The following is a 57,671-nucleotide window of genomic DNA, read 5'->3' on the forward strand; positions in this document are numbered from 1 at the left end:
GTCCGATTTGACGTAGAGCCACAAATTTCTGATCCAATTGAACCACCTGCACCTGTGACAAGAATTGTTTTATGTGTTAATTCCTTAGAAATCATAGCCATATCAAGTTCAACTGGTTCACGCCCAAGTAAGTCTTCGACTTCTACGCGCTTAAGTTGGTTTACTTCCAATTCACCTGATAGTACTTGTTCTATACTAGGCATTTTAAATAACTCTATCCCTGTACTATTACAAATATCATTAATTTCTTTTAGTCTCGTAGGACTTAAAGTTGGAATTGCAATGATAATCCTTTTAATTCTAAACTTATTAACTAAGTTAGGAATATCATCAACTTTACCTTGCACTTTAACGCCTTCAGCAATCGTCAATTTACGCTTTTGTGGGTCATCATCTACTGCCAATACTGGTTCAAGTCCCATTTCCGGGCTTCTTAACATTTGTCTTATTAGCAATGAACCTCCTCGGCCTGCCCCTACGATAAGTGTTGGTTTTTTCTTTTTTTGTTTACCTACTACAAAACTTCGTCCAATTCGCCATGATATTCGTGAGCCACCAATTAAAATTAAATGCATCATCCATGTAATTAGATATAATCTGAAGAACGGAGGATGTCCTGTGAAAATTGGTATTAAAACTATAGTCGCTAATATTGAACATGTCACAGCTTCAACTATTAGTAGCAATTCATTAACACTGGCATACTCCCAAGCACGATGGTACAAATTAAATATATATGCAAATACATGATGAGAAACCAATAAAATTAATGATGTTAAAATCAAAATTTTATGTGAATACCCTTCAAAATAAGGTTGTAAAATGGTATAGCAGATAAAAACTGAAAAAGCTACAATTAATGAATCGATTATAATTAATATTAGAAGACGTCCTCTTGCACTTAATTTATCCACGTCTCTCCTCCTAACTTACTCTCCTTGTGTTAAAACAGGCCAAACAGTTTCTTTTGCTTATAATCTTGGGTTGGTTGTTTTTTTCTTATTTCTTTATTTTCAATAACTTGTTGAGCGTTATTGATTAATTGCTTAATTTGCTCTTGATACTTGTTCAGCTTTTTATCATTAAATAAGCTCTCCAATATGAAGGGTCTATTGGTATCGTGATGTGCATCTGAAGCTATAAAATGAACTAGGTTGTTTTCAATCATTTGAATTGAAACCTTTTGTAATTTCTTACCATGTTTACCTATTAAGGAAGCAGAAGTAAGTTGACTTAGCGCTCCACCGTTAACTAAATCAAATAAAACGTCCAAGTTTTGACTAATCTCTTTATTACGTTCAGGATGAGCAATAATTGGTACATAGCCTTTTGATTGTAATTCAAAGAAAAGACGATTCGTATAGTGTGGAACCCCTCCAGAAGGAAACTCGATTAACAAGTACTTCGAATGGTTCAACCCAATAGCCTCGCCTTTTTCTAGTTGCAGAATGATCTGATCACTTATTCTAATTTCTTGCCCTGGATAAATCTTAATCCCTAATTCTTTAACTTCTTTTAAATCCAATAATTCATGTAGTTTACTTTCTACTATTTGATACTCATTATTAAACGTAGGGCTTAAATGATGAGGGGTTGCAATAATTTTAGTAACCCCTTCACCTTTTGCCTGTTTAAGTAATTTAAGCATTTCCTCTTTATTTTTCGGACCGTCATCAACATCTATTAATATATGATTATGAATGTCTATCATTTTAATCTTCATCTCCATAGTAGTTATAATAGTTAGATGTTTTGTCCGTTGCTGTTTTATTCAAAACGGCACCAATAATGTGTCCATCAGCTTGCTCTATCAATTGTTTTGCTTTTTTGATTTCATTTTTATTATTTTTTTCAGTATCAATAATCATTACGCAATCTTTAACGATTTGTAAAAATACTTGAGCATCTGTCACAGAAGTAACTGGTGGTGTATCAATTAAAATGAAATCATACATATCCATTAACTGATTATAAATATCCTTAAATCTATTCGATGCAATTAACTCAGATGGATTAGGTGGTACTGGACCAGATGTCAATAAATCCAAATTCTCTACTCTTGTACTACGAATTGCTTTATCAAAATCACTTTTGCCAATGATTAAATTGGAAAGACCATCATAGTTTGCTGTTTCGAAATTATATTGTTGTGTAGGCTTACGCATATCACCGTCTATAATCAAAGTTTTATATCCAGCTTGAGCATATGTTACTGCAATGTTAGCTGAAACAATACTTTTACCTGCAGCAGGTTTCTCTGAAGTTACAATAATACTTTTAATCTCGTTATTAGCACTAGAGAACATAATATTTGAACGAATACCTCTAAATTTTTCACTAGTTATAGATTTGGGTTTATCATGTGCGTAAAGAGGCGTTTCTAATTTTTTTCTAACTTCTTTTTTTGCCATAATTACTAATCTCCTTAATTACTTAATCATAGGAATAGATCCTAGTACTGGTATTTCAAGTTCTTTTTCAACGTCTTCTTCAGTTCTAATTCTCTTATCAAATATTTCCTTAAGTGCAATGATAATAGCCGCTACAATTAACCCTAACAATAAGCTTCCAACAATATTAACCAATGTTTTAGGAGATACTTTTGAAGCAGTTCCATCTGCACTAGATAAAACCGTCACGTTATCAACGTTCATAATGTCTGGAATTTGCTTTTTAAATACTTTGGCTACATCATTTGTAATTTTTTCTGATTTTTCTTCACTATTCGCTCTCACGCTTAAATTTAATATCTGAGATTCAGCTTCAGTATTAACTGACACCATTTTATTTAATTGAGATGTTGAATATTCTTTATGGTCCTTTGCTACTTCATCTAAGATTCTAGGACTTTTTAAAATTTCTGAGTATGTATTAACTAATTGAATGTTACTTTGTACTTGTTGCGCCATCATATCTTTATCTTTTTCTTTCTCATTAACAAGTACTTGTGTAGAAGCCTCATACTTAGGGCTAGCAATAAAAAATGTGTAAACTAAACTAATAAGTAAGAAAACAATTGGTAATAATACTAATAATTTCCAATTTTTCTTAATGATTTCCCATATTTTTGTAAAATCCAATGTATTTTCCATGGTAACCTCCAATAACTGATTTCGTTATTAATTTTATATTTTTAATATGATTTTTACAACAAAATATTAAAATATAATCAATAGAATTTTTTATAATTATAAAAAATTTTGATAGTCATTTCATTTAATGGTTAATCACATTTTAAAATAAAACCAATTCATTTTATCATATAATATTTATTCAAATATAACTTTAATCTAGTGTAAATATCATGTAAATACGCAACAAATGAACTACATCAATAAGAACAGTGTAGTTTTTCAAATAACTAAGTTTATTTCTCAACAATTCCGATTGCATCATTCAGGTTTCTTTATCCGTACATTATACAATTTTGAACGGTCAATATATGTCTGCATGAAATAAATTCATTAATTTTTGAAAAAACTCTATTTTACATTCATCTTTGCATTAATCGAAAATTATCTCAGAGATACAATTATTATGTATATTACATATAAATATATAAAAACCAAGATACTTCTACACTGAAATATCTTGGCCTAAAAAATTAATATTCAATATTTGGCATTTCGTTTACTTTGTTTTGGTATTTTTTGAAACCAACATATGCAGCTACGCCTAAAACTACTGTAATTAATAATCCCTTCATGTCTATCACTCCTTTAAGGTTCTACATTTATTAGATTTCTTAAATATTTAAATCTAAATTTACCTATATTATACACTTAAAATTGTTCATTTTTAAAGTCACGTTTCACTATCTTATACACCATTGGTCTGATTTTTTATGAAAAGTATTGTATTATTTTAAAAATCGAGTATATTAATTATATCGATTTCGAAATAAATATATTTGAGGTGCACGACTGTGGCAAAATTATTATACATTACAGCTCACCCATTAAATGAATTAGCTTCTAATTCTATGGCTGCTGGTAAAGCATTTATTGAATCATACAAAGAAAATCACGCTAGTGATGAAGTGAAACATATTGATTTATTCAAAGAAGATATCCCTGTTATTGATAAAGATGTATTAACTGGTTGGGGTAAATTAAGAAATGGCGATGAACTTAATCAAGATGAACAACAAAAAGTAGATCGTTTCAGTGAAATTTTAGAAGAATTCCTTTCAGCTGATAAATATGTGTTTGTTTCACCAATGTGGAACTTATCATTCCCACCTGTATTGAAAGCGTACATTGACGCAATTTCAATTGCAGGTAAAACATTCAAATACACTGCTGAAGGTCCTCAAGGTCTTTTAACAGATAAAAAAGTATTACACATTCAATCACGTGGTGGGTTCTACTCAGAAGGTCCAGCTGCAGATGTTGAAAGTGGCGACCGTTACTTAAGAACAATCATGACATTCTTAGGTGTACCTTCATACGAAAATGTAATTATTGAAGGTCATAATGCGGAACCAGAGAGAACAGAAGAAATTAAAGCCGCTTCAATTGCTGAAGCACAAGAAATGGGTAAAAATTTCTAATAACCATACTAAAAGGCGTTGCGTAGTCATTTACGCAATGCCTTTTTTCCCATTCAGTCCTATTTACTTCTCATCTTTCAAATGCTGAATATCTTGAAATCCTTCTCTGTAATTCGATAGTTCTTCCATGATGTCATACCAATCATGTCCTACCTTCTGAAAGGTACTCTGCATTAATTCATTTTGTGCTTTATTTAATTTATCAACTAACTTACTGCCTTTAGGCGTTGGAAATAATTGTTTCACACGTCGATCTTCTTCAGATGTTTGTTCAACAATTAACCCTTCTTCCTTCAATTTACGCAACGTCGCATGTGATCCTTGCTTCGAGATTTCTAATGTCTTTAATAATTGCTTAATGGTAATACCAGGCAATTTATTAATAAAGAATAAAAAGCGATGGTGCTGACGACTCATGTCGTATTTTTCAATAATTTCATCTGCCGTTTTTATAAATGTCTTATATGCGAAGTAAAATAACATATGTTCATAATCATTTTTATTACTATCCATAGACTTCTTTCCTTTTCCATTTATGAATGATTATACATATTATAATCAATTTTCAAAAAACAGTCGAAAAAAGGTCAACAAAATTGACTTTATTAGTCAATATAATTATATTGTAAGTGTATTCTAATTTATAAATAAAGGTGGAATGAATATGAAACAACGTGTAGGACAATACTTAATGGATGCAGTACATCGTGCAGGCGTCGACAAAATCTTTGGCGTGCCAGGAGACTTCAACCTAGCATTTCTAGATGACATCGTACGTCATGACGGTGTGGAATGGGTTGGCACAACCAATGAACTTAATGGTAGTTATGCTGCAGATGGCTATGCACGTATCAATGGACTAGGCGTGCTCGTTACGACATTTGGTGTTGGTGAATTAAGTGCTGTTAACGGTATCGCAGGTTCGTATGCTGAACGTGTCCCAGTGATTGCAATTACAGGCGCGCCAACGCAAGCAGTAGAACAAGCCGGTAAATATGTGCACCATTCATTGGGTGAAGGTCGTTTCGATAGCTATCAAAAGATGTTCGAACACATTACGACAGCGCAAGCATACATTACTGCTGAGAATGCAACAACTGAAATTCCTAGAGTCATTAATGCTGCTATTCATGAACGCCGCCCAGTGCACATTCATCTTCCTATTGATGTTGCAATGACTGAAATCGAGGTAGATTCAAAGTATGATGTCGCACCAGCTCCAGACGTAAATGTTAATCGATATATTGATATGGTCGCTGACAAACTACGCACTGCGTCACAACCAGTCATTATCACAGGTCATGAAATCAACAGTTTCCACTTACACAAAGCACTCGAGCAATTTGTTAATCAAACACACATTCCAGTCGCTCAATTATCATTAGGTAAAGGGGCGTTTAACGAAGAGAATCCATATTATATTGGCATTTATGATGGCAAAATTGCAGAAGACCAAATTAAAGATTATGTCGATAACAGTGATGCCATTTTAAATATTGGTGCTAAATTAACTGACTCAGCTACAGCCGGTTTCTCTTATGAATTTGATATTGATGATGTGGTTATGCTTAATCATCATAACTTTAAATTGAATGAAACGGTTGCTGAAGATGTGACGCTACCTAGCTTAATTGATGGACTTAATACCATTGATTATCGATATGAGGGCTCGTTCCCTACTTTTGAAAAAGGGGCATCAAAAGAAGTCGTATTATCAGATGATATTTTAACGCAATCAACTTACTTTGACATGATGCAACACTTTATTAAAGATGATGATGTCTTATTAGCCGAACAAGGTACATCATTCTTCGGTGCGTATGATTTAGCTTTACCGAAAGACATGACGTTTATAGGACAACCATTATGGGGTTCTATCGGTTATACACTGCCAGCTACTCTAGGTACGCAAATGGCTGATCCAAATCGCCGTAACATCTTATTAATCGGGGATGGCTCATTACAACTTACAGTTCAAGAGTTATCTACGATGATTCGCCAAGATATCAAACCGATTATCTTCGTGATTAATAACGATGGTTATACAGTAGAACGTTTAATCCATGGTATGGAAGAAACGTACAATGATATCCGTATGTGGGATTATAAAGCTCTACCGAAAGTGTTCGGTGGCGATAACGTCGTTGTGCATGACGTGAAGACATCGAATGACTTACAGAATGTCTTTGACGCCATTAACGCTGCTCCAGAGCAATTACACTTCACTGAAGTCACAATGAAATGGGATGACGCACCAGCTAAACTCCGCGACATTTCAAAAGCCTTTGCAGCACAAAATAAATAAAGATTTATTCATGAGTATGACACTAAACTTTTAACACTAGTTTAGTGTCTTTTTATTGAACAATAAACATTATTTATAAGTATGTTTAATTAAATATACACTTTACATATTGATGATTAATAAAAAGTTATTTATATTTAAAGTGGAGGGGAATGTTAATGTCTTTAATGAATAAATCAGTATTTTTAATGACTAGACTATATAATAAAAATATCCCAGTCATACCTAGAGCTATGCAACAAATGAATCGTTTAATTTTTGCAACAGACATCCCAAGAAGTGTGAAAATTGGTGAGGGCACACGCTTTGCTCATAGTGGATTGGGATGCGTTATACATGAAAGAACGATTATTGGAAAAAATTGTAAGATTCTTCAAAATGTTACCATGGGTGGACGCGGAAAGCATGGAACACCTGTTATAGGGGATAATGTACTAATTGGAGCAGGTGCCACTATTTTAGGAGGAGTTAAAATTGGAGACAATGCTAAAATAGGTGCTCAAGCTTTAGTAATGGAAGACGTCGGATAAAACCAAACTATCGTTGCTAATAAAGGAACCATTTTGAATAATTAAACTGCATGAATCAAGGCTAATGTAACGTCATATTGACGGTAACATTAGCCTTGTTCGTTATATACTCTTTTCATCCAAGTATTCAGAATCAATAACATCTTTCGTGATATCTTGTAGATGTTTTATATCCCATTGACTTTTCTTATCGTTTCTTAATCCATGTTGTTGAGCTAAATTCTGATTATAATCATCTAAATTGTACACTTCAAAATCATGTCTCGTGTCTTTGTTGGTAGGATCCCACTGTTGGTAATGATTGACCATACTCGTCCACTTCACATTTTCAATATGTGCACCTTTAGGCACTTTAACAATATCAAAATTCAATCTTCCTAATAATTGATTATGTTCATTTCCAGTATCTTGTCCATTTAGAAAGTTACCTAATGAATATGCGACCAATGTTTGATGGTTATCATTTTGACTCTTCACCCATTCAACAGGTTGGATAACATGGGGATGGGTGCCTATAACGACATCTACGCCCTCATCCGCAAATAATTGTGCATACTTCTTTTGCGTATGATTCGGTTGGTGGTGATTTTCCAATCCCCAATGGACAGACACCATCACGACATCACTCTGCTTTTTTGCTTGTCTTACATCTCGTTGAATCGTCTTTTCATTAAACTTTTTAATCGTGTAAGGATATTGTGATGTCATTTCGTTTGTACCATATGTATAACTTAGTAAACTCACCTTGATTCCATTCACAGTCATAACTGGTATCGTTTGAGAATCCTTTTCCGAATTAAAAATACCTGTAAATAAAACTTGTTTATCAAACTTATTCCATGTCTTGAGATGGTTTAAGACACCTTCATCACCTTGATCCAAAGAATGATTATTGGCACCATTGACCATATCAAAGCCGGTTTCGACAACATCTTGAGCAATCTGACTCGGAGTATTGAAGTTCTTAAATCCTGAAAATGGGCGATCATCCCCACCTAATGGAGATTCTTGATTAATAAATGCAAGGTCAGGTGATTGTATGTCGTTCTTAATATGTGAATACATAGGCTTAAAATTGAATGACCCATCTTGTTGCAGTGCATCATTATAAACAACGGGGTGTATTAAATTATCTCCTACTGCAACCACTGATGCTTCATCAGTAACATCTTCGGCCAGTGCCATGCCACAGAGAATTGCAAAAGTGAAAAATAGTACTAAACAACTAACATAATACTTAACCACTATGTACGCCTTCTTTCAATGAAGAATATTAGCGCCTTTTATATTCAGAACATAATTTTGTTGAGTTGCATAACATTTATTAACGAACTCTTTAATTTTTATTTTAGACAATTACTAATTTTAATGCAATTTGAATAAGAAAAAATTTTAATATATCATTTAGTTGTATAGTCGATAAATTATTAAGGGAGTTAAAACATGATATTATTACCACTAAGTGTCATTATGGGGTGTTTAGGATATATTTTTAAAAATAATCCACCTACCGAGCGCAATGGTTGGTATGGGTATCGAACAAAGAAATCCATGGCCAATGATCGCAATTGGATTAAAGCACAAAAACAATTTGGTACCTATTCTCTAAAATACATATGGGTGTTATTATTGTTTGGAATTATCGGAGTAGTGATTGAAATTGTAGGTATGATGAGAAGTACTGACGCTATCATTATGACCGGTTTAGGCATAGAGTTGGTAGTAATGGTATGGTATTTATTTATTATCTATTGGAAAGTCGAGAGAGAACTGTGATGATAGATTAATGACATAGTAACATTAGCGAAATCCATTTATTTTTTGGAAATCAAAAAGACTGCTGGTTTGTACTGAACCCCAAAAGTTGGACTGAAAAATCTAACTTTATGGGGTGCACATCATTTGAGCAGTCTTTTGTGTTAATTATCTTCACCTGAATCATCTATTTATTTAAATACTTTATCAAGTGCATTTGAGAATTTGTACATCACTGGTAACCAGTTAATCTTATCAGACCGTGATTTTGGTGACATATATTCCACTAGTCAATATAATAAGTATTATGTTGTTTTAGATCATTAATTAGCCTTATTATCGCAAAGAATCCATGTTAAATTTGTAGTTTATTAAGATACTATTAATCATCACATAATTCCAATCATTTGTCCTAGATTTCATTACAGTTAATTCATAACAAAAATTTTAATAGTAAGATATATATTTGTTTGAATTTAAAGTAAACTAATTAGCATAACTTTTATATTTTTATACAAAGTTCAATATCATAAGAATAATTAATAGTATAAAATTCGTTACACCTATAACAGTATTAATAATTATACCTTTTTTTGATTTCTCTTCATTTTGATTAGCTTTGTTTAATAGTTCTTCTTTTATTTGATTCAATTTATTTTCATAAGTTTCTTCTGATTTCTTTAATTTTAGCTCTATGTCATTTTTATCATTTTTATTTTCTTTTTTGATATCATTTAATTCATTATTAAAAAGAGATGTTATGTTATCATTTTTTTGAGAAATATCATTTAATAAATTTTGATTAAGATTTTCATAAGCAGTTTTACTGTTCTCACTCTGTAATATTAACTCTTCATTTGATTTTAAAAATTCCTTTAAAATTTCATCCAACCTTTTATCTATTATTTCTTGAGTATTAGAATTATCTTTTGATATTTCTTGCATCGAACTTTTTAAATTATTTTGAATAATTGAATTTTGCAGTTCTATTTTTTCAATTATATCTAAATTATTTTTCTTACTACTTTCATATACTTTATTAATTTCTTCCTCAAAATTTCGTTTGATTGTTTCTAAATTTTCATTAATTGCTCGAATAGATTTCGAGTTTTTTGTTAAAGTAAAATCTATATTTTTTATTTTAGATGTATCATTAGATAAATTTTCTACTTCCAATGTTTGTAGTTTCATTGCTTCTAAAAATGAAGAATTATCTATTATTTCATTAAAAATCTCATTATTAGCTTGCTTAAGTTCATTATACACTTGTAATTTTTTTAAATTTTCTTGCGGTGTTTCTTTATTATCCATTTATATTTAATACCCTCTCAGTTTGATTAGTTATAATATTCATTTCTATGATAATGTATGGCTTATTATTTTTATTTTCATTTTTATCATAAAGTCTTTGCTTCAAGATGCTCATTTGATTTATATATTCTTCAATAAATATGTTTTCTAATAAATCGACTTTTTCCACTTCTTTATCCCATTCGATTTGAGCTAATTCAATATCTTTATTTAATGCTGCTAATATTGATGATTCTTTACTTAAAATTTCTTTCTCATAAGATGAACTAAAAGCTTTCAATTTATTCTCATATTTTTCAATAAATTTTTTATATGCTAATGATATATAACTTTCCAATTCTTCTTTTATTTTAGTAATGCGATCATATATATCATTTACAGCATAGTAATATTCATAGGTATGTACTTTACGTAAAAGTGTAAAATCAACTGATAAGGGTCCACTATTAATAATAACATCTATTTTGTTAATTATACCTTGATAGAAGTTGTTATTTAAATTTAGAGAAAATTTAAGTGTACGTTTTAAATTCTCTAAATAAGGTATTATTTCAAACATCATCATTTGATAAGGACCATTGATATCTTCATATTTCATTTTATATTTATCAAATTTATAATCTTCATACTTATTTTCAATTATTTTTAACGCATTTTCTAAAAAGAGGTTGTTTTTTAGTTCTTTCCATTTTTCTTTTTCGTTTGTAATAGTTTGAGTATGACTATCAAACAATTTATCTAATTCTTTCACCCTATTATTTATATCAACTATTTTTCTTTCTGTGGTTAATTTCTTATTATTTAGTTCTTCTAAGTTTTTTCTTTTTAATTTCTCAATATCTGAAGAAATACTCTTTAATCCTTTAATCTTAAACTCAGGCAAGTTGTTTTTATGTAATTGCTCAATTAATTCAGTAAAATTTTTTTATTGAAATTTCTTAGTTTATCATACATATCTTTATTAGTATTTTTAATTACCTCTAAACTTCCACCCAATTCAAAAAAGAAAAAAGGTATATTAAATTCTTCAACGCCTTGATTTTCTATTGCTGCCCTTTCTAAATCATTAAAGTAATAATTTTTCATTTGTTCTAAACTTTCTAATTTACCACTTAATAATTTTTCTTGTACGTCCCTATTAGAAGCTGCTCTAGTTAAAACAATCATAAATCTTGAAGAATCTTTAACCCATCCTTTCATAGAATCTAATGGTAATTGATATAAATTATTTATTTTTGTACCTATTTCCATAATTACAATAGTTTTACATAAAACTAAATATTTATTCAAAATATTTTCAACATGCTTTTCTTCGCTTTCATCCTTAGTGTCATCACCTGGCAAGTCTACAATTATTAAATTATCCTCATGATTTTTACTGTAAAAATAACTTTTAGGTATCCTAATTATCATTTCATCCATAGCTTCATAATTTTGAGTTGTCACTTTAGTTCTAAATTTTTTTAATATAACTGAAAGCTCTTCACATGTTTCACATGTTTGTTTTTCTTTTGTCGGAAATATTATTTCAAAATTGTCATTAGGATTTTTTTCATATAATGTTGCTGTTACAGTAGAAGACTTACCTTTGGATTGTTTACCTCTTAATGCTTGCGATAATTCGTTCAATTTATTTTCATTAATGCCAATTAAATTTAAAATAAAAGTTGTTTTTCCTACTTGTGTTGGACCGTAAACACCTACATATACCTGTCCTTTAAAATTTGCCTGTGTGGCATCAAATTTAGTGAAATTTTCTAAATATCTCTCAACAATCGGTTCGGTCCATTCCCAGCTAGCGTAATAATTAGAATAATAGTTCTTCATACTGACTCTTTTCAATAGATGCTTCTGTTATTTTTGTTACATTATTTAATAAATATTGGCATTTTTCTACATTACTGTGCTGTTCATCTTCACCTTTAAGGACCGAGTGTTTATAAATAATCTTTTGTTCCATTACTTCAAATACATTTCTTAAACTATTAATATATCCATTTACTTGTGATTGTGCTAATGCATCAATAAAAAATGAAGCATTAGCATAGGCTTCAAACTGTCTTTTATTCATATCTTGAATATTTTTTGTTACTGCATAACTCGCTATTACTGCTGCTCCTGAAATCCCAGCTAATGCAATTATTGCTCTACTCGAAATAGGTATGTTAATTTCCTTCAAACTATCAGAAATACTTTGAGCACCACTTACCCCTTGTTCAATAATATTTGCTTCACCATCAGATGCAATATCTATACCTAAAATTACAGGAATAGTAGCTGCTAATTTTTTCCCTGTTTCAATTCCATCTTGAGATTCATCTTCATTAAAAACTTGAATATTAATTTCATTATTTTTATTATTACTTAAGCTTCCTTTATCATAGTTATTAACTGTGTCTAATAATTTACTAGCTTCATTAGGTTTTTCCATTTCTTTGAAAGTACTAGTTAAAAAATTAGCTCCCATATAAACTAGACCTCTTATATCACTTTTATCTAATGCTTCAATTTCCTCGCTACCACCAAAATAATTTTTTAATTTTTGTATTCTATTATCTTGTTTAATTAATGCATTTTTATAAACATCATTGTCTGAATTAGATTCAGGAAGTGTGAATATATCATTATATTTTGATAATTGTTTATGTGCTACTTCATTCATATTTGAAAGCGTAGATAAGTTATCATATTTACCATCCCATATAGATATTATTTCATTTTTAAATGTCATTTCATCTTTTAAATTTCTACCAAATATTTTTGATTTAATATTTTTTAAAAAAGAGTTATTGTTTTCAATAAAATCTATAATTGCTTCTGTTTTATTATTTTTCACTATTTCCATTTTATTTAATAATTCTTTTTCTAACTCTTTAAGATACTGTTCATATTCATTTTTAAAAATGTTACCACTATTTGATAATTCATGAGTATAGTCTTTAATATCAAGAATTCTTGCTTCGTCTTCCAATAAATAATTGATAGCTTCTAAACTTGAATATATTTCTATTAATAGATCTTGCATAGAAGATTGTCTTTTCTCATTTTCATTTTCTTGAGCACCAGAATATTCAGTTAAAAGGCTTGTTAAATCTTTTTGCCACTCATCACTAAACATACCTTTAGGTCCTGTAACTATTACTCTTTTATCATCTGTAACATTTAATCTTTTAATTATATCCTTTCTAATTTCTTCATTCTCTTCTGGATTTTCGTCACCATGAGTTAAAGTAATGATAGGTTTTAAATTAGAAAATTTATTCTCTATTCTTTTTAAATTTAGAGTTGAACTTTTACGAGCTGTTTCATTTTTATCGATTACTACTATTGATGATTTCGATATATTAATTATAAATTCTAAAAGTTTTTGAGAAAAATCATTATTTTCTCTTTCAAATCCTGGCAATAACACAATGTAAGTATTTGGATCATTAAACTTATTTTCTTCAATGGGCAACACTAATTGAAGCCATAAATCTTTATTTTCATCCGGATTCATTGACATTTCTTTTAAATTTTCAGAATCAATTTTTTCTTGTCTAATACTCACTTTGTCATTTTCAATTACTTTAATATATTTAAAAGCTTCGATTTCTTTAACATCAGAAACGGTGATAAAGACGGGCAATTTTTCTCCTCGTGAGTTATTTTCTGGAAGAATATCTTTAGGTATATCAAAGTAATCTCTTGTTAAACTAGTTTTTCCTGCACCTTGAAGACCAGTAATTGCAATCAAATTTTTATCTTTGTAAAGCTGATATAGAAACATTTTATTATAAGACTCTTTAAGAATTTTAATATGCTTTTCTTTTTCTTCTCTGCTACTTTTTTCGACTTTTAGCATATCAAATTTAATAATAAATTCTTTTAAGTTATCTAAATATCTTGTGTAATCCACTGAAATTTCAATGTTTTCCATAGTTAAACTCCCTTATCATTTTCTAATAATAAAATCATATTACCTCATTAATTGCTTCAATTTATCCCATCTTGGGTCTTGTTTAGTATGTTTGTGATCATGGTTTTGTTTTTTCATTTTTAGTTGTTTGGTATCAACTTGTTTTTGAATTTCAAGTTTCTCTTTGAAGTTGGTGCTGTAATTATCTAAGATGTCTATCCAATTGACGAAGGTAAATGTTTCATCTAATGTGTCTTCAACTTCTTCTTTGAACTTTCGATCGTTTGTTTTAAATCGATGTATGTCTTTATGTAAGGCGTATAGTAAACTTGTAAATTCACCTTTGTTTTTTTCTAAAATATCTACGGTTTTTAATCCGTATTCACTAAGTGTGTGATTGATGCTTGCTTGTGACAATGCATCAAAATCGTCAAAATGTATAACTCTGACATCATGCTGGTCTTTTAAATTTTTAAATACACGCGCTACATTTGAAAATTCTTGCGTATTACTTTGCCATTTTAGTATTTCTTTTTCTACAACATCGGAAAATTGCAAATAACCGTAATATGCAATAATACGTTCATAATAGCCTGATAATATAAGATATACCCATATATCTGTATCAACAATTGGCGGCGTCATACCCTTATTAGTCATGATTGAGGACCTCTATTTTGTCGATAATTTCATTGATCTTTGCTCCAGAAACGAGCCCTTCATTATAGTTATGTTCTAGCACCGTCATAATATTAGGCGAGATTTGAATATCATTTGTCGGTTCTAAGATATCTGTTGGTAAATCATTATCTGTGTAAATTGCATACAATTGAGCCTTGTGATCTATTCGAGAGAGTGCACTCAATTGTTGATACGTATCACGTGGAATAGGATTCAGCTGCATTGCTCTTATCATAGCTGCACCAAAACTAATCTGATAATGTACACTCATGCGCGCAATCACATCGGGGCACATAATATCATCATATGCTGCCATCCATTTTTGAATTTCTGCATTTGGTAATAACACAATACCTGCAAATATTTCCGCTTCTCTTTCTTCCAATGACTTATGATTAAAATCACTAATTCCATTCTGATGATTCATGTAATGGTGGTATACTTCATGCCACATCGAAAATTGTTGACGTCCTTTACTATGATTTGTATTCACAAAGATGAACGGAAATCGATCCTTCTTCATATAAAAACCGGATAAATTATTAGGTGCTTGTGCTTTTACAATGTAGTAGCCCATTTCAGATAACACTTGTGTTGAATTCGTTATCGGATATTGGAGTTTGTGATCTGAAATGAATTGTTCAGCTACTGGAATAATACGTTCTATTGTTTCACGGTATGATTCAGTCACGCGACTCACTTCCAATCTTTAATTGATATGTCAGCAATTGGAAGATGTCATCGAGTTGTTTGACTCTGTGGTTAATTTCTTCTGTATTCTCCAATGCACGAAATGAAATGCTATCTAAGTCTTCTTGAGGTAAATGTTCTAGAAGTATTTCAGGTGTTGTCTTTAATATTGTAGCTGCGAGTTGATAATCTTGCGCTAGCCATATTAAAGATGGATTTAAAAGCTTAAGTAGCTGCTTAGTGTCATAGTCATGGTGTTCAGCATACATAACTGGTTCTAAACCACTGAGTTCTATTTCTTTTTGTATGCGCTTACTTATTTCGACTTGCGTGTATTTGGGTATCATATGTATTCCTACCTTTTGTATTTGAATGATACATTTTTATTATAATTATTAAATTAATATTTTGCTATACTTTTTATATTTAAAATAAGGTATCTATACAATTTACTAAAAAATAACAATTAGAAATATTTGTTTTTGTTGACTTTACTACATAATTCTCTTTTATACATTGTTACGATAACTTGTTCTACTTGTGTTCTTAGAAATTTAGGTTTTAGCAGTGCTTTTTTAGCTAACTTCTTCGCTTCGTTATCTAGTTTAATCATTATTACAACACCTCTATGACTAATTTGATAACATTTTACCGCATAGCATAGACAAAAATTGTCTACCTATAGTTCCCAAGTATCTTTTCAATTTCAGCTATATGTTTCTCTTTCAAACTATTTGGCGATAGCACTTTGATACGTGAACCTTGAGATAGTAGCCACATTAAAATACCATCGCCGATGACTTCAATTTCTACTACAAATCGGTTATTGGTGTAATCTTTTTTCAATAATTGAGCAGTTGGGAACCGATCAAGAACGGATTCTATAATCCCACCATTAAATTCAAAGCTCACTTTCTTCCAATGACCGCCATACATGAAATAGATACGTTGTTTCAATGCACCTTCTCTAATATAAGGTGAATTCGGAACGTTAAATTTAGTGTTCAATACTTTATATTCTTGAATTCGATCTATCCTAAAAATGAGTACCTGCTCTTTATCATTAACACCTACTAAATAAAAGTACAGTTCAGAAAATGTAATATACATCGGTTTGATGACATGTGTACGCCCTTTGTTCATTGCATTAAAATAGTTAAATTCAATCACGCGATTTTGTTGAATAATATGATTTAAATCCCAAACTTTATTTAATAATGGCTCTCCATGATTCATGGGCTCATAATGAACTAATTCAGATTGAATGGCCTTTTCAATTACACGTTGGTTCTCATCAGACATATGTTTCGTAAGGTTATTCACAATCATTTGTAATTCATCTTCAGATAGTCCTCTTGTTGAAATAAGAATTTTTAATATCGCTAGCACCTGTGTTTTATCAAAAGTTTCACTACTATTGTGGACCATTTCATATTTACGGTCTGTCGTATTCATCGTTATCTTCAAATGCGCCATATCCGTTCTGTTAGCAAAGAAGTCATTTAAATGTGCGATATAACGCTGCACGGTTCTGTCAGATTTTTTACCTATGATGTCGCCTATTTGTGCCTTAGATAAGCGTTCGCCAGACATAAACTTTAAATACAGCTCTAGCGTGTCAGTTGTTTTAGTCATAGTTACCTCCCATTTTTGGAAAATGAATGATTCTACTTTATTAAACAACAATAAAATAAAAAATGTAAGATACATCTTTTTACTACGACAAAAATTGACGTACCTTGTAGGTATACTAAGCTCAAGCAGTTCAAAACACTTAGAAAGTTGGGAATAAAGAATGAATTTGCAAAACCAATCCAAACATCCGCAAATGTTTAACCATGTTTCAAAAGAAGATAAAACACTGGCAATGATTATGTGGGTCTTAACCTTTTTCACAAGTTTTGTAGCACCTTTAGTGATTTGGTTAGTCAAAAAAGACGAATCTGAATACATTGATAAGCAAGGGAAAAATTGCCTGAATTTCGCTATTAGTTACGGTATCTACGGTATTGTTAGTTTCTTATTGACTTTCATTTTAATTGGTTATTTCGCTCTAATGGCTTTAATCATTGCCAACATCACTTATACGATATTAGCAATTGTTTCATGCAATAAAGGTGAGGATTACGTCGTTCCATTCACAATTGAAATAATTAAATAAATCAAAACAAGCCTTCCACTTCGTTTAAAATTCGAAATGGAAGGCTCTATTTATGTGCTTTGTCGTTCTACGATATTTAATTTTAATACATCATCTTTGATTTCAAATTCTGTCTCTTCAAGTAATGCCAATAAATAGTTAATCAATTGCTTACCAATGTCATTGACTGGTTGATTGACTGTCGATAATGGAATCTTCAAAAAACTAGAAATGGGTTGGTTATCATATCCCATAATGGCGATTTGGTTAGGAATATCTATTTGATGGGCAGTCATAAAGTGCATTAACCCTAATGCCACTTCATCGCTACCTGTAAATATAGCATCTGGTAACTGTTCTTGCCGCAACAATATTTTCCCTATCTGCTCACCATCTTCAATTGTATGAACATTATTAAAAATCCATTCATTTCTAATATCTAGACCATTATCTTTCATCGCTACTCTAAATCCGACATTTCTAGGTTTATTGAAGCAATGATCATAGTAATTATTGTCCGTGCAATAAGCTATGTTTCGATATCCTTTATTAATTAAGTATTGAATGGCATCATACGTCGTTTGACGTTGGTTGGTATGTATAATCTTTACTTTATCAGACTGCATTGATTGATCTGCCGATAAAATAATAGGTCCATATTTCGTATACGTCTCTAAAACCTCTATGTCATTTTCAAGTGCGCCCATAATCACACCAGCAATGTGTCTTTGCTTAAACATATTTAATAATCTTAATTCCTCTTCTTTATCATTATATGTTTGCATAATTAACGTATGGTATGGTGTGCCTTTAATTTCTTTATCAATTGCATCAATCAAATACGCGAAATATGGATTCGTAATTCTAGGTACAATGATACCAATCGTATAAGACTTGTTAGAACGCAATTGCATAGCGACTGAATTAGGCACATAATCAAGTTCATCCATCGCTTGTTGGATTTTAATTTTCTTGTCCTCAGAAATATAAGGATGATGATTTAAATATCTTGAAACCGTCGATATAGATAACCCTGCTCTCTGAGCTACATCTTTAATTGTTGCCATAGTACCACCTTTGATGAAAACGTTTTCATTATCAATGATAGGTTGTTCCCTAATTTTTGTCAATCACTCAAGTTAGATATTCAGCATTTTAAAAATTATTCAAAGCACGGGAGTGGGACAGAAATAATATTTTCTCAAAATTTATTTCGTTGTAACCCCAACTTGCTTAGCTTGTAGAATTTCTTAATAAAATTCTTGTTGTTGGGGCCCCGAACCCCAACTTGCTTTGCTTGTAGAATTTCTTTAAGAAATTCTCTTTGTTGGGGCCCGCCTACCCCGGCAAGGATGACTAGGTTTGAAAAAAGCTTGATTCAAGCGCATTTTCAAATCAGTCAGCTACTGACAAAATGATAAAGTAGGCTGAGACATTTTATTTTGTCCCAGCCTCGTGCTATTATTCATCATTTTGATTCCAAATTCATTTTCATTACTATTCTTCTACTAACCATTCAATTGTGCGTTTGATGGCCTTATCCCAGAATGCATAATCATGTTCTCCAGGACCTTCTTCATATTGATAGTCAATTCCTTTATCATCCAAGTATGTCATAAATTGTTGATTATCTTCATATAAGAAATCTTCTGTACCACATTGAATCAACAACTTAGGTATAGTCAATCTTTTTTCGACCGCTTCATCAACTAAATGATATGTATCGAGTTCAGTACCTTTGATAGTTGTATCTTCCCCTGTAATTGCTTTTGGTACGAAATCAGGATAATCAAGTTCCATTAACCCTTGCGCTTGAAAGACAGCAGACAATGGCGATGCTTTAGAGAAGAGTCTTCCTTGTGTTAATGCAAATTTCATCGTGCCATAACCACCCATTGAATGACCTGCAATAAAATTATCTTCACGTTTTGGTGATAATGGAAGTAGCTTATGAGCGTAGTGATACACTTCCAATATATGGTCATAATAACTATGACCGTACGTCATATTTGCATAACCACTATGATCTGCATTCGGCATTATGATAGCTAATTGATGTTCATCTGCATATCGCTCAACACTGGTAAAGCGTGTATACGACGTTGCATCACTTGATAATCCATGCAATAGCATAAGTGATTTATAAGATTTAGGTGATTGTGTTTCGTCGAAGAAACTAGCGTCTTCTGGAATAATTGCTACAAATGATTGTTGCATACCTAAAGATGGTGATAAGTAATTGATTGTCATGAGTGCCATGTTGATTGTCGCCCCTTCTAATAATAAATGATTATATCTATTTTACACTTTTTCTGAAAAAGGTGTTACCCAAGCATGCAAAAAGACGTTAGTGATGTCACCAACGTCTTAAGTAGCAATTATTGTGTTTATATCGGTTTGGTAGTTTAATATAAACGCTTTTTGTATATAAAGGGGGCTTTGTGTCTTATTTATTACTTTATAACCATCCAGTTTTTGCCATTTTTTATTAATTTTTTCTCTTCTTTTAATTCATGTACAATATGGCCAGTTGTTTCACGTGAAATACCTGCTAAATCACTCAGTAATTGAATGGTCATGATATGTTTAATTTCGTAGAATTCATCATGATCGTATCCTATTGCATGGCATAAATAATATAATACTTTCTCAATGCGCTCTCTCGCCAACTTTGTGGTTAATGCCATATTGTATTCCATTAGTAGTTCAAGTTCGTTATTTAACTTTTCGAACAGTGTAACAAATATGTCGTCATGATTTTTACATAGATATTCCAACATATCTTTAGGTATGCCTATTACATTACATGGTGTTATAGCTGTGCACATCTCGTTTAATTCAATTTTTCGAAAGAGATGATTTAACGGAAATAATAGCTGCTCTTTATTCAGTTTACGATAAGCGTCCCCATCTTCATTAATTGTTTCACGCAAAACAATACCGTCTAGTAACAAATACACATAGGTGGGCTGATCAGATGAATAATATATGATTTGTCCTTTATTGTAACGTCGCACGAAACATTCACTCTTGAAAGCTTGAATGACACCTGTTGGAATATTTAAGTAAGACGCTAATTGTTTGAGTCCTTCACTTAAATCATTATCTCTGTTGTTGATATATGTCTTTCCGGCCATTGAGATACACTCCTAAATCTTTTAAAACTTTTTATTAGAATACTGAAACGCTTCCCATCGCTAAGCGAATGATACCTATTATTGCAAGTATGATAATGACTGCAAACAAGATATAGTCACCTTTCGTTAATGGTTTATGGTTATTATGTTGTACGAAACGATAAACAAATAGACCAGGGATGTAGAGCAACATGGTTAATAACAAGTAATCTATACCTGCAGCGTATACAAGCCATATCGCATAGATTGATGCAATAATACCGATTGCCCATTGTTTCACTGTAGCGTGTCCTTTATGCTCTATTGTGTATTTTAATTGATAAAAGGCACTAAACATATACGGAATTAAAATCGCGCTTGATGCAAGTGAAAACGCAAATTGATATGCACTATCTGTAAATAACATGCTAATTAAGAATATTTGTACTAGAATGTTTGTAATTAATAATGCATTGATAGGTGCTTTATTTTTATTTTCTTTAGCAAACCATTTCGGGAACAAGCCATCTTTAGCCACTATAAATGGTAGCTCACCAGCTAGTAATGTCCAACCAAGCCATGCACCTAAAACAGAAATAATTAAACCAATATTAACGAGTACTGAACCCCAATGACCAACGATGTGTTCTAACACTTGTGCCATTGATGGACTTGCAAGATCAGCAATTTGGTTTTGTTGAATAACGCCTTGTGCCAATACGGTCATTAAGAAGTAAATAACAAGTACTGAAACAAGTCCAATTACTGTAGCTGTACCTACGTCTTTTTTCGATTTAGCACGACCTGAGAATACCACTGCACCTTCAATACCAGTGAACACCCATACGGTTACAAGCATTGTACTCTTAACTTGAGACATTGTATCGCCCCAACTAAATATACCTGTACCACCGCTTGTCATTCCGTAGAATCCTGCTTTAAATGTATCGAAATTAAATACTACAATCATACAAATGATGACTAAGAATATAGGGATTAACTTTGCAACAGTTACAATACTATTGATAAATGCTGCGGTTTCAACACCTCTAAGTATTAAGAAGTGCACACCCCATAATAAGAAGGAAGCGACGATAATACTTGGTAGCGTATTACCACCTTTGAAGATTGGGAAGAAGTTACCTACTGCTGACATCAATAATGTTGCATAGGCTACGTTACCTAGAAACGCAGCAAACCAGTAGCCCCAAGCACTTGAGAAACCAATAAAATCGCCAAATCCAGCTTGTGCATAACTGTAAATTCCACCTTCTAAGTCTGGTCTTACATTAGTGAGATTTTGGAAGACAAATGCGAGTGAAATCATTCCAATTGCGGTGATAATCCATCCAATCATAATTGCTAAACCACCGGCTTGACCACCCATATCAGAAATGATGTTGAACGCACCGCCACCAATCATAGAACCAATGACTAAACCAATAAGTGACGTTTTACCAAGTTTGTTTGTGTCTGATTCATTCATAATTCATTTCCCCTTCTAAGGAGGATTACTTTTAAATTAAGGGCTTGAAGCATCATTATTCAATTATCTGGTAACCCTGCTTCAAACCCTTCTCCTTGTGTTATATTTCTACATCACTTTCCCTGCGATGTATTTTTCAAAAAAGTCCTTACGTTTGCTCGAAATACTTTAAATATCTTCTCTAAATAATGGTTGGCTCATACATCTTGGGCCCCCACGTCCACGAACAAGTTCACTACCAGTAATTTCAAGCACTTTAATGCCTTTATCACGAAGTAATTGGTTTGATACGTAGTTTCGGTCATAAGTAACGACCACACCTGGGCGTATACATAGCGTGTTTGAACCGTCATTCCATTGTTCACGTGCGCCGTCTATCACGTCACCATTACCAGTTGGGATAAACTCGATTTTTTCAACGCCAAGTACGTCTGCTAGCGTTTCACGTAGTTTATTAGAATGTGTAATTTTGATATCATCTTTTGCTTCATCGTATTCAATCGTAAATAAATTCATGTTATTTTCTTCTTTGAAAATAGCTGAATGTACTGTGAATTTATCGTAGTCAATCATTGTGAATACTGTATCTAAATGCATGAACGTACGACTATTTGGAATTTCAATCGCAATTACTTTTTTGAATGTCGTAGATTCATCTTTAAATATATTACGTGCTAAGCGTTCAATTGCTTGTGCTGATGTACGTTCAGAAATACCAATGGCTAAAGCTTCTTTAGATAGAATTAATTCATCTCCACCTTCGATATTAAATGGTGAGTTTCGGTCTAACCATACTGGCACATCTGCATCTTTAAATCTTGGATGATATTTTAAAATGTATGTCATAAATAGTGATTCTCTGCGACGTGCTCTCCAATACATTCTGTTAATTGTCATACCTCTACCTACTGATGCTTGAGGGTCACGTGTAAAGTAAAGGTTAGGCATTGGGTCTAAATAGAATGGATATCTATCATCCATATATTCAACGAGATGTGTTGTTTTAAGTTCAATTTCTTCTTTTCTTACACCAGCCATAATTTTGTCGATTAATTCTTGATCTGATAACTTCGCAAAAAACGTTTTAATTTCAGCTTCATGTCCTAATACTGTTTTTTGAGATTCTGCAAGAATATCGTCAATGAACTGTTCTCGCACATCTTTATCTGCAATTGCTTCAGCTGCTAGTTTTTCTAAATAAACAACTTCCACACCTTCATCACGAAGTGTTTGTGCAAATTTGTCGTGCTCTTCTTGCGCCACTTTTAAATAAGGAATATCATCGAATAGCAAGCCACTTAAGTGATCTGGTACTAAATTTTCTAATTCTTTACCAGGTCGTTTGAGTAATACTGTTTTTAATCTACCGATTTCACTGTTTACTTGAATAGGTCCTTGTGTCATATTCATTTCCTCCTTTATTTATCTACAATTAGAGTATAAAGCGCTTTCAAAAATGTTTATGTGATTGTTTTCACAATATGAATGTGTGCTAGTTCATGCTTTCTGGTTATTCAATGCATATTTGTGATTGAATATACAAAATCATTAAGTATTTGGTGCTTTTTATGTATATTCCATTTATTTTCGCATGATAATATTTTTAAGAAAAGTTTTTTATGCATTATTCTGTATTTATAAACACCCGTGATTTGTATCTACATTTATATAACTACTTAGGTTATGAACATTATAATTTAGGTGCGTTACACTCTATTATAGATAATATAAAAAAGTAAATCTACATTATATTTTATACATTAATTTGAATATTTATGATTAAATAATTTATAATGCACATATTTAGCCATTTCTTCAGAATTAGTTAGTACCATCAATGTGTCATTGCCACCTACTGTCCCTAATATTTCATTAATATTCATTCGATCAATAAAATAATTAATGCATTGCGCAAATCCTGGAGATGTTTTGATAAGTATGTAGCTATCTTTTATTATGATACTTTTAATTTCACTGTCGTAATAATGTAGCAGTTTCGTTTTAGCATCCATTTGTTGCGTATTATCTAACTTTTTATAATAGGATTGATTACTTACAGCTGGAACTTTAAAAATCTTTAATTCTTTCAAATCTCTTGAAATCGTAGTTACGCTATAGCGTACCCCGAAATGCGTATCGATGTAATCTGCAATCTCTTCCTTTTTGTTAAATCGGTTATTCTTAACTACCGTTGCGATGAGATCTAGACGTTTATTCTTTTTCATATTATAAACTCCCTCTATCCCTATACAGCCTACTGCTATATTTATGTTTTACTTTTAACGTATCATTTTTTTGTCTTTCTTTGTGTGGGGTATTTCATAAAATCTGTTATAAATTTAATTATTTACATAAAAACACCCCAAAAGTAAGATTTATTATCCAACTTTTGAGGTGTCTTTCAAGTTATGCTATTTTGTTTCTTTCATAGCTTGTTTTACAGTGCTATAGCCCATTACCACGCGATCAACTTTACCGTTATCTACATCAAACCATACCGTCATTCCTTTTGAATTTGGTTGGTAGAAATAGATGCCTGTTGTATTATGCTTATGGTTATTTACCTTTTGTAAATCTTTTCCGTAAGTTTTATTTAATTGATCCAATGTCATTTTACCCGTTACGTTTAAATCAAGTAATGATGCTGTTTTACCATCTTTCGAAACGTTTCTAAAATATTGATCATATTTTTTCACATTTTTAGATGATGTTGTTGCTTTCAATTTAATACCATTGAATGTGACATTTTCAGCTTTTACCGCATTTTTAAAATGTTTATCTAATACAAAAGATACGTCTTGACCTGCATATCCTTTATAATTGTAATATGCAGATGTCGCGTTCGCTTTAGAATGAGTTGTGTTTGTCGTAGCTTTAGATTCAGCATGTGCAATAGATGTTTCCGTTAATGCACTCGTAACACCTACACCAAATAATGTGCTTAGTGCTAATGTCGTTGTGACTAATGTTTTTGTAGTTTTTCTCAAATTAGAAGCCTTCTTTCTTTATAACTAAACATATCATACGCTATTCATGACTGTTATACAATTTTGTTTAACTAATTAGAAGTGTTTGATATTTGATGTAATGTTGTTTATAATTACACAAAATTAAATTTCACAAATCGTTAAATAATGTTTTTATATAAATTATGTTATACTAAATATAGGAGTAACATCCCCATTAACTCCTTCACAAAAAGTTATATTATGTAATGACTATAGCCATAAGTTTACTTCCCCTTTGTTAAACTTATGGCTCTTTTATATAGTCTTTTTTACTTTTCCAAAATAAATATAAAATTAATTTATATTGTAGAAAACCACTTCCAAAATACGAACATATGTTCTATAATGAATTTGAGGTGGTTAACATGATTCCAAATCCTAATGCGCCAGATGAGTATAAATATGAAACAGATTATCGTAAAATACCAAGACAATATCTAGACGCTAACATTCCTCAAGGACGTGGCATGGTGAAGTGGGCTCCGTTTATTATATGTACTAATCTCATAAAAAATCTAATTTAATAGGGTTCAAACATAATTTATATATGTATTATGTTTGAACCCTATATCTATTTATTTTTTACTAATATCATTTAAAATGTCTCGCAATTCTTCAATTTCTTTGTTATTTAATTCTTCATTTTTCGCAAAATTAAGCACTAAACTTTTCATATCCCCTCCATACAATTTATTAAGAAAGGTTTTAGCAGTTTTCATTTTAATATCATCTTCTTTAATAATTGATGAGTAAAAATAAATATTATTATATTTATATCGTTTTATAATCTCTTTTTTATATAGTCTTGTAATTAATGTTCTAATCGTCTTATCGCTAACTTCTTTATTTTTTTGAATCTCAACTACAATTTCATTAGCTGATACTGATTTTTTATTCCATATTATATTCATAACATCCCATTCAGCCATAGATATTTCAACTTGCTTATTGGCCATTTAAAACACCCATTTCTTTTAATATTTTTTCATTTATGAATTTAGCATTTTCACCAGAGGCTTTTTCATCTGATAAATGTGTAGAAAAATAATACTTATCATGATTTGTAATTACGTAACCTACAAACCACCCATTATTATATTTCCCGTTTACTATACCTGTACCTGTTTTCCCATACAATTCATAATTTTCATTTTTTCTAATCAATAACGAAGAAGATAATTGTTTCTTTTCATTTTTACTAAAATGGTTATTTTGTTCCATCATATTTTTTAAAACTATTACTTGTTCAAGATTAGATATTTTCAAACTATCTTCCAACCAATAGGCTTTATAACTTCCCAAATTTTTATTACCATAATTTAATTGCTTGAGTTGATCAGAAGTATAGTTCTTTGATAATTGATTACTAATACGTTCGAAGTACCAATTAACTGAGTTTTGTATTGCCGTATTTAAATCTTGATCCTTATTCCAAGAATCGAAAGGATAATGATTATGATTCCATGACATACGTGAATTTTTATCACTTATAATATGACGGTCAAGTCCAAACAGTGCTAAATAAATTTTGTAAGTTGAATCAGGAGAATATCTTTTTCTACTTTCTTTTTCATTATAAATATAGTATTTGTCTTTCTTCATGCTGTACATAACGAAAGATCCACTATTTGAACCAAAATTTTTACTTTCATCTAAAATTTGGTAATCGCTTTGTAAGGGCTTTTTATAATTATAATCAGTTAAGGATTGCCCCATTAAAAACTGGCTTTGAATTATCATGATAAAAAAAGTAAAAATACAAATAAAAATTAGAATTAATTTTGACTGCTTCTTCAGATTGCCTTCTTTTATATTAATTAATCTTCTTTTGAGTAATGATTTTTTACCATTAAATGAATGGCTTAATATATTTTTGTTGAAAAATGAGGTTTTTAATACGGAATCCATAATAGCTTCCGCATAAGACTTAAATTCATTTTTGTTAATATTATTAAGGACAAATCTATCGGCTTCTACTTCATTGTCATGAATCATCTTTCTTTTTACAATTTGTATTAGTGGATTATAACTCATAGCAATAGAAAAAATATGAAAGATAATTAAATGCAAAGTATCTCTGTTTTTAGCATGAGCATACTCGTGCAATATTATATATTTTAGTTTTTTGTCATTTATACTTTTAAAATATAAACTGGGAATCAAAATAATATATTTTCCATACCAAAAAGTTATTGGAGAATGAATAGATTCTGCTTTTCGAATCACAATATTTCTTTTATATTGATGATTGAAAAGTATCTTGTTTATTTTATCTTTTTCTTTTTCATTTAGATAAAGTGACTGTTTCTTTAAATACTTAAGATATAATAAAGAATTTAAAAATTTAAAACTTAAAATAATAACTAAAACTATCCAAATAACTGTGCAGATATTATCTATTGAATCCCAATTAAACTTATGGATGTCTGTTGTAAACTCATGAACAGGTTTAGTGGTATTTATGTTAGGATTCAAATTGTGTGAATTACTTTCAACTGTGGGCTCTTGATTATTCAAATTATTAAATTTAAAAAAAGAGAATTTAATAGGGATGAAAGGAATTAATCCTGCAAGAAGAGTTAGATACCAAACTTTATAATTTAACATATAATTAAAATAGCGTTTTAATATGTACCTAAAAAATAATAACAATAAAAATATAAAACAAAAGCTTACTATGCTCATTATTAATAACTTAGCCATTTCAACACCTTCTTTCAAATATTTATAATAAACTATTGACGCGAATATTACAATTGTAATATTATTGATTTATAGAAATTACAACCGTAATATTGGAGGGTATATTTTGAAAAAGTTAATACTTTTAATTGCAATTGCTTTAGTTTTAAGTGCATGTAATTCAACCAGTTCACATGCTAAAGAGTTAAATAATTTAGAAAAGAAATATAATGCTAATATTGGTGTCTATGCATTAGATACTAAAAGTGGTAAGGAAGTAAAATTTAATGCCGATAAGAGATTTGCCTATGCTTCAACTTCAAAAGCGATAAATAGTGCTATTTTGTTAGAACAAGTACCTTATAATAAGTTAAATAAAAAAGTACATATTAACAAAGATGATATAGTTGCTTATTCTCCTATTTTAGAAAAATATGTAGGAAAAGATATCACTTTAAAAGAACTTATTGAGGCTTCAATGAAGTATAGTGATAATACAGCAAACAATAAAATTATAAACGAAATCGGTGGAATCAAAAAAATTAAAAAACGTTTAAAAAAATTGGGAGATAAAGTAACAAATCCAGTTAGATATGAAATAGAATTAAATTACTATTCACCAAAGAGCAAAAAAGATACTTCAACGCCTGCTGCTTTCGGCAAGACTTTAAATAAACTTATCGCAAATGGAAAATTAAGCAAAAAAAATAAAAATTTCTTACTTGATTTAATGTTAAATAATAAAAACGGAGACACTTTAATTAAAGATGGTGTTCCAAAAGACTATAAGGTTGCTGATAAAAGTGGTCAAGCAATAACATATGCTTCTAGAAATGATGTAGCTTTTATTTATCCTAAGAACCAATCTGAACCTATTATTTTAGTCATTTTTACGAATAAAGACAATAAAAGTGATAAACCTAATGATAAATTGATAAGTGAAACCGCCAAGAATGTAATAAACAAATTTTAATAGTCTAAATGTACTACAAAAACTGATATAATTCTATCTTTCATAAAACTTCATAATATCGAAGAACATATATATTATTTATAATTATATATGTTCTATTTTTTTATGTTCACATTTTTTAAAAGAGAAAATACTATTAACATACCAAACATCATATTCCAGTTACTATAATTATAAATGCTCGATAATCTTACTCAACTTTTCCATATAGAAAATAACTTATTTTAAATTAATTAATTAATCACATTAAAAAATTATATAATCCTTGCCAAAAAAGAACATACGTTCTACAATGATGATGAGGTGGTAAACATGATTCCAAATCCTAATGCGCCAGATGAATATAAATATGAAACTGATTATAGAAAAATACCAAGAAAATATTTAAACCCTAAAATCCCTCAAGGGCGTGGAAAAATCAAATGGCAAGCTTTTGCGACTCTCCCGCAACAGTTTGAAATTTTAGAACAAATTATAAAGGATCAAAATAAAATAGAAAAACCATTGCTAACACATGATTCATTAGATAATTTAGATCAGATTTTTCAAATAAAAATTCAAAATGATGAGTTATGTACAATCTCATATTGGGAAGACGGTAACATTTCAAAATATACAGGAAAAATTTTAAAAAAGGATGAAATTAGTAATACATTTTCCTTTTCTGATACTAACAATAATATATATAATTTAAATAATGCTAACGTTTGTAGTATCACTTAACACTATTTAAACTTTTAAAAAGTTTAAATAGTGTTCTTATAATTACCTTTTTCGAAATACTTCTAGCAAAATCATTATAAGTATCATACTGATATTAAATATATTATTTTTATCACTGAAAAAAATTTCTACTACTTGGAAAATTGATAAAAGACTTATTATTAACAAAAGTTTATTTAATTTTTCGCTTCTTTCTTCTTCCTTATATGACTGCTCCAATTCAATTAGTAATAATTCTTCTTTGTTTAATTCTTCAATATATTGTGGAGATTTAAAATCATTATTATTCTTTAGATACAAATATAAATATAAACTAGGTAAAAGCTCTGTTCTATAAATAATTGCAATAGATCTCTTGAAATTTAGTATCCATTGTCTAAAATATAGGGCTTCTTTTTTTCCATTTAAATTATATTGTTGATACCCATACAATTGTAATTCATTTAACATAGTTTCTAAGAAAAAGAAATTAGCAGAACTATTGAAATAAAGTGCCATTTGAGAACATTTTTCTAAAACATCTCCTTCTTGCTCATCCATCCAAACTACAAAAACAGATGCTTTATTCAAGAAGTTTATATAATTATCGCTATAACCATCTTGCCTAAAATGTTTACTTTTTCCTTCAAATGAAAAAATAGGCGCATTTACTAACCACTCTTGAATCTTCACGTCCTCATAGAAAGGATCATCAGTAAATTCATTTTCATTAGCTAAATAATAAACTTCAAAACCCATATTTTTAGATACTTTATATTCAAAAATATCCTTACTATTAATTTTTATAATTCTATTAATTTGTCTAGAAACATCTCTAATATTTTTACAATGTCTATTACCATACAATTGATACTGTCTTTGTCTATTATTTTTTTCTTGATTAATTAGAGGATATATCTTATCTTTTACACATGAGAAAGTACTATACAAGTCGCTTCCAAAGTTTATACTCTCTAAGTCTTCAATGATTTCTATAACAAATGTACCATTGTTAAATATAGTTAAGGTTAAAAAAAATAAATTCAAAGTGTTCTCATGAGTAATTTCAATATGTGGAGTGAATATATATTTTTTATATTTGTATCCATGTATATTATTTTGATCAAACAATCCATCATTAATATTTGCATTAGTAGCAAATTTTTCTAAAAATTTTTCTAGTTTTTCGTGATATTCTTTTGTATGTCTTTTATATCTTCCAGGTAAAATCCAATAATCATAATTTACCGGGGGGTTGTCAGGAGATAAAATGCGTATAACTCCTTTTACATTCAATAGAATTTCCTCAATTTTTTCAAACCAAGGGTTCATGTTATTATCTTTTATATTTATAGCAGTAGCATATTGATATGTTACTTTATAGCCTTGTAATTTATTAATATCTTCTAGAATCTTTTCAATTTTATTGTCCATTATTTTAAATATCCTCATACAGCCTAGAATATAAAACGCTAATTTCTTCTTTCAACATTTTTTTCTCTTTTTCTAAAGAATTTACTTTTCTTTTTAAAGAGGAGATTAACGCATCTTTACCGTCATTTTTATTTTTATGAACAAATATTTCTCTGTTTTGTTCACGTAACTTCTCTATTTTCTTTCGAATTTTATTATTTTTATATAATGTAGCTTTCGAAACTTTTGAATGTTTAGAAACGATGTTAAAGTTAATTTCTTTATTTTTTTGAACTAAATCATTTATTGCTTTATCAACTTTTTTCTCGGTTTTAACTTTTCGTTCTGCATGCAACTGTTTTAATTGTTCTTGTCTATTAAATTTTTCCATCTTAACCTCTATACTTTTATTCTATTACTTCTCCCGAATATAATGTTTCCATCTTTTATATTACCTAGTATTTCTTCATATTTATTTAATATATTTATATGCTTTTCAACCATATCTTGTCTATTATTATTTTTAGCTAATTCTATAGATTTGACCGTTGATTTGATATGTAATTCATATTTTTCAACATCTAAATCAGAAAATCCAATAGCTAAATCCTTACATGGTTTCCCAGAATTACAAGTCAGGCATGGCGGAGCTTCCATGTATGGACAATCACCACTCAATCTAGCATGACAAGTGCCATAAGGATTGTCCATTGCGTTTAATTTATGTTCTTGCCATAAAGAATTCAATGCTTTTTCAGATAGTTCACTACTATGCTGTATATTTTTAATTTTACCGTCAACATCAAAACTAAAAGCTCCTTGATCAATAACTGATTCAAAAGCCTTTCTCTTTGTATCATCAAGTAACTTAGCATATCTTAGAGTCATTTCTGGTGAGGAGTGTGCTAATAATTCTTGTATCGTTAATATATCTGCTCCACCATTTAACAATTTTACTGCATAGGTATGTCTAAATTGATGAGTTTTGAAATGGAAGATTTCTCCTTGTTCATCAATAATATTTTTAGTCTTTGATAAATGATTTAAGTGTGCTCTGACCATATGTTGTGTAAAGGGCATTCCCTTTCTTTTTCCTTTATAAATAGCAAAAATATAATTATTAGGATTATTATCTTTTGTACTTTTACTTTTAGAATCGGCTATTAAAACTGCTATTATATCAGCTAATTTATTATCAATTGGTATTCTATGTCCTTTAACAAAAGTTTTAGCAATATCTGTGATTATTGAATACTTTCCATTAACTTTTGCAAGGCAATTATTTTGTAATGTCAATACATCAGAAATTCTTAATCCTGTTTTAAAAGCTATCCAAACTACAGGTATTAAATCTTTATGCAAATCATTTATATGCTCAAAAAGCTGTTCCAATACAAAATCTGGGATATAATCAATTTGGCTACTATTTTTCTTTTCGTGTTTAGGTAAGTCTTGAGGATAAATTAAAAATCGTATATCTTGGTACGGTGCTATAGCATAGTTTTGAGTTATAATATCGTTTAAGAACCTTCTAATTGTTTTTAATTCTTCTCTCACAAAATTCTTAGTACTTTGCAAATTTTTATTAGCTGCATATTCAAACAAAAATTCTATATATGCTTCGATATGACATCTATCTAGTTCATTTAAACTATTCCTTGTTTCTTTATTTTTAGATATATTTTGAAAAAACCTAGTTAAAACTCTTATATAAAACCTTGCTGTAGCAAATGCTATATCACCAGTTATCAAACGATTTTTTAAATATTTTTTTGCTAATTCTCGCATTTTAATTGACTCAATTTTTTCAAAGTTTAAATAATTGCCAGTTAGTGTTTTATTATAACTCAATCCATATTTTTCTAAATTTCTAATATCCCATTTATCTTTTTCCCATTCTTCTCGCTTATCAATGAACTTAATTAGATTAATGTACATATTCTTTAAAAAAGAAGCCAGTCCGCTTTTGTATTCATAATCACCAAAAACTATTGTTGATGATCTTCTTTTTATTGGTATATTATTTTCAGTCAGCCAATTAAACCAGTGCTTTTCTAATGTATTTATATCACAATCAAGTAAAGAATTTAAATTTGGATAAACTTCATTAAAGAACTTAGCAATCTTATTAAGCTTTACTGCTCCAGTATTAAATAAATTAGATAAGGACCAATCCTCTTTAACTATCAGTTTCAAAAAAAGGTATTTAAATTCTAAATTCAAATTTTTACTTTTAATCCTAAAGAAAACATTTTTTCTTTTGTCTCTATAGTTCTTGATACTATCTTGAAATTGCTTGAATTTGTTAAAAGCTGTAATGTGCCACTCATCATTTTTAAAAAAGTAATCATCATATATTTCAGTTATTAAAACCTCTCCTTTTATATTGATGGTTCTACTTTGTAATGTACATAATTCATTAATCATAGTACTGTTTGTAGGTAAATTAATTGGTATTGACATAGTCATTCCCCTTTATTAAAAACTTGAAATTGATGCTTTACTTTATTCCAATCTTCACGTATATCTTCTTCAGTGGGATGAACATATAAATTAATAGTCGTTTGTATATTACTATGACCAAGTCTTTCTTGAACTTGTTTTATATCCTTAGTTTCATTATAAAAAACAGTTGCATGTGTATGGCGAAATAAATGAGGATGAACATTTATAGATGTTTTATGTTTTAGCCTTTTAAATAATGAATATATATCACTATAATTCATAGCTTCTCCTACATTTCTCCCCTTTATTTTTACAAAAAGATAATCAGAACATATTGAAAGTTCGTCAATTATTTCGTAGACATAATCATCGTATAAATCAATTAACGATTGGGAAATAAATATTTTTCTTTCCCCAGTTTTCAAATAAGTACCATTATCATTAAATCTATTTTTCAAAACTATTTGATGGCCTTTTCTAAAGTCAAATTTAATATCATCAATACGTAATGATAATACCTCACCTATACGTAATCCGGTTTCATATAGTAATTGTATTAAGAATTTATCTCTAATATTATTAGCTTCCTCTAATAATTTCTTAACCTCCGCATTAGTTAACACTTCTATTTTTTTCTTTGGTTCTTTAACTTTCAAAATATTTTTCAACGTTCTATAGTCCTTATTTATGTGATGCATGAAACTTTTATATTTTTTAGAGTATTTACTTTCCATATGCATAAAATCATAGAAATTAACATCTAATTTTTTACTCCTATAGAGATAATCATAAAAATTAGATACTACAGTCATAGTCAGATTAATTGTCTTAGGACTAATGCTTTTTTCTTTTCGGTGATAAGAGAGGACATTCTCATATTCAAAAGGTGTTTTCATCCATCTTATAAAATCAACAAAGTTATCAAAACTAACTTCTTTATAGCATATCTTTTTACTTTCTAAGTAAACAAAAAAATTTTTTAGTGCATAGGCATAGGTTTTCTTGGTATTTAAACTTTTCTTAACACTATCCAGATACTTCAAATATCTTACTGCATCTACTATAGGTTCATTATTACCATCTAAAATCATAAAATTGGTACCATTCTTAGATTTTACTTCTACTATTTTCATAATAATCTCATTTCTAATTTTAATAGTATAAGTATACACTATTCAAATTCTTTTTACATCATACATATTAAACTTATTACACGTAATAAAAAAAGACTATTTAATATTTTTACTTTGTTCATTTTTTCTTAAAATATGATTCATTTTAAACAAAATAGTCTATATTCTTCAACATATATATAACCCTTTGCGACAATGCCAGAACAATATCAACGATTGAATGATTTTATTGAGGAACAGAATAAAATTGCTATGCCTTCATTATCAGATGATCAATTCGAAAATATTAATCGACAGCTCACTTATAAATTCACACAGCACCAATTGGCAATGATTAGTTATTGGAGAAATGGCTATATCCAATCAATTGCAGCGTATATACGTCGTATCGACTCGCTAAATCACTGTATCACAATTAGTAATGAGAATGGTTCACAAACGATGAAACTCGATTTTGAGGTTATTTGTAATGTAGAGTAAGTGTGCTGCATAATTGGTGACTCATATCACTGAAACATGAGTTTTATTTTAACTAGAGATAAATTAAAGCGCATAGATGAGGAAGTCCCATTTATGCGCTCTTCTAAATATTATTTACTTGTTGTAAAGCCTACGTAACTAATATCTACTTCTACAACTTTATTGTTATTAAGAACAAATGATGTTGCTAAACCATCTTTATTTGGTTTATAAACGTAAATACCGCTACCTTTAACATCATTGTTGCCTTTTACTTTTTTCAAATCTTTACCATAAGCTTTTTTAAGTTGACTGTACGTTAAATCGCCTTTAACTATAAATTGTAATTTATTCGCTTTTTTGCCATTGCTTGTTACGCCAGTAAATTTCTGATTATACTTTTCTTTTACAGTTGTGCTATTTGTTTTAGCAAGTTTGATACCATTAAATTTAATGTTATCGTGTTTGATTGCGTTAATAAAGTTCTTGTCTGTTAAGAATTTAGCGTCTTTATCAACGTAACCATTATAAGAGTAGTAATACCCTTTAGTTTGCGTTGCTGCATGGGCAGTATCTTGTACTGGTAATACAGCGCTGCTCACTCCTAAAAGTGTTCCAAATGCTAATGTTGTTGAGGCAATAGTTTTAACTACTTTATTCATGTTAGTCCTTCTTTCTATATTAGAATTACACTTCATTTATATTATCGCACAATATATACAAACATTCACTGTACTTAAGACCTATTTATCAAAAATTTTAGTAAACAAAATTTAATATTATAAAATTGTGTAAATACTATCTATTTTATGAAGTTTTATTATAATAAGATAAAGAAATGAATTAAGGACGGAGGATACACCTTGAAAAAAGTATTGGCAGGTATCGTCATTTTATTACTTGTTGTTGCTTTAGGTTTTTCAATATTCTTTGCAGCAACTGGTACTAAACATTCAAATTCGAGTGATGATCATAAAACTGAGAAGCATGATAAAAAAGAGAAGAAAGATAAAACGAAAGAAGAACAAACTGATGAGCAATCTACTACATCTGATAATGGAGAAAATGCACAATCAGAATCAGCGTCAAACAACACTGTAAACACGCAACAAAGTTATTCTACACAACAAAATAACTCGACAACTCAAACACAACAATCTAAAACAAAAGAAAACAGTTCAAGACAAAATAGTTCAGAAAGTGCTACTTCAGAAAAGAATACTAAAGAAACACAAACACAACAACCAAGTACACAACAACCTTCTACGAAACAGCCATCAACAACACAACCTAGCACCCAGAATAAAACGACAACTAACAGTAGTTCAACACAAAGTTCAAGTAGTTCTGGTAGTTCGAGTAATTCTAAAGATAAAAATTAAGCATAGTAACAATAAATATATAGCATATAAAAAAGCATTCTAACCCATTCATAAGGCTAGAATGCTTTTTATTGTACATGTATCGTTTTCGTAATTACTCCGTCACATTACTTTCATCCACGCGTTTAGAAATTTTACGCATAATTGGATCAAGAACTGGTTTGACTAAGATGCCTAAAATAAAGAATCCTAGTCCAAATAGTATTAAGATAATCATTTTCGTAATTAAAATTTCTGGTACAATGCCACCTACCGTTTCACGTAAGGAATCTATCACATACGTGAATGGTAAATATGGTGAAATCGTTTGGAAGAACTTAGGTGCAGTTACAACTGGGAATGTTCCTCCACCACCAGCGATTTGTAATACTAGTAAAATGATTGCAATAGCTTTACCTGGATTTCCAAGTAATGACACGCATGTGTACACAATCGTATTAAAGACAATAGCACCACACAGTGCGACTAAGATAAATAAGGTCGGCGATTCAACCTGCGCTTTCAAAATAACCAAATCACCAATCGTTACAATCAACGTTTGAATGATACCCATCATTATAAAGAAAGCACCTTTACCTAAATAAATTTGACGTTTCGTCAACTCATCTTTCAAGGCTTCATGTTTATTATCTACAGACAATAAACTTACTAGTAATAATGCCCCTACCCATATAGATAAAGAGGTATAGAATGGTGTCATACCTGAACCATAATCTTTAACTGGAAAGACATCTACTTGTTTCTTATGAATAGGATTCGCAATCACGTCGGCTTGTTTCTTCAAGTCATTCTTCAACGCATCAATCACTTTATCTACCGCATCATCTTCGTCTAATTTTTTAAATATTTTATTCGCTTTGTTTAAATCTTTTTCAATATCTGGCAAACGATTTTCAGAGAAATTAGCTAAGTTTGCTAACGCTTCTTTCGCACGTGGTTGATTTTGATTTAATAAATCAACGGCATTGTCATACTTATTGAACAATGACGGCAAGTTCGTATTTACTGTTGCTGTCGCATTCGCAAGTTGTTGCTCTAAATCTGGCAAATCATTACGAACAAAGTCAGCTGCATTCGCTACGTCTTTTTTCACTGTAGGGAAATACTTCTGAGCAGTTTGCATCGCATTAATATAGGTTTGTTCTAAAGCAGGTAATTCGCTTTGAATGTTAGCTATACGATTCTGTCCATCTGTAACTATATCCTGACCAGCAATGATAACACGATTAATCGTATTTAATTTAGATTGAACGTCTGATAACGTATTCTGACCTTTGTTTAATTCTTGTGTAATTTGATTAGATACAACTAACAAACGATTGTTTAAGTCATTTTTAATGAAATCACGATAGTTACCTAACGCTTTATTTAAATCTGGTAACGAACGCAATACGTTAACTGCTTCTGCTTTACCTGAACTACCATTTTTCAGTGCATCAATGAGTTGATTCGTTGAACGTAATGAATCACTGATACGATTATTGGCACTCTCTACTTGTTTAATTTGAGACGATAAATCGACATGTTCTCTTTTTTCTAATTCTTTTAAAACGTCTATCAATTGTTGATTACTTTTCGAGCTATTTTCAAGACGTGTTTTTAAGTTACGTAACATGTCATTAAATTCCGTTGGTCGATTAGAACCAATAACACCATAAGATATATCTTTCAAGGCTTTAATGTCTGACTGTGTTGCTTTCGCTTGATTATCAGAATTACTTGAAAGTGTTAATAATGCTTCTGCAAGCGCACTATTCATAGACTTCACGTCATTGTTTGAGACGATTTGATTATCGTTTACCGTGTCCTGGCTACTATCTGTGCTCAACTTCTGAATTTGATATTGAGGAAGTCCCGATGTACTTTGTTGACGCAATGCACTATTGGCTTGGTTATTTACTTCTTGAGCACGCCCTGCCGCTTCTTGATAATCACCTACACGTTGCTGAGCAGATGTAAGATAACCTTGTGCATCATTTAAACGCGTATTCGCTAAATCAAGCCCCTCACTAGCAATATCCACGCCTCTATTAATCTTAGGAAATTGTGCCGGTATATCATTAGAAGCTACATCTAATAGTTTCTCAATGTTCGGCATATATTCATTAAGTGCTAAGATGAGTTTTGCCTTTTCGTTAAGTGACGGAATGGCCGCATTCACATCATTAAGCTTTTGTTGCGCATCTAAAATATCACCTTTGTAGTTACCTAACGCACGGAATTGATTTGCATATTTATCAAGATCATCCTGATGATCATTCAAATATTCAATTCGATCCGCAATTTTATTGATTTGTGGTAATGAGTCATGTGCTGCATAAACTGCATTTTTAATTTTATTAATTGTAGGTACTTCATCCTCGAGTTGAATACCCACTTTATTCGCTTCTTGTAGTAACGCTTTCGTGACGGTTTCATTGAACTGTTTATTCGCTTCGTCTACGATGACCGTTGACCCTGTATCGGTCATTTTCGGTGCGACGGCATTGATTTTTTGATTAACTTTATATTCGATATCGGCTTTTTGTGGTTTCTTTCTTAATGTGCCAGTAATTTGATGGGAGAATTCTTTAGGTATGTATATGCCAGCATAGTATTTACCCATTTTAATTTCATGGTCTGCCTTTTCCCGGCTAACAAATTGCCAATCAAATTTATCGTTTTTCTTAAGATTATCTTCTAATGTATTACCAACATTAATTTTCTTGCCACGAACTTTGTCACCCTTGTCCTCGTTTACAACGGCAACCTTGATATGACCTGTATGACTATAAGGATCCCACATAGCCCATAAGTTGAACCAAGCATAGAAAGACGGTAATATCGCAAGTCCTGCTAGTATAACCCAAACTGCTGGCGTCTTAGCAACTCGCTTCAAGTCCGTTATAAATAATTTTAGTGCGTTTTTCATTTTCACACTCCTAAAAATGAAATATTAAGATTTTATCTCAAAATGATATTAAGCATTGTTTTTTTCTTTATAGAGTTAGTATAATACTTTTATTAAGCAAAGTAATAATTAGTTGATACTTATCAACTAAAAATCATAATAAATATTATATCAAATTCTGATATATTCGCATACCACCATAGTTAATTTGATAGGAGGAAAAGAGCGTAATGTCGAAGCATAAATTCATGATTTACTTTTTAACAACAACGCTAGTATTGCCAACATTTACGACTAGCATTGCACATGCTGAAGACACAAACGAAGATGCTAAGGTGAAATCATCTAGCACACAAGAAGAACAGACTGAACATAATAAAGATGCAAATGACAATAATACTAATGAAGCATCTCAACCAGACGATACTCAGTCCGATAACACATCTTCTGAAGCACCTACTAAGGAAGATTCGAAGAACAAGATAAAACGAGAAAAGTCTAAGACATCAGAGGAGAAAGATGATGACAACACAAGCGTATCTCGCAGTCATCAAAAGCGTTATAAAGATACAAATAGCACTTACCGTACACCCCTTTCTCCAATCTTTGATGCAACACATTCTAGTGGTTTACCTGCTTCTAACTTTTTAAATCCTGATTTATATCAAAATGGATTTAGCCTAACTCATTTAATTGCATCATTATTTAATTTCGATAGTGATATTTCAGATTATGAGCAACCCACAAGCGCTAGTGAAACAGCTGATGACACGCACTTTACAAATGAGCAAGATAGTGATGCACAAGACCAAGTTCAAACAGAACATAGCGCTTCATCTTCTGACATAACGGATCGCGACAAAAATGACATAAAGCAAAGTAGTGAGCAAGCTAACCAATCAGATAAGACTTCACAACAAGATGAGACAGATACAAATCAACAATCAACTGCCAATCAAGATAAGGACGATGCAAGTGTTAGTAAAGCGTTAGATGCCATTGATGATTTCGTCTCAGATGAAACAGATGATGATAAAGATAACCAAGGAAGTAATAATACAGATGACACTGATCATCAATCAAATAATGACGACACAAGCACCGACTCAAACAATGATTCTAGTAAAACATCATCTTCTATTAGTAATAGTCTGTCTGAATCTGCCTTAGACACTGTGCTCGATAAATATAGTGAAGATGCTAAAAAGACGCATCAAGATTTCGAATCATCTAAAAAGGATAACGCATCAGACACATCTAAAGATGAAAAATCAAAAGAGAGCACTAATAAAGCAAGTAACCCTCAGTTGCCAACTAAGAAGGAGCTTGAACATAAAACTACACCTGCACAGTCATTTGAAGATGACTTTAAGCAAAATAATACGCGTTCAACTAGTCTGTTCCAAACATTACCTCAACTTAACGGTAGTGACGTAACGGATGGCGATATAACAGTTGTTGAAAATAAAGGTACGCGTGACTTTATTAAGTCTATCGCTAAAGATGCACATAAGATTGGTCAAGACAAAGATCTTTATGCCTCAGTTATGATTGCTCAAGCTATTCTTGAATCTAGTTCAGGAAACAGTACCTTAGCACAAGCACCTAATTATAATTTATTTGGTATTAAAGGTAGTTATAAAGGACAATCTGTAAACTTTAATACGCTAGAAGCTGGTAGTGACAACAGTATGTTTAGTATTAATGCTGGGTTCCGTAAATATCCAAGTACTAAAGCATCATTGGAAGATTATGCTGATTTAATTAAAAATGGTATCGACGGTAATCCAACAATTTATAAACCTACTTGGAAGCATGAAGCTATAGATTATCGTGACGCGACACAACATTTAAGCCGTACGTATGCTACAGACCCTAACTATGCTACTAAATTAAATAGCTTAATCAAGCACTATCACTTAACTGATTTTGATAAGAAAAAAATGCCAGATTTAGATCGCTATGCTAAACAAACATCTAGTGGAGAAGATGCTTCAGGTAGTGAGTTTAAATCATTTGAAATCACAGATTTATCTTCACCTTATCCTCAAGGTCAATGTACATGGTATGTATACGAACGTGTTCAACAATTTGGTAAGAAAGTAGGTAGCGACTGGGGAGATGCCCATAACTGGGATAACCGTGCAGAAAGTGATAACTATGATGTCAATCAAACACCGTCTACACATAGCGCAGTCGTCTTTGAAGCAGGACAAGCTGGTGCGCATGATATATATGGTCATGTTGCCTTTGTTGAAAAGGTAAATAAAGATGGTTCTATCGTCATCTCAGAATCTAATGTCAAAGGTTTAGGCATTGTGTCATATCGTACAATTGATGCTAGCACAGCTGAAGCCTTACACTATATTCAGCCTAAATAATGCTGATGTGAGTTAAATAAGATAACATATAAAAAGGTGGTGCACCCGATTTGGGTGAACCACCTTTTTAATTCATCTATTATGAATAAATTAATACTTGAGTGATAAGCATGCCACCACCGAAGATGAATACGAAGGCAACGACTGGCCATACGAATTTCAACCAGTGAGAGTACTTCATGTCTAACATTTGTAATGTTGCCATTATCAATCCTGTTGGTGCTAAGAATAACATTGCATATTGACCAAATTGATATGCTGTTACGATAACAAATCTAGGAATACCTACTGTATCAGCAAGTGGTGCAAAGATTGGCATTGCAAGCACTGCTAAACCAGAAGATGATGGAATAATGAAGCCTAGGAAGAAGAAGATAATCAACAATATTACAATGAAGATTGGTCCACTTACACCTTGTACAAGTGATGAACTGAAGTTCAAGATTGTATCTGAGATTAATCCATCATTCATAATCATATTGATACCACGTGCCAAACCAATGATTAGTGATACCCCTACCAAACTTGATGCACCTTCTACAAATGCATCGACGACCACTTTCTCGCCAAGTCCATCTTTACCTAATGCTACCATTAACATGATTACAATTGTAAATGCTAGGAACATTGAGGCCATGATTGGGAACCACCAACCTTGTGTCATAACGCCCCACACCATGATTGGGAATGGTAAGATGAATAAAATTAAAATGATTTTTTTGCGTAGTGTAAATGGTTTTTCTCCGCCATCATCGTTAATAACTGACCATTGATTTTCAAATTTAGTTTTATCTTCATATGTGTAAGATGCTTTAGGATCTTTTTTAATTTTTTTAGCGTACCAGTATAAATAACCTACTGTGAATATTGTTGCCACAATTAAGCCAACAATTCTCCAATATAAACCATCTACGAATGTTGTACCTGCTGCATTTGATGCGATAACAACTGAGAATGGGTTAACTGTTGAGAATGTACTACCTACAGAACTTGCTAGGAAGATTGCCCCAACACAGATAATTGAGTCATATCCCATGGCGATAAAGATAGGTACGAGTATTGGATAAAATGCTACCGCTTCTTCTTCAATACCACAAAGCGTACCACCTAGTACCATTAATACTGATACCATGAATACAAGTAAAAATTCATGACCTTTAGTTTTTTTAGTAAGTGCTAAAAGTCCTGATTCAAATGAACCACTCTTTTGTACAACACCAATGAGTCCACCTAATACTAAAATAAATACCATTACATCGACTGCTTCAATTGTACCGTTAACCATGCTTGATGTAATTTGATCTGGTCCAGCAGGTTTTTGTTCTAATCGTTCGTATGTTCCAGGAATTGAGATAGGTTTATTGATGGCACCTGATTTAAATTGGTCTACATCAATTTTTACACCTAATTTATCTAATTGTTCTTGTGTTCCAGGGACTGTTTTTGATTTATTATGAGCATCGACAATTTTAAATTCATGAGCACCGCCATCATAAGATAACTTAGAGTATGCACCAGCCGGTATCATCCACGTTGCCATAACAGCTATTACAGTTAAAATAAATAAAATTGTAAATGCGCCAGGCATCTTAAGCGAGAATCGTTTTTTCCGTCCTTTGCTAGTGCTATTAGTAACTTCGTTAGTGTGTGTCATGCTTTTCAACCCCTTCAAGTATTTTTTTATCTATGAAAATGCTATACACATTTAAAACGTATACTTTATGAAAATTTGTTAATTAAGCAACTTTGTGAAAAATTTCTCAATTTCTTTTTCCACTATTAGTGTATGTCTAATGCACTTTACAATCAATATGAATATTAAATAAAGTGTAAATATTTTTGAGTATTCCATAATTATTTCACATAACTTTACCAATAATTTCTCAAAATTCACTTGTTATTTTCAGGAAATTGTGCAAGCGCTTTCTTAACCGATGTTGAGCCTCTTTTCCAAAAAAATAAGCGTAGATAACATAAGTAAGTAATGATTACTCAGTTATCCACGCTTTAAGTTTGTATTTAATGTTTTGTGTTTTGTTGTTTACGACGACCTAACCCTATTAATATGCCTCCAGCAACCACTAATAACACTGTTACTGGTAGCCATGACTTTTTAACTACTTCTCCAGTATTTGGTAAAGATAGATTCCCCTCATCATCAAATAAGCCACTTAAAAATCCATCATCATTGCCTAATTGTCCCAATGATAATCCTTGTACAGGATTAGGAATATCTTCAATATTGTCTAACAGACTTCCTCCTGAATTAAGGCCATCTAATAGACCACTACCAGTTAGTCCATCTAATAAATGAGGCCCTTGATTAAGAAGATTAGAACTTGATGTACTACCATTAATGCGATCAAATAGTGAAGGTCTATTGGTAATAGGATCTAAGATATAACTCAAATTATTTTTTGCAGTGTCGAGTTTATTTTGCAACTGTAATAAATCACCAGCTGTACCGTTTAATGCATTTTTCACTAAATCTAACGCATCAGCTTTATCCGTTTGAGCTCTAGCAATAAGATCTGCCAACGCCTTCGCTTGTGTTTGATTTAACTTCGTAGCTAATAACGTTTCGATGGTTTGCTTATGGTCTGATGATTTATCAAGTATGTCTTTAAGAATATCATCAGCTGTTATTTTTTGATTTGCGTTAATTTTTTGCTTCACTTGATTTACTAATTCTGAGCTAGATAAGTTCTCTTTAGCAAGCTGTTTAGCTATTTGTGATGCCTCATTATTTCCTAAACGTGTTGAAAGCAATGTTTTGATTAAGGCCTCTTTATCAGGCGCTTGATCAAACATGGATGCCAAAATATCATCACTTGTTGTCGTTTTGAGGTTGTCGATATGTTTCATCATTTGATCTGTTATTTGCTTATCTGACTGACCGATAGTTTTAATCTGCTTGGCTATCTTTTGAGCTTCGTTCTTACTAAAGACACTTCCTAAGATTTGTTCGACTGTTGCTTGCTTATTTGAAGATTGTTCTAAGCGGCCGCTTATTTCATCTCGGTTCGCTTTAACATTTTGTCGAACAATTTTAATATCTTTTTCAACATTTTGCTTTTGCTCATTAGTCAAATTGTTGTTTTGCTTTACTTGTTGTTCTAACTGTCTCAATTGCTCAAGTTTATGGTCACTATAACGTTTCGATGTGTTATCTTGTTGATTTTCAACTTTTGTAATGGCTTGGTCAATTTTTTGATTAGCAGATAATTTGTCAGTTAATGCATCAACATGACCCTCTTTTGAATTAATCTTGTTTGACTTATGGCTGACATCATCTTTATCTATCTGTTTGATACCATTTAGAATACTTTTATCTGATGCAGTATTAGTATTATCTTTTGAATGCGATTTTGTTGAATTGTCATCTTGAATGGATGAGTCAGTTTGATCTCGAATATCTTCTACAGATGAATGTGCACTTTCTTTAGTTGATTCTATGTCATTTTTAACATTATCCATTTCATCCAATATTGAGGTATCATCATTTTTATCATTTATTTGATTCTTATTGTTTTGAGAAGATGCTGATTGTCCACTACTTATTTGGCTATTTTCATTATTATTTGTGGAATCTTGTTCCGACTTCATATCTCCATTTTGTTGATGGGTGTCAACCTTTTCAGATAAAGAATCTAAATCGGCTATTACTTTATCTAGTTCATCTAGCTTATTTTCTTCATTCGTTGATGATTGCTTAGCAGTTGAGAGTGAAGATTCATTTGAAGTGCTTGCTTTTTCACCAGTTTCTTTAGTCCTTTCCTCATTTGATATACGGTCTTCTTCCTGTGCATCCCTTAAAATTTGATCAATTTCAGACTGATTACGTGCATCTTCAATATCTTCTTTATAACTCTTAATATCAGTGGCTTGTAGGTACTTCAAACGGTCAATTTTTGCTTTCGCTTTATCTATCGCTTTATCAAGTTTATTTTGAACAGATGTCATTTCACTTGAAACGTTGTCAATGCGGTCATTTGATTGTGCAAATCCATCTTTGGTAAATCCATAACCCACTAATGTTCCACTCATTAACAACACTGAACATGACACTTTTAAATACGAATTAAATTTAGAATGTTGTCTAAGCTTCTTCACGCATGTCACCCTTTTTATTAATATTCCACTTCATTATATAACATTTAATTTAAAACTTATACTTCTGTTTTTTGAAAATTAATCAAAGGTTCCAAACATTGACCAGTCTTAGATTTTTATAATTTTATACGTTTAGTGTTGATTTTTTTAGTATCTGTAACCTTAACAGAGTATTGGTACGCATTAGTTAAATCTATAAGAGATAAGAATTTATTATGACCAGCACCTGTATCAATATCTAGTATATTTTTCTTTTTATATAATTCATCATTTTTTAACCCATAGCGATAATTTGGAATATGTCCATGTATCAAATATTTATTTTTAGGGATGTTTCTATTTAAATTATGGTTATAATGACCAGTAGTATATTCCTTAATCTGTTTATTTAAAGGCTTAGACGTATCTATACCAGCATGCGCAAATATGTAATTATCAATGACCTCGATTGTCGACAATTCTCTTAAAAATTTGTGCCAGCGTTTGATTTTTTTATCTTTACTTTCTAACCAACGCATCTCATGATTGCCAGCCAAGGCAAGTGCACCTCGACGTTTTAAGCGTTTCACTAATTTCAAAGTCCCAAATGAATCGGGTCCATTATTAACATAATCTCCCATTAAAACGAGTTGATCTTTTCTCACATTAAAATTAACTGCCTTTAAAAGAGTGACGAGTGCCTTCCGATGACCGTGAATATCAGAAACCACAAGTATCCTTTCTTTCATACTTCCTTCTCTCCTAACCTACGACTTATTGCATATTAATATAAAACCACTGTTTAACTAACTTTAAACAAATTATTAACGTGTCCTCAAAATTCTTTATTTATTATAGAAAATAGTATAAACAAAATATATATTTTGGGGAAATCAATTTATGAATACAAAGCAATTACTCATCTTTAAACATTTCGTTGAAGCACAAAACGAAAACGCCGTCGCTGAAAAACTTGGTATCACACAACCAACGGTAACTTTTCATTTGAAAAACTTAAGCAAAGAATGTGGATTACCTCTGTATTTCAAAAAAGGTAAACATTTCAACCTCACTGAAGCCGGTGAATTACTCTATCGGAATGCGAATAAAATGCTTAATTTAATAGAAGAAACAACAGATATGATGGAAGATTTCAAACAATCTAAACGAGGAACTTTAAGAATTGGTGCGAGTCATGCTCCGATCTATAGCATTTTATCATCAACATTTAAAAACTATATGCATGAACATCCGAATATAGATATTAACTTAACAGTAGATACTGCGCCAATTATTATCGAGAAAGTTAAAAACCGTAAGATTGATATTGCTGTCATAGCTGAAAAAGGGTTTAACGAGGGGGAACTACAAGTTAAACGTCTTCATGAGAATCCATTAGTGCTTGCTATGGACAAACGTCACCCACTTGCTCAAAAAGATCATCTTACTTTAGAAGATATTAGTAGTTACCGTTTTATCATTCATAATAGCGGAGCAACTCGAGACAGTATAGACGAATGGCGTAAAAAGAACTTTATCAACTTAGACGTTCACATGGAAACCAATAGTATTAGTAGTATCCTTACAACAATAAAAGATTCAAATTATTTAAGTTTAGTCAGTGAAAATGCTATAAGTCATCATTCAAGCATTATTAGTAAGACTTTGCCTAATGCCCCAACCACAAGTTACATCTCACTCATATACCGTAATGATAGACATCTCACTTCTATTATCCAAGATTTCATCACATTAATATATAACACTAAATAGTTCCTGCAAATTTGAGCAATCACGTTGATTAAATATTTATTAACATGATTGCTCTTTAATACTATCCGACCTTCTACAGTTGCTTTCTGTTTCTTTTCTCAAAATAATTCAAATACGTATAGTTTGAAAAGTCAGTTTATTATTACCTTTATAAAATATTAAGAATGTATAAATTTTGTTAATAAACATTCCAAAAAGTTATAACAATTTTACAATATATTAATAAATCGCTATAAAAAATACGCTTACATAATATAATAGATTTGAAAGAAAGATATACATATTAATCAATTTGCTATTTGTACTTTTTTGATTAGGAGGTACGGTTAATGCTCGTTCTTTCCATCATTTTATTACTTTTAGGTCTAATTTTAATCGGTATTAGTAGATTTGTTGCATACCAACGTGACATTGACCTCAGAGAAAAAATTTACATTCCTGGCGTAATTTTTGTCTTAATAGGCGCATTACTTCTCCTGTTTTATTTAATAAACTAACTACATCGCAAGTCTACATACCAAATTATTTTCAGGTATACCATCATCACGAGGTTACCTGTTTTCTTATATATCCCCTTAATACACGCTATTTTCACCAACAATTTTTCCAAAGTGTTGCATTTTCCAACGACGTAAAACTTTTAATGGTACCGAACATGGGTATAACTTGTTACATTATCAAATGTAACATTTTAAATATGCTTAATTTGAGGTATCGATTTAATGTAATTGCTCACAAAACATCAACACACTACCCATACTTTAAGCGATATAAATTAATGAAATAGGGGGAAATGTCTTGGCAAAGCTATTATACAAACTAGGAAAATTTATAGCTAAGAACAAATGGCTAAGTGTTATAGGATGGCTTGTTATACTAGGTGTCATTATCACGCCATTAATGATAAACTCACCGAAGTTTGACAGTGACATCACTATGAACGGCCTTAAGTCATTAGACACAAACGATAAAATCAGTAAAGAATTTCATCAGGACAGCGAGAAAGCCTCGATGAAAATAGTCTTCCATTCTAATAAGAATGATGGACTCAATAATAAAGATATGAAGAAAGATATTGAAGATGCTTTAGACAATATCAGACAAAATGATGATTATATCCAAAATATCTCTAATCCATATGACAGTGGTCAAGTTAATGATGAAGGCGATACTGCTATCGCTAACGTAAGTTATGTAGTTCCACAAACTGGATTAAAAGATTCTTCTAAACATATCATCGACAAAGAATTAAAAGATGTAACTGACAACCACAATGTGCAAATTGAAAAAACTCAAGGTGGCGCTATGAATGCTGAACCTGGTGGTACATCAGAAATTGTCGGTATCGTCGTAGCATTCGTAATCTTACTTATTACCTTTGGTTCACTTATCGCAGCTGGTATGCCAATTATTAGTGCAATCATCGGTTTAGGTTCAAGTGTTGGTATCATCGCATTATTAACGTATATCTTTGATATTCCAAACTTCACTCTTACACTAGCTGTAATGATAGGTTTAGCTGTTGGTATTGACTACTCACTCTTTATTCTATTTAGATTTAAGGAACTTAAGAAAAAAGGTGTCGATACTGTAGAAGCTATCGCAACAGCAGTGGGTACAGCAGGTAGTGCTGTAATATTCGCTGGTCTTACAGTTATGATTGCTGTTTGTGGTTTATCACTTGTAGGAATCGACTTCTTAGCGGTTATGGGATTCGCTTCAGCGATTAGTGTATTATTTGCAGTATTAGCAGCATTAACACTATTACCTGCCCTAATCAGTATCTTCCATAAAAGTATTAAAATTAAAGATAAACCATCTAAAAGTAAAGACCCTAAAGATCATCCTTGGGCAAAATTTATTGTTGGTAAGCCAGTTATCGCTGTTATTGTAAGTTTAATTATTTTAATTTTAGCTGCTATACCAGTCAGTGGCATGCGTTTAGGTATTCCAGATGATAGTTTAAAACCAACTGACTCATCAGAATACAAAGCATACAAATTAATCTCAGATAATTTTGGCGAAGGTTATAACGGACAAATTGTCATGTTAGTAAATACAAAAGATGGTGGAAGTAAAAGCACTATCGAACGTGACTTAAATAATATGCGTAGCGATTTAGAAGACATTGATAATGTTGATACAGTTTCAAAAGCACAACTAACTGACAACAACAATTACGCATTATTCACAATCATTCCTGAAAAAGGACCGAACTCACAGTCAACAGAAAATCTAGTATATGATTTACGTGATTATCATAGCCAAGCACAAGAAAAATATGACTATGGCACTGAAATTTCAGGACAAAGTGTTATTAACATCGATATGTCAGAAAAACTAAACAACGCTATTCCAGTATTTGCAGGCGTTATCGTTGTATTAGCATTCTTCTTATTAATGATTGTGTTCCGTTCAATCTTAGTTCCATTAAAAGCAGTACTAGGCTTTATCCTTTCATTAATGGCTACATTAGGTTTCACAACATTAGTCATTCAACATGGCTTTATGGGTAGCTTATTTGGTATTGAAAACACAGGACCATTACTTGCATTCCTTCCAGTAATCACCATTGGATTGTTATTCGGACTTGCCATCGACTACGAGCTCTTCTTAATGACACGTGTACACGAAGAATACAGTAAGACTGGCGACAATGATCATTCAATCCGTGTAGGTATCAAAGAAAGTGGACCTGTTATCGTAGCTGCTGCACTTATAATGTTCAGTGTATTCATCGCATTCGTCTTTCAAGATGACAGTGCAATTAAGTCAATGGGTATCGCACTAGGTTTCGGTGTGTTATTCGACGCATTCGTCGTACGTATGACTTTAATTCCAGCATTGACGAAACTCTTTGGTAAAGCTTCATGGTACCTTCCTAAATGGTTAGGTGCAGTATTGCCAAACGTTGACGTTGAAGGTAAAGCTTTAGAAGAAGATAATCATCACGACACATCTTCTGAAAAAGGTCATGTCAACGATAAAAATAATGAATACTCTAGACAAAACAAAGATAACTATGTTTATCAAAATGACAAACGTAACCACAATCGTAATTATAATGACGAAGATTATAACCGTTCTGTGCATTTAGATAATCATCATGACCAGCATAATCGCCAACATCACTATGATAATCAACGTGATGATATAGACTATGAATCACTTTATACTCAAGATGGCGACCATACTCATCATGATGAACGTAATTATAATGATCGACACTATCAAGACAATTACGATAAAAACGATGATTATCGTCATAACAATCATGTTCAACAAAATGATAACCATAATTATCATGATTCAAATTTCGATAAAACAACAAACTTATACAAAGAATTAACTGATAGCAATATTGATCAAGATGTATTATTCAAAGCATTAATGTTATACGCTCGTGAAAACAACAAAGGTGTTTACGATAGATATAACCGATCATCTCAACATCGTCATGATGACGAACTTAGAGACTAATATTAAAAAGGAGGAAACACGTTATGTTAAAACGACGTAGTTCGAAATTCTTAGGACTACTAGCCACACTTGCCTTAGCTATAGTGCTAAGTGCTTGTGGTAATAGTGGTAGCGGTAGTGGTTCATCAGACGATAGTCAAACATCACTTGGTAATAAAGAAATCGAAATACCTTATATCGCGAGTGATAATTCAACACCACGTTCACTAGTTATAGCAGAAGTATTGAAAAAAGCAGGTTATGATGTAACAACTACACCAGTAACAGCAAGTGGCCCATTATACGCTGCTGTATCAGAGAACTCTGATTCATTCCATGCATCAGGTATCTTCCCTACTACTGATAAAAGTTACTACGATAAGTTCAAAAGTAAATTAACAATTTATGATGATAAACATTTAATTGATAACGCAAAAGTAGGTTTAGCCGTACCTAAGTACGTGCAAGATGTCGACTCAATTAGTGACTTAAAAAACAGTGACTTCGGAAAATCTGTAGATTGGACAATTCAAGGCACAGACGCACGTAATGGCGTTATGCAAGAAACTAAAGATGAGCTTGATAGTGACAACTTGGATAAATATAGCTTGAAAGAAAGTTCTGACCAAGACCAATTCAAGAAAATTCAATCTGCTTTTAAACAACAAGAACCTATCGTCTTCACAGCAATGGAACCTAGCTGGTTCTCTAAAGAATTAGACGTTAAAATGTTGAAAGATCCAGACAACATTTATGGTAATAATAATCAACACATTGACTTAGTATTTAACAAAGACTTTAAAGAAGCGCATCCAGCTGCATACACAATTGCAACACGTATGGCAGATGATTGGAGTAAATCTGACGAAGACAAATTAGCTAAAAAAATCTTTGTTGATAACAAAAATCCAGAACAAGTAGCTAAAGACTATGTGGATGATAATGATAATAAAGTAGATGAATGGTTAGAAGGTATTGAGAATAACTAATTGCATAGTTAAGAAAGACAAATAAAGCATATGCCGTTTGGTGTAGCATATTTAAAACTTATAATGCAAATTTACAGTAGCAAACCGAGTTGAGAAGGCGCTTAACTCTTCTCAACCGTAGCTATTATTGCGTGGGAGTGAAACTAAACTCAGTTTCGCTCCCACTTATTTATATCGCTCTTATAGTATTAAACGTTTCAAATAACTCATTTACTCTTTTTTTATAAGCAAAATTAAACGTGGTATCAGTTGTTATGTTTGGAAAAATCAACTTTATTGTGATAAATTACTCTTATTACGTCAGGCTATCTGACTAGATTAAATATATAGGAGAATCAGATAATGCCGTCAGCAAATCAAAAACGTATGATTAAACATATTCATGAAACAGTGTTTATACTTTTACATGACTATCATTTTGATGAAATCACGGTTCAAAAAATATGTGATATTGCAGAAATCAACCGCAGTACGTTCTACAGATACTTCCAAGATAAATATGAATTACTCTACACTTTACCTGACTTTATTACACAACAAATTATAGCTAAAGGTGACACATCAGCAGACATTACAACCCCTGAATCATTTGAAGACTTTATTTATTACATTGGTAATAATAAAAAGATTTTCAAACATTTATTAGTTTCGTCTCGACAGGCGGATGTGTTTAGAAGTTTAACGAATGTGAGTCGCGAAATGATGTTAAATAACTCAACTCGTAAGCGTGACCCATTAGCGCAAAAGATTAGAGAAAGTAAACATCCTGAAATTGTAGCTGATTTTTACAGTAGTGGCGTAATAGAAGTACTACGACGTTGGGTAGAAAATGACTATAACTATACTGTTGAAGAAGTGTTTGAAACATTAAATAATGTGCTTGAAACGTCATTATATTGTTATGATAAATAAAAGCAATCTCACATAAATTAAGAGTGAGATTGCTTTTTTGTCATTTGCGTTTTTTAGCGTCTACTGTTTTATAAACCATAAAAATACTATTAGCTACGATTAATAGTGCCAGAATGACCATTGGCCAAGTACCTACATTACTAATATTAAATATAATAAGCACTATCATTAAAACAAGATTTAATGCATTTGAAATCATTAATGATTTATCCACTGAAATCACCTCTTATTATGTTATAACCTAATCTATTAAATTTAATTGTTTTTTTACTTCTTCGGCAACTAATTTAGGTGACTGTGGATTTTGTCCTGTAATTAATCGACCATCAACTTGTACATATGGCGTAAATGGTAGTCGTCGGAATGAATAATGCGCACCACGTTTTTTTATTTCATTCTGTAAATGAAACGGTACTAATGTGTCACGGTTGGCTAATACTTCTTCTACGTTAGAAAAGCCTGTGATGTCTTTATCTTTAATTAAATATTCTCCACTGCTATTCTTTGCGTTGAGTAGTGCTGCAATACCATGACACACTGCTGAAACGATGCCACCTTTATTGTATATCGTTTCGATAGCGTTTTGTACGGCACTATTTTCCGGGAAATCAAACATCACACCATGCCCGCCTGTGAAGTATATGACGTCATAGTCTTCTACAAGGGCTTCAGATATTGGTTGTGCATAGCGCAATTGATTCATAAAGTCATTATCTTTATAATATGCTTTTGTTACTTTGTCTAACATAAATGGAGATAAACTAACTGGATCTATTGGTGTATTCCCACCAGTCATGTTATAAATATCAATATTTACATCCTCATTTTTGAATTGATTGTAAAAGTGGACAAGTTCTCCTAACCACAGCCCAGTTGGTTTACTATTATCACCAAAATAATCTGCACTTGTGTTCACTATCATAATATTTTTCATAAATTTAACACCCACCCTTCTTAATTATTCATTTTAATAATAATCTTACCTTTAGCACGACCACTCGTTGAATAATCTAACGCAGCCTGAGTGTCTTTAAAATCAAACACTTTATCAATAATTGATTTGATCTTGCCTTCTTCGATTAATTGACTAATTTCTTTTAATTGAGTGCCACTTGGATGCATAAATAAAAAGTCATAATTGACGTTAAACTGTTGGGCACGTCGTCTTAATTTATAAGAAGCAACGCGTAATAACGCTTCTTTACCAATATTTAGATTTAAATCTCTAGCATTTTTATCTGTTGGAACACCAGACACTGATGCAATTGTGCCACCTGGTTTCAAGATTTCGAATGATTTTTCTAAGTTATCTCCACCTAATGTATCGAAGACACCATCATAATCATTAAGTTCTTGTGCGAAGTCTTGTTCTTTATAATTAATAAATTGATCTGCACCGAGTGACTCGATAAGTGCTTTACCACGATGACTTCCTGTAGTAGCAACATATAGTCCCATAGCTTTTGCTAATTGAATCGCAAATGAGCCGACACCACCTGATCCCGCCTGAATAAATACTTTATCATCACGCTGTAATTGCATGACTTCATTAAGGGCTTGGTATGATGTTAAACCGACTAATGGAATACTGGCTGCTTCTTCAAAAGATAAGTTTTTAGGCATCGGTGCTATTTCTGACGCATCAATTGAAATATAGTCTGCAAAAGTACCAATTTTAGTTTTACGTGGTCGACCATAGACTTTATCACCGACCTGATACGCTGTAACATTAGCACCCACTTCTGTGATAACACCTGAGAAATCGTTTCCTAGAATTAATGGAAATTCATATTTCAACAGTATTTTAAGTCCGCCATCTCTAATTTTAAAATCAATTGGATTAACGCTTGCCGCTTTAATTTGAACACGAACCTCGTTAGGATTCATGTTTGGTAAAGGCATACGTGTTTCTTGTACTGGGTAATCACCATATTGATGTACAACCATTGCGCGCATATCCGTTTTCATAGGCACTTCTCCTTTATCTCTATTTGAATTGTTATCCATTATAGTACGGTTGATAGTTGTTTACTAATAATCTGATTAAACAAAAAAGAGTGGAATAGAATTCATTCAGAATTCATTATTCCACTCTGTCTTGCATAGCTTGTAAAATCTATTTTGAGATTTTATATGTTAGATTCCTTCCCGCAAGGATAACTAAAATTTAGAAAAGATTGATATAAGCGACTTGATAGCTCAGGCAGTTACTATAACTTTGCAAAGCAGACTAATAATAGACGCGTTCGTTATCTTACTTCATTCTTCCTACGTGGCATGCATAATGCAATCATAATAGCGATAATACCAATCACAGCTATAATGTTAAATTTTACTGTGAAACTTGAAATCGTATTTAGGACAATGCTTAGAATAGGTGCAATCGCAGTACCTAAGAATAAAACAAATGTGTTTACTGATAAGAAGAACCCTTGGTTACCTCGAACAGTTAAGCCTACTTTAGAAATTGTTGATGGAATTGCGAAGGCGATACCACTTACAAACAGCACACTCCAAATAATTAGTAACACGATGTTTGTTGTTACAGACATTAAGATAAGTGCTACTGTGCTCACAACTAATGCACTTAAAATAAGATTTTTAACACCTATACGATCACTGATTCGTCCTGCAATTAGAGACAACAACATACCAATAATACCAAACAGTTTAGCATTAATCGCAGTTGTTTCATCCTCACCAATGGTATCTGAAGTGACGTAATGATTAAACACTGTATACATACTAATAAACATCGTCAACAATGTGAGCGACACCCCATAGCATAAGAGCACGGCTTTATTCGTTTTAAAATCACTAAAATTATTAAAGAATTTAAGTAATTGAATGTTGGGATTCTTCACTGGACTTTCAGGAATTTGTCTATGAATAACGAAAGCTAAGATGATATATAGCACCGTTAAAGTGAAATAAACCATATGCCAATTTGAAAAACCTACTATGATCTCACTTAAATTTTGACCAATAATCCCTGATAACATGAAACTCGTACTAATGAAACTAATCGCAGTCATACTTTTAACCGGTGAATAAGTTTCTGTCACGTATGTGATAGATATTGGTGAAAAGGCAGCAGCAAATATACCTTGTATCGCTCTTAAAACGACCAGTATCGCGAAAGAATGTACAAAACCTATAACCATACAAATCATTACAAGCCCACAAATTCCAAATAATATGGTGCGAATTCTCCCATATTTTTCTGAAATAGTCCCATAAAACAAACAACTTACTGAATATGTAACGGAAAATGCAACACCATTTAAAGTTGCAATTGATTGTGGAATTTTGAAGTCTTTAGCAAACTCTGCAGTTAATGGAATTGCCGTATATAAACTGCTCATTACTATAATTCCTGCAATAAAGAATATGGTTGTTATTTTGTTGTAATTCATTGTTTTTTGGATAGACATTTGCTTCTCCCTTCTTTCTATTTTCTACAACATTTCTATTATGACACTTTCACTTATTTTTCAAAAGACTACTTGAAATTGACAAAATACTTTTAAAGTTCTTTCATTTAAAAATCACATATTCGCTTTTTAAAATAAAAATCTCTAATTCGAAACATTTCTATTGACTAATCCTAAAATAAGGACTACAATTCTAGTATAAAATTTATACCAATGGAGGTGACGTGTTGAAAATAGAATTAGGATTGACTTCATTTGCAGATAATGGTGATATGGTTATGCCTGATGGTACACAAGCTGCTGTTTCAAATGCTCAGAGAATTCGCGATATTGTAGAAGAAATTGAACTAGCTGATCAATTAGGATTAGATATATATGGATTAGGTGAACATCATCGTCCTGATTATGCTGTATCAGATCCAGTGACCGTACTTGCTGCTGCAGCATCACGTACTGAGCATATTAAATTGTCATCTGCAGTAACTGTGTTATCATCAGATGACCCAGTACGTGTGTATCAACGATATGCGACATTAGACGCCGTATCTAATGGACGTGCTGAAATTATGATTGGACGAGGGTCATTCATCGAATCTTTCCCATTATTCGGTTATAATTTAAATGACTACGAAGACTTATTTAATGAAAAGTTGCAATTATTACTAAAAATCAACGAACATGAAGTTGTAAGTTGGGATGGTAAATTACGTCTAAGTTTCGACCCAACAGGTATTTATCCACGTGTCGAACATGGTAAGTTACCTATTTCCATTGCAACTGGTGGTACACCTGAATCATCATTAAGAGCAGGTGCCTTTGGGTTACCAATAACGTATGCGATTATTGGTGGTAATCCTAGACGATTTACACGCAATATTGAGATTTATAAATCTGTCGCAGAATCTTACGGTCATAATCCAGAGGAATTATCCGTATCGGTACACTCATGGGGGTACATCGCTGAAACAGACGAGGACGCTAGGAAAGAATTCTTCCCTTCTTTAAAAGCACACCATGATATTTTAGGTCGTGAACGTGGATGGCCTAGCTTTGACGAGAATATGTTTGAAAGAGAAGTAG

53 protein-coding genes and 1 pseudogene (1 of these 54 running past the window's edge) are annotated in these 57,671 nt (G+C 31.4%); 16 read left to right on the forward strand and 38 right to left on the reverse strand.

The genetic code is table 11. The features are described from left to right. The 5 genes from F1592_RS03185 to F1592_RS03205 form a co-directional block, all read right to left on the reverse strand. Positions 1–914 (reverse strand): nucleoside-diphosphate sugar epimerase/dehydratase (locus F1592_RS03185; protein WP_149814156.1); only part of this gene is annotated, 914 nt, incomplete at its 3' end. 29 nt (positions 915–943) lie between these two features. After that, positions 944–1,711, reverse strand: coding sequence for a tyrosine-protein phosphatase (locus F1592_RS03190; RefSeq protein WP_053016306.1), 768 nt, complete (start codon positions 1,709–1,711; stop codon positions 944–946). 1 nt (position 1,712) lies between these two features. Then, positions 1,713–2,411: a polysaccharide biosynthesis tyrosine autokinase gene (locus F1592_RS03195; RefSeq protein ID WP_053016305.1), complete on the reverse strand. Its 699-nt coding sequence runs from the start codon at positions 2,409–2,411 to the stop codon at positions 1,713–1,715. A gap of 18 nt (positions 2,412–2,429) precedes the next feature. Then, entirely contained in the window at positions 2,430–3,092 is a 663-nt protein-coding gene (locus F1592_RS03200; protein WP_053016304.1) for a Wzz/FepE/Etk N-terminal domain-containing protein, read from the reverse strand. 512 nt (positions 3,093–3,604) lie between these two features. Beyond that, a complete protein-coding gene (locus F1592_RS03205) occupies positions 3,605–3,706 on the reverse strand; it encodes an SE2200 family small protein (RefSeq protein WP_016930637.1) in 102 nt (33 codons plus the stop codon). 219 nt (positions 3,707–3,925) lie between these two features. On the opposite strand from F1592_RS03205, the gene F1592_RS03210 reads away from it, so the two are divergent. Then, a complete protein-coding gene (locus tag F1592_RS03210) occupies positions 3,926–4,552 on the forward strand; it encodes an FMN-dependent NADH-azoreductase (protein ID WP_053016303.1) in 627 nt (208 codons plus the stop codon). Between the two features lie 63 nt (positions 4,553–4,615). Here F1592_RS03210 and F1592_RS03215 read toward each other — a convergent pair whose 3' ends face one another. Continuing rightward, positions 4,616–5,065 (reverse strand): MarR family winged helix-turn-helix transcriptional regulator, encoded by a 450-nt coding sequence (locus tag F1592_RS03215; RefSeq protein WP_033079678.1) that lies wholly within the window; start codon positions 5,063–5,065, stop codon positions 4,616–4,618. A gap of 151 nt (positions 5,066–5,216) precedes the next feature. Between F1592_RS03215 and F1592_RS03220 the strand changes: the two genes are divergently transcribed. Further along, a complete protein-coding gene (locus F1592_RS03220) occupies positions 5,217–6,857 on the forward strand; it encodes an alpha-keto acid decarboxylase family protein (RefSeq protein ID WP_053016302.1) in 1,641 nt (546 codons plus the stop codon). Positions 6,858–7,015: 158 nt separating this feature from the next. Further along, positions 7,016–7,387 (forward strand): serine O-acetyltransferase, encoded by a 372-nt coding sequence (locus F1592_RS13970; RefSeq protein WP_149809677.1) that lies wholly within the window; start codon positions 7,016–7,018, stop codon positions 7,385–7,387. 102 nt (positions 7,388–7,489) lie between these two features. On the opposite strand, the gene F1592_RS03230 is transcribed toward F1592_RS13970, so the two are convergent. Then, positions 7,490–8,632, reverse strand: coding sequence for a CapA family protein (locus F1592_RS03230; protein WP_053016300.1), 1,143 nt, complete (start codon positions 8,630–8,632; stop codon positions 7,490–7,492). A gap of 225 nt (positions 8,633–8,857) precedes the next feature. Here F1592_RS03230 and F1592_RS03235 point away from each other — a divergent pair, with 225 nt between their 5' ends. Further along, complete coding sequence (locus F1592_RS03235) at positions 8,858–9,163, forward strand: SdpI family protein (RefSeq protein WP_223197204.1); 306 nt, start codon at positions 8,858–8,860, stop codon at positions 9,161–9,163. Positions 9,164–9,652: 489 nt separating this feature from the next. On the opposite strand, the gene F1592_RS03240 is transcribed toward F1592_RS03235, so the two are convergent. From F1592_RS03240 to F1592_RS03275, 9 genes are all read right to left on the reverse strand, one after another. Then, the gene (locus F1592_RS03240; protein ID WP_149809676.1) at positions 9,653–10,453 is read right to left on the reverse strand and encodes a hypothetical protein; all 801 of its coding nucleotides are present in this window, start codon (positions 10,451–10,453) and stop codon (positions 9,653–9,655) included. Further along, the gene (locus F1592_RS03245) at positions 10,446–11,336 is read right to left on the reverse strand and encodes a hypothetical protein (RefSeq protein WP_149809675.1); all 891 of its coding nucleotides are present in this window, start codon (positions 11,334–11,336) and stop codon (positions 10,446–10,448) included. The genes F1592_RS03240 and F1592_RS03245 overlap by 8 nt, the downstream gene beginning before the upstream one ends. Positions 11,337–11,359: 23 nt before the next feature. Continuing rightward, positions 11,360–12,280, reverse strand: a complete 921-nt coding sequence (locus tag F1592_RS03250) for a hypothetical protein (protein WP_149809674.1) — start codon at positions 12,278–12,280, stop codon at positions 11,360–11,362. Next, a complete protein-coding gene (locus F1592_RS03255; protein ID WP_053016296.1) occupies positions 12,261–14,372 on the reverse strand; it encodes a ligand-binding sensor domain-containing protein in 2,112 nt (703 codons plus the stop codon). Before F1592_RS03255 ends, F1592_RS03250 begins: the two co-directional genes overlap by 20 nt. 39 nt (positions 14,373–14,411) lie before the next feature. Next, complete coding sequence (locus tag F1592_RS03260; protein ID WP_053016295.1) at positions 14,412–15,011, reverse strand: hypothetical protein; 600 nt, start codon at positions 15,009–15,011, stop codon at positions 14,412–14,414. Next, positions 15,004–15,723 carry an ImmA/IrrE family metallo-endopeptidase gene (locus F1592_RS03265; protein ID WP_149809673.1) on the reverse strand — a complete coding sequence of 240 codons (720 nt, stop codon included), beginning with the start codon at positions 15,721–15,723 and terminating at the stop codon, positions 15,004–15,006. Before F1592_RS03265 ends, F1592_RS03260 begins: the two co-directional genes overlap by 8 nt. Continuing rightward, positions 15,716–16,069 carry a hypothetical protein gene (locus tag F1592_RS03270; RefSeq protein WP_223197205.1) on the reverse strand — a complete coding sequence of 118 codons (354 nt, stop codon included), beginning with the start codon at positions 16,067–16,069 and terminating at the stop codon, positions 15,716–15,718. Before F1592_RS03270 ends, F1592_RS03265 begins: the two co-directional genes overlap by 8 nt. A 119-nt stretch (positions 16,070–16,188) precedes the next feature. Further along, positions 16,189–16,335 carry a hypothetical protein gene (locus tag F1592_RS13575; protein WP_154266286.1) on the reverse strand — a complete coding sequence of 49 codons (147 nt, stop codon included), beginning with the start codon at positions 16,333–16,335 and terminating at the stop codon, positions 16,189–16,191. A 62-nt stretch (positions 16,336–16,397) separates the two neighbouring features. Continuing rightward, the gene (locus tag F1592_RS03275) at positions 16,398–17,357 is read right to left on the reverse strand and encodes a helix-turn-helix transcriptional regulator (protein ID WP_053016292.1); all 960 of its coding nucleotides are present in this window, start codon (positions 17,355–17,357) and stop codon (positions 16,398–16,400) included. A gap of 160 nt (positions 17,358–17,517) precedes the next feature. Between F1592_RS03275 and F1592_RS03280 the strand changes: the two genes are divergently transcribed. Next, entirely contained in the window at positions 17,518–17,883 is a 366-nt protein-coding gene (locus F1592_RS03280) for a DUF4870 domain-containing protein (RefSeq protein WP_053016291.1), read from the forward strand. A 50-nt stretch (positions 17,884–17,933) separates the two neighbouring features. On the opposite strand, the gene F1592_RS03285 is transcribed toward F1592_RS03280, so the two are convergent. The 7 genes from F1592_RS03285 to isaB (F1592_RS03315) form a co-directional block, all read right to left on the reverse strand. Further along, a complete protein-coding gene (locus tag F1592_RS03285) occupies positions 17,934–18,929 on the reverse strand; it encodes a LacI family DNA-binding transcriptional regulator (protein WP_053016290.1) in 996 nt (331 codons plus the stop codon). A gap of 430 nt (positions 18,930–19,359) precedes the next feature. Continuing rightward, entirely contained in the window at positions 19,360–20,121 is a 762-nt protein-coding gene (locus tag F1592_RS03290) for an alpha/beta hydrolase (protein WP_107609920.1), read from the reverse strand. Positions 20,122–20,315: 194 nt separating this feature from the next. After that, positions 20,316–20,999, reverse strand: a complete 684-nt coding sequence (locus F1592_RS03295; RefSeq protein WP_033079670.1) for a Crp/Fnr family transcriptional regulator — start codon at positions 20,997–20,999, stop codon at positions 20,316–20,318. A gap of 34 nt (positions 21,000–21,033) precedes the next feature. After that, entirely contained in the window at positions 21,034–22,464 is a 1,431-nt protein-coding gene (gene arcD, locus F1592_RS03300; RefSeq protein ID WP_053016288.1) for an arginine-ornithine antiporter, read from the reverse strand. A gap of 168 nt (positions 22,465–22,632) precedes the next feature. Next, entirely contained in the window at positions 22,633–23,868 is a 1,236-nt protein-coding gene (arcA, locus tag F1592_RS03305) for an arginine deiminase (RefSeq protein WP_011274693.1), read from the reverse strand. 356 nt (positions 23,869–24,224) lie between these two features. After that, positions 24,225–24,689, reverse strand: a complete 465-nt coding sequence (locus tag F1592_RS03310) for an arginine repressor (protein ID WP_011274692.1) — start codon at positions 24,687–24,689, stop codon at positions 24,225–24,227. Positions 24,690–24,875: 186 nt separating this feature from the next. After that, on the reverse strand, positions 24,876–25,451 hold the full coding sequence (isaB, locus tag F1592_RS03315) for an immunodominant staphylococcal antigen IsaB family protein (RefSeq protein WP_037538237.1): 576 nt from the start codon (positions 25,449–25,451) through the stop codon (positions 24,876–24,878). Positions 25,452–25,837: 386 nt separating this feature from the next. Between isaB (F1592_RS03315) and F1592_RS13580 the strand changes: the two are divergent. Beyond that, a pseudogene (locus F1592_RS13580) lies at positions 25,838–25,960 on the forward strand (YolD-like family protein); the annotation flags it as partial. Positions 25,961–26,047: 87 nt separating this feature from the next. Here F1592_RS13580 and blaI read toward each other — a convergent pair. Both blaI and blaR1 read right to left on the reverse strand, forming a co-directional pair. Beyond that, positions 26,048–26,428, reverse strand: coding sequence for a penicillinase repressor BlaI (gene blaI / locus F1592_RS03320; protein ID WP_001284658.1), 381 nt, complete (start codon positions 26,426–26,428; stop codon positions 26,048–26,050). Further along, positions 26,418–28,175: a beta-lactam sensor/signal transducer BlaR1 gene (gene blaR1 / locus F1592_RS03325; protein WP_001096367.1), complete on the reverse strand. Its 1,758-nt coding sequence runs from the start codon at positions 28,173–28,175 to the stop codon at positions 26,418–26,420. Before blaR1 ends, blaI begins: the two co-directional genes overlap by 11 nt. 106 nt (positions 28,176–28,281) lie before the next feature. Here blaR1 and blaZ point away from each other — a divergent pair, with 106 nt between their 5' ends. Both blaZ and F1592_RS03335 read left to right on the forward strand, forming a co-directional pair. Continuing rightward, positions 28,282–29,127, forward strand: a complete 846-nt coding sequence (blaZ, locus tag F1592_RS03330; RefSeq protein ID WP_000733621.1) for a penicillin-hydrolyzing class A beta-lactamase BlaZ — start codon at positions 28,282–28,284, stop codon at positions 29,125–29,127. 312 nt (positions 29,128–29,439) lie between these two features. Next, positions 29,440–29,850 carry a YolD-like family protein gene (locus F1592_RS03335; RefSeq protein ID WP_000612779.1) on the forward strand — a complete coding sequence of 137 codons (411 nt, stop codon included), beginning with the start codon at positions 29,440–29,442 and terminating at the stop codon, positions 29,848–29,850. A 42-nt stretch (positions 29,851–29,892) separates the two neighbouring features. Here the strand turns inward: F1592_RS03335 and F1592_RS03340 are convergent, their stop codons facing one another. From F1592_RS03340 to F1592_RS03355, 4 genes are read right to left on the reverse strand one after another with little or no spacing between them, the layout of a single operon-like run. Continuing rightward, on the reverse strand, positions 29,893–31,263 hold the full coding sequence (locus F1592_RS03340) for a hypothetical protein (protein WP_000368920.1): 1,371 nt from the start codon (positions 31,261–31,263) through the stop codon (positions 29,893–29,895). 4 nt (positions 31,264–31,267) lie between these two features. Continuing rightward, positions 31,268–31,633 carry a DUF6262 family protein gene (locus F1592_RS03345; protein ID WP_000410574.1) on the reverse strand — a complete coding sequence of 122 codons (366 nt, stop codon included), beginning with the start codon at positions 31,631–31,633 and terminating at the stop codon, positions 31,268–31,270. A gap of 8 nt (positions 31,634–31,641) precedes the next feature. Next, on the reverse strand, positions 31,642–33,705 hold the full coding sequence (locus F1592_RS03350) for a tyrosine-type recombinase/integrase (protein ID WP_000026851.1): 2,064 nt from the start codon (positions 33,703–33,705) through the stop codon (positions 31,642–31,644). A gap of 2 nt (positions 33,706–33,707) precedes the next feature. Next, positions 33,708–34,820: a tyrosine-type recombinase/integrase gene (locus F1592_RS03355; protein ID WP_000706213.1), complete on the reverse strand. Its 1,113-nt coding sequence runs from the start codon at positions 34,818–34,820 to the stop codon at positions 33,708–33,710. Between the two features lie 195 nt (positions 34,821–35,015). On the opposite strand from F1592_RS03355, the gene F1592_RS03360 reads away from it, so the two are divergent. Continuing rightward, positions 35,016–35,300, forward strand: coding sequence for a YolD-like family protein (locus F1592_RS03360; protein ID WP_223197206.1), 285 nt, complete (start codon positions 35,016–35,018; stop codon positions 35,298–35,300). Between the two features lie 110 nt (positions 35,301–35,410). Here F1592_RS03360 and isaB (F1592_RS03365) read toward each other — a convergent pair whose 3' ends face one another. Continuing rightward, positions 35,411–35,941 carry an immunodominant staphylococcal antigen IsaB family protein gene (gene isaB / locus F1592_RS03365; RefSeq protein ID WP_053016286.1) on the reverse strand — a complete coding sequence of 177 codons (531 nt, stop codon included), beginning with the start codon at positions 35,939–35,941 and terminating at the stop codon, positions 35,411–35,413. A gap of 201 nt (positions 35,942–36,142) precedes the next feature. Here isaB (F1592_RS03365) and F1592_RS03370 point away from each other — a divergent pair, with 201 nt between their 5' ends. Next, entirely contained in the window at positions 36,143–36,661 is a 519-nt protein-coding gene (locus F1592_RS03370) for a hypothetical protein (protein ID WP_053016285.1), read from the forward strand. Between the two features lie 94 nt (positions 36,662–36,755). Here the strand turns inward: F1592_RS03370 and F1592_RS03375 are convergent, their stop codons facing one another. Beyond that, positions 36,756–39,572 (reverse strand): YhgE/Pip domain-containing protein, encoded by a 2,817-nt coding sequence (locus F1592_RS03375; protein WP_053016284.1) that lies wholly within the window; start codon positions 39,570–39,572, stop codon positions 36,756–36,758. 209 nt (positions 39,573–39,781) lie between these two features. Between F1592_RS03375 and F1592_RS03380 the strand changes: the two genes are divergently transcribed. Next, the gene (locus tag F1592_RS03380) at positions 39,782–41,932 is read left to right on the forward strand and encodes an amidase domain-containing protein (protein WP_149809672.1); all 2,151 of its coding nucleotides are present in this window, start codon (positions 39,782–39,784) and stop codon (positions 41,930–41,932) included. 79 nt (positions 41,933–42,011) lie between these two features. Here F1592_RS03380 and F1592_RS03385 read toward each other — a convergent pair whose 3' ends face one another. The 3 genes from F1592_RS03385 to F1592_RS03395 form a co-directional block, all read right to left on the reverse strand. After that, a complete protein-coding gene (locus F1592_RS03385; RefSeq protein ID WP_016930623.1) occupies positions 42,012–43,586 on the reverse strand; it encodes a YfcC family protein in 1,575 nt (524 codons plus the stop codon). Positions 43,587–43,951: 365 nt separating this feature from the next. Then, positions 43,952–46,045, reverse strand: coding sequence for a hypothetical protein (locus F1592_RS03390; RefSeq protein ID WP_149809671.1), 2,094 nt, complete (start codon positions 46,043–46,045; stop codon positions 43,952–43,954). A 116-nt stretch (positions 46,046–46,161) separates the two neighbouring features. After that, positions 46,162–46,773 (reverse strand): metallophosphoesterase, encoded by a 612-nt coding sequence (locus F1592_RS03395; RefSeq protein ID WP_016930621.1) that lies wholly within the window; start codon positions 46,771–46,773, stop codon positions 46,162–46,164. Between the two features lie 151 nt (positions 46,774–46,924). Between F1592_RS03395 and F1592_RS03400 the strand changes: the two genes are divergently transcribed. From F1592_RS03400 to F1592_RS03415, 4 genes are all read left to right on the forward strand, one after another. Continuing rightward, positions 46,925–47,797, forward strand: coding sequence for a LysR family transcriptional regulator (locus F1592_RS03400; RefSeq protein WP_149809670.1), 873 nt, complete (start codon positions 46,925–46,927; stop codon positions 47,795–47,797). 798 nt (positions 47,798–48,595) lie between these two features. After that, on the forward strand, positions 48,596–51,277 hold the full coding sequence (locus tag F1592_RS03405) for an MMPL family transporter (RefSeq protein ID WP_053016280.1): 2,682 nt from the start codon (positions 48,596–48,598) through the stop codon (positions 51,275–51,277). A gap of 23 nt (positions 51,278–51,300) precedes the next feature. Continuing rightward, positions 51,301–52,245, forward strand: coding sequence for a glycine betaine ABC transporter substrate-binding protein (locus F1592_RS03410; RefSeq protein WP_107637283.1), 945 nt, complete (start codon positions 51,301–51,303; stop codon positions 52,243–52,245). A 342-nt stretch (positions 52,246–52,587) separates the two neighbouring features. Beyond that, positions 52,588–53,157, forward strand: a complete 570-nt coding sequence (locus F1592_RS03415) for a TetR/AcrR family transcriptional regulator (protein ID WP_038812901.1) — start codon at positions 52,588–52,590, stop codon at positions 53,155–53,157. Positions 53,158–53,197: 40 nt separating this feature from the next. On the opposite strand, the gene F1592_RS13585 is transcribed toward F1592_RS03415, so the two are convergent. The 4 genes from F1592_RS13585 to F1592_RS03430 all read right to left on the reverse strand — a co-directional run bounded on the left by F1592_RS13585 (position 53,198) and on the right by F1592_RS03430 (position 56,585). Beyond that, complete coding sequence (locus tag F1592_RS13585) at positions 53,198–53,371, reverse strand: hypothetical protein (protein ID WP_188294673.1); 174 nt, start codon at positions 53,369–53,371, stop codon at positions 53,198–53,200. A gap of 27 nt (positions 53,372–53,398) precedes the next feature. Beyond that, positions 53,399–54,091, reverse strand: a complete 693-nt coding sequence (locus tag F1592_RS03420; protein WP_053016278.1) for a type 1 glutamine amidotransferase domain-containing protein — start codon at positions 54,089–54,091, stop codon at positions 53,399–53,401. Positions 54,092–54,111: 20 nt separating this feature from the next. Next, positions 54,112–55,113, reverse strand: a complete 1,002-nt coding sequence (locus F1592_RS03425) for an NADP-dependent oxidoreductase (protein WP_188294671.1) — start codon at positions 55,111–55,113, stop codon at positions 54,112–54,114. 293 nt (positions 55,114–55,406) lie between these two features. Beyond that, positions 55,407–56,585 (reverse strand): MFS transporter, encoded by a 1,179-nt coding sequence (locus F1592_RS03430; RefSeq protein ID WP_188294672.1) that lies wholly within the window; start codon positions 56,583–56,585, stop codon positions 55,407–55,409. A 233-nt stretch (positions 56,586–56,818) separates the two neighbouring features. Between F1592_RS03430 and F1592_RS03435 the strand changes: the two genes are divergently transcribed. Further along, positions 56,819–57,671 carry the 5' portion of an LLM class flavin-dependent oxidoreductase gene (locus tag F1592_RS03435; protein WP_053016275.1) on the forward strand. 200 nt of this gene lie beyond the right edge of the window, so 853 of the gene's 1,053 nt are visible here — the first part of the coding sequence; the start codon lies at positions 56,819–56,821; its stop codon lies beyond the right edge, outside the window.

Origin of the sequence: Staphylococcus sp. GDX7P312P (assembly GCF_008385775.1) — a bacterium.
GTDB lineage: Bacteria > Bacillota > Bacilli > Staphylococcales > Staphylococcaceae > Staphylococcus > Staphylococcus haemolyticus.

Coding starts and splice junctions, on each gene's coding strand:
- F1592_RS03190 (WP_053016306.1), bottom strand. CDS start 1,711: ATGATAGACATTCATAATCATATATTAATAGATGTTGATGACGGTCCG.
- F1592_RS03195 (WP_053016305.1), bottom strand. CDS start 2,411: ATGGCAAAAAAAGAAGTTAGAAAAAAATTAGAAACGCCTCTTTACGCA.
- F1592_RS03200 (WP_053016304.1), bottom strand. CDS start 3,092: ATGGAAAATACATTGGATTTTACAAAAATATGGGAAATCATTAAGAAA.
- F1592_RS03205 (WP_016930637.1), bottom strand. CDS start 3,706: ATGAAGGGATTATTAATTACAGTAGTTTTAGGCGTAGCTGCATATGTT.
- F1592_RS03215 (WP_033079678.1), bottom strand. CDS start 5,065: ATGGATAGTAATAAAAATGATTATGAACATATGTTATTTTACTTCGCA.
- F1592_RS03220 (WP_053016302.1), top strand. CDS start 5,217: ATGAAACAACGTGTAGGACAATACTTAATGGATGCAGTACATCGTGCA.
- F1592_RS13970 (WP_149809677.1), top strand. CDS start 7,016: ATGTCTTTAATGAATAAATCAGTATTTTTAATGACTAGACTATATAAT.
- F1592_RS03235 (WP_223197204.1), top strand. CDS start 8,858: ATGGGGTGTTTAGGATATATTTTTAAAAATAATCCACCTACCGAGCGC.
- F1592_RS03240 (WP_149809676.1), bottom strand. CDS start 10,453: ATGGATAATAAAGAAACACCGCAAGAAAATTTAAAAAAATTACAAGTG.
- F1592_RS03250 (WP_149809674.1), bottom strand. CDS start 12,280: ATGAAGAACTATTATTCTAATTATTACGCTAGCTGGGAATGGACCGAA.
- F1592_RS03255 (WP_053016296.1), bottom strand. CDS start 14,372: ATGGAAAACATTGAAATTTCAGTGGATTACACAAGATATTTAGATAAC.
- F1592_RS03260 (WP_053016295.1), bottom strand. CDS start 15,011: ATGACTAATAAGGGTATGACGCCGCCAATTGTTGATACAGATATATGG.
- F1592_RS03270 (WP_223197205.1), bottom strand. CDS start 16,069: ATGATACCCAAATACACGCAAGTCGAAATAAGTAAGCGCATACAAAAA.
- F1592_RS13575 (WP_154266286.1), bottom strand. CDS start 16,335: ATGATTAAACTAGATAACGAAGCGAAGAAGTTAGCTAAAAAAGCACTG.
- F1592_RS03275 (WP_053016292.1), bottom strand. CDS start 17,357: ATGACTAAAACAACTGACACGCTAGAGCTGTATTTAAAGTTTATGTCT.
- F1592_RS03280 (WP_053016291.1), top strand. CDS start 17,518: ATGAATTTGCAAAACCAATCCAAACATCCGCAAATGTTTAACCATGTT.
- F1592_RS03285 (WP_053016290.1), bottom strand. CDS start 18,929: ATGGCAACAATTAAAGATGTAGCTCAGAGAGCAGGGTTATCTATATCG.
- F1592_RS03290 (WP_107609920.1), bottom strand. CDS start 20,121: ATGGCACTCATGACAATCAATTACTTATCACCATCTTTAGGTATGCAA.
- F1592_RS03295 (WP_033079670.1), bottom strand. CDS start 20,999: ATGGCCGGAAAGACATATATCAACAACAGAGATAATGATTTAAGTGAA.
- arcD (WP_053016288.1), bottom strand. CDS start 22,464: ATGAATGAATCAGACACAAACAAACTTGGTAAAACGTCACTTATTGGT.
- arcA (WP_011274693.1), bottom strand. CDS start 23,868: ATGACACAAGGACCTATTCAAGTAAACAGTGAAATCGGTAGATTAAAA.
- F1592_RS03310 (WP_011274692.1), bottom strand. CDS start 24,689: ATGAAAAAGAATAAACGTCTAGATCTCATCGCAACGGTAGTTAAGAAT.
- blaI (WP_001284658.1), bottom strand. CDS start 26,428: ATGGCCAATAAGCAAGTTGAAATATCTATGGCTGAATGGGATGTTATG.
- blaR1 (WP_001096367.1), bottom strand. CDS start 28,175: ATGGCTAAGTTATTAATAATGAGCATAGTAAGCTTTTGTTTTATATTT.
- F1592_RS03335 (WP_000612779.1), top strand. CDS start 29,440: ATGATTCCAAATCCTAATGCGCCAGATGAATATAAATATGAAACTGAT.
- F1592_RS03340 (WP_000368920.1), bottom strand. CDS start 31,263: ATGGACAATAAAATTGAAAAGATTCTAGAAGATATTAATAAATTACAA.
- F1592_RS03345 (WP_000410574.1), bottom strand. CDS start 31,633: ATGGAAAAATTTAATAGACAAGAACAATTAAAACAGTTGCATGCAGAA.
- F1592_RS03350 (WP_000026851.1), bottom strand. CDS start 33,705: ATGTCAATACCAATTAATTTACCTACAAACAGTACTATGATTAATGAA.
- F1592_RS03355 (WP_000706213.1), bottom strand. CDS start 34,820: ATGAAAATAGTAGAAGTAAAATCTAAGAATGGTACCAATTTTATGATT.
- F1592_RS03360 (WP_223197206.1), top strand. CDS start 35,016: ATGCCAGAACAATATCAACGATTGAATGATTTTATTGAGGAACAGAAT.
- isaB (WP_053016286.1), bottom strand. CDS start 35,941: ATGAATAAAGTAGTTAAAACTATTGCCTCAACAACATTAGCATTTGGA.
- F1592_RS03375 (WP_053016284.1), bottom strand. CDS start 39,572: ATGAAAAACGCACTAAAATTATTTATAACGGACTTGAAGCGAGTTGCT.
- F1592_RS03380 (WP_149809672.1), top strand. CDS start 39,782: ATGTCGAAGCATAAATTCATGATTTACTTTTTAACAACAACGCTAGTA.
- F1592_RS03385 (WP_016930623.1), bottom strand. CDS start 43,586: ATGACACACACTAACGAAGTTACTAATAGCACTAGCAAAGGACGGAAA.
- F1592_RS03395 (WP_016930621.1), bottom strand. CDS start 46,773: ATGAAAGAAAGGATACTTGTGGTTTCTGATATTCACGGTCATCGGAAG.
- F1592_RS03400 (WP_149809670.1), top strand. CDS start 46,925: ATGAATACAAAGCAATTACTCATCTTTAAACATTTCGTTGAAGCACAA.
- F1592_RS03410 (WP_107637283.1), top strand. CDS start 51,301: ATGTTAAAACGACGTAGTTCGAAATTCTTAGGACTACTAGCCACACTT.
- F1592_RS03415 (WP_038812901.1), top strand. CDS start 52,588: ATGCCGTCAGCAAATCAAAAACGTATGATTAAACATATTCATGAAACA.
- F1592_RS03420 (WP_053016278.1), bottom strand. CDS start 54,091: ATGAAAAATATTATGATAGTGAACACAAGTGCAGATTATTTTGGTGAT.
- F1592_RS03425 (WP_188294671.1), bottom strand. CDS start 55,113: ATGCGCGCAATGGTTGTACATCAATATGGTGATTACCCAGTACAAGAA.